The sequence below is a fragment of the Planosporangium mesophilum genome (assembly GCF_016863255.1).
Taxonomy (GTDB): Bacteria; Actinomycetota; Actinomycetes; order Mycobacteriales; family Micromonosporaceae; genus Planosporangium; species Planosporangium mesophilum.
Genome location: NZ_BOON01000051.1, coordinates 1 through 57,671 on the forward strand (window position 1 = coordinate 1; position 57,671 = coordinate 57,671).

Genomic DNA, 57,671 nt, shown 5'->3' on the forward strand with positions numbered 1-57,671 from the left:
GACCGTCGACCGCGGCCGGACCCGACAGGGCCCACACCGACACCGCCCGGCCCTCCTCAAGCGCCCGGGCCAGCACCGCCACCCGATCATCCACGCGTCCAAACTAGACGCCGAGTACGACAGTTCATCGAACGTCTGTGCGACTACTCTCGGCACTAGGGGGAGCGGGGTGTACCCGTCCTGCGGGGGCGGGGCAGCCAGGAATGCCTCGACGGACCGGCGGTGCGCCGCCGGTACCTGGGCGGCGATCGTCCCGTAGCGCTCCGCGGGTTCGCGTCGCGCCTCGGTCAGCGGCTGGTCGTCGGTGTCCACCAGCTTGGGTGAGGGGCGAGCCGCACGGTGTCCACAGAAGACGGTCGAGCGCACATCAGTGTGGCAGCGCCAATTCGACAGCGGCCTCCGGAGTGTCGACCACGTCGATACCGGGCACCGGCCGGCCGTCCCGGTCGAGCACGCGCCAGCCGCCGAGCGAGACGACCGGTATCCCGCCGCGCCGCTTCGCCAGCGCGACCTCGCTCAACGTGCCCCACGAGCCGCCTACCGCGATTACCGCGTCGGCACTCCAGACGATGACGGCGTTGCGGGCCTCACCCATGTTGGTCACGATCGTCGCCGACAGGTCCGGTGCGGCGCCTTCCCGGCTGTCACCCGGCCGGATGCCGATCACCAGCCCACCCCGCGACCGCGCGCCGGCGGCGACCGCGGCCATCACACCGGTCCCACCACCGCAGAGGACGATCGCGCCGGCGTCGGCGAGGAGTTGGCCGACCCGGAAGGCGTTCTCCCGCTCCGCTTCGGTGCAGTCGCCGGGGCCGCAGACGGCAACCTGGTACGCCTCCATCCCATCGGCCGGCATCCCTTCACCTAACCGTGGGCGAGGGCGACGCGCCACCGTTGCGCCGTCCGACCGTGCCGGACGACGGCGACGAGCAGGCAGACCACGATCGCGGACGCGAAGCCGTACGCAACCCATACCGGCGCGTCGGGCACCACGAAGCCGAAAACGCCGCCGGCGAGGCCGAGGCATGCGGTGATGCCTGCGCCGCGGGTGTCCGCCCGGAGGCGGCTCACGTACCAGGCGATATCGGCCCCGGCGTAGCCAGGGCCGCTGAACAGGCTGCGCGCTCTGGTAATGGCAGCCGCGGCGAGCAGGGCGAACCCGCCGAGGACCAGGAACCAGGAGCGTACCGCCGCACGTTCCTGGGTGAGGCCGACGACCGGCGGGGTCAGGATGACGAAGAGGAGGAACTCCGCGAGGGCGATGAGGAGTGGCAGGAACAGGTCCCACATCGACGGGATCAGCCCCGGAAGCGCGAACGAGCCCACGACGGCGCCGGCGAAAGCCGCGATGACAGCCAGCAGGCTGGCCAACCACAGAACACCGAACAGTACGTGATACTGCATTGGAATGTCCCGATACGCCAGCAGATTGGCGGCGGTCACGCCAGCGATGCCCAGGGCGATGCTGACCGCGGTGATGTGGAGACCCACGTAGTGGTTGACGAGGTAGCTGTCCTGCCTCTGGCGCAGCCGTGACCGTCCCACCTGACCGGTCACCGCGTCCAGCCCGGCGGCGTGCGCTGAGGCGAGGATCCCACCCTGCGCCGTTACCGCGTCCGGTGCTCCAGCGGAGCCGGGGTTGTGTCGGCCGTGCGGCCGGGCGGACTCCGGCGTTCGCTCCTCGGTCCGTGTGGATGGCGTCGGGGCGTCGGAAGGTAGCGCGCGAAGTTGCGCGAGGAGCGCGAGTGTCGGGATCGCCAGCGACAGTATGGTCGACAACGCGGCGACGTACCCCGGTGTGACTGGTTCCCACCCACCGCGGGGGCGGCTGAGCAGTGTGCCCGAGGTGATGGCGACTGCGATCACATATACAACGGACAGATAGGCCGCCTGGATGGCCGCCCGATCCAGGGTGTCGTCCGCCGAACGCGTGGTGCCTGTCGTCGGTGACTTCTGCGCGACCGTTCTGAGTCGGGCGGGCAACGTCAGCCTGCGGCGTAGCCAGCGGCTGAGCGGGAACAGGAAGATGATGACGGCGATCAGCAGGGCGTACCCGTCAACCAGCCGGAAAAGCCACGTGGGCGGGGTGTACAGCGTCGAGGTTTGCATGTCGATCAGGTAGCTCGCCGCCGTGACCTTCAGGTGGTAGGCGACGATGAGCGCCGTCGTGTACGTGAGCAGGTTGGCCAGCCGGGTGACGCGGCCGTGATCGTCGTCGTAGGCGTTGAACAGCCAGCTGATGCCGCCGAAGATGCCCAGGGCTCCCAGGCCCAGCAGCCCGGCGGCCGGCATGGTCTCCGTCCACGCCTTGGCACACACCTGCTCTCCGGCGATGACGCCGAAGATAAAGCTGTCGAGCGCCAGCGCGAGCAGTGCGCCGGAGAAGAAAACGAGCGCCCGGGTACGCGAGCGGTTCGGGTTGCGGTCGCTGAACAGGACGACGATGCCGGCGAACACCAGGCCGGCGAGCACCCCGGCCAGCGCCGAGTGGGACTGCGCCGAACTGATCGGATTCCACTCCAGGTCTGTGCAGTTCATGCGCTCACCCGCTCGGGACGTCGGGGATCCGTACGCGCACCCTAACCCGCTGCCCCACCGAAAGTGACCGTCCGATGGGCGCTCCGCAACAGGCCGTCGGGTGCGTCAATCGATGCGATCAGATGAGTGGTTGTCGACTGTCGCAATGCGACGCTCTCGGTTGCGGTGCCGATTCCGCTAGGCTGCCCGCCGGCCCGCGCGAAATCACTACCTCATGGTGGTCGCCGTGAACTGTCCGGGTGTCATCGACATCGTCAAGATCGCCGGCTATTACGCGCAGATGACCGGCGTACTGGCCGGTTTCGCGTTCACCGCGCTGGTCGTCCTACTCGGCCCGGCGCGGCCGGACGAGCCGGGCCTGCACCGCACGAGCAGGGCGAACGGCGTACCGCTGGTCCTGCTGGCGGCCTTCATCGCCCTGACCATGTCGACTTTGATCTACTCCGTTCTCGCCGGCGAGAGTGAGCAGGCCCGTGGCCGGGCTGCCACCGTCGAAATCATCGACGGAGTTCCGTTCGGGCTCGCGGTCATCATGCTGTTCCACGGCATCACCCTGCTCATGCAGGGCGGCGACATCGACCCGGTGGCGGTCGGCACGGCGCGGGTCATGACCGTCGTCATCTCGCCGCCACTGACGCTGTACTACATCGCCAACGGCGCGGCGGACACCCTGTCCATCCACGCGACCCGGGTGGCCGGAGAGTGTGTGGCCACCGGGGTGTCGGAGCTGGGGCTGGTCCTCAGTGTCATCCTGGTGCTGGTCCTCGCGGTCTCGGTGATCCCGAAGCTCCAGCCGCGTGCGCTGCGTGCCGGTGCGCGCAAGGCTCTCCGACTGGTCCCGATCTCGGTCCTCGTCGTCAGTCTCGCGGCCACCGTCGCGGCGGGCGACCTGAGTACCAGGTCGCCCGACTTCCTGTTCTCGCCGACGGCCCTGGACCGCTACCTCGTCGGCATCTTCGTCCTGCTCGCGTTGCTGGGACTGGTGCTCGGGCTGGGCCGTCCGGAATACCGGGGACCGGCCGGAACCAGAAAGCGGCGGTCGGGCACCGCCCGACCGCCGCTCTTCCGTACCAGAAGGGCTACTTCACGACCATCCAACCCAGGATCGGCGTGCTCTGCAGCGTGACCAGGATGCACATGAACAGCAGCAGGACCAGGCTCCAGCCGAGGACCTTGCGGAAGATCTCGCCCTCCCGCCCGGCCATGCCGACCGCCGCCGCGGCGATCGCCAGGTTCTGCGGACTGATCATCTTGCCCATGACGCCGCCGGAGGAGTTGGCGGCGGCGAGCAGTACCGGGTCGAGCCCGGTCCGTGCCGCCGTCTGGACCTGCAGGGCGCCGAACAGCGCGTTGGCCGACGTGTCGGAGCCGGTCACCGCGACGCCGATCCAGCCGAGGATCGACGACAGGAACACGAACGCACCGCCGGCGCCGGCGAAGAACGCGCCCAGCGTGTTGGTCTGTCCGGACTGGTTGAGCACGTAGGCGAGCGCGAGGACGGCCATGACCGTCACGATCGCGTGCCGCAGCGACACCCAGGTGTTGACGTACGCCTTGAGCGCCGCACCGGGCCGCACGCCGAGGACGATCGCGCTGAGGATACCCGCGAAGATCATCAGGGTGCCGGCCGCGGGCAGCCAGCCGAACGCGAACATCATCGACGACTGCGGCTTGCCCGCCGCGGTGAGGACGTCCAGACCCGGCCACTGGAACTTCACCGTCCACGGTGACACCGCCAGTGCCGCCTTGACCGCGCCGATGTTGGCGATCGAGAACAGCGCGATGACGATGGCGTACGGGGCGTACGCCTTGAACACGTCGGCCCGGCTGTCGCGCGGCTCTGCCTCGACCCGCTCGATCGTGGAGGTCGCCGCACCGGAACCAACCGTGGCGGGTACCGTCGTGTCGCCGTCGACGGCGGCGGCGGCCTTGCCGTCCCCGGCGGTCTCGCTGGACACGCTCAGGTCGGGCGACTCGCTCGGGCGCCATACCCGAAGCAGCAGCACGACGGCGAGCGTGGCCACCAGCGAGGCGACGATGTCGGTGAGCGGCACCGAGATGTAGTTCGCCGCGACGAACTGGGCGACGCCGAAGCTGACGCCGGCCACGAGGGCCGCCGGCCAGGTCTGACGTACGCCGCGCTTGCCGTCGACGACCGCGACGAGCACGAGCGGAACGATGATCGAGAGTACCGGGGTCTGCCGGCCGACCATCGCACCCAGGGTCTCGAGGTTGAGTCCTGGGTGGTCGCTGGCGCCGTGGGTGACGGTCGCGAGCGCGGTGATCGGGGCGGCCAGGGCGCCGAACGCGACCGGCGCGGTGTTGGCGATGAGCGAGACCGACGCGGCGTGGATCGGACGGAAGCCCAGCGCCATCAGCATGACGACGGTGATGGCGACCGGGGTTCCGAAGCCCGCGAGGGCCTCGAGCAGCGCACCGAAGCAGAACGCGATGATGATCGCCTGGATGCGCAGGTCGGGACTGATCCGCCCGAAGTTGCGGCGCAGTACGTCGAAGTGCCCACTGGAGACGGTGAGGTTGTAGACCCAGATCGCGTTGATGACGATCCAGAGGATCGGGAAGAACCCGAACGCGGCGCCCTCGCTCGCCGACAGCAACGCCTGTCCGACGGGCATGCCGTAGACGACGACCGCCACGACGAGCGCGACGGCCAGGGAGATGAGCCCGGCGATCCACGCCTTCATGCGCAGCACGCCGAGCAGGAGGAACAGGGTTACCAATGCCAATGCGGCGGCGATCGCCGACAGGCCTACCGACCCGGATATCGGGTCAATGATGATCTTGTACTGCTCAAGCAAAGAGATCACCTCGGCACGGTGGGGGTGTGGGGGCAGGGTGTTGCGGCAGGAGCGTTACAGCACGGTGTTGCAGTGCGGTGTTGCAGTGCGGTGTTGCAGTGCGGTGTTGCAGTGCGGTGTTACAGCAGGTCTTCGACCGGAAGCCCACGGATCGACGCGTCGAGCACGTGCGCCGTGTGGGCCAGGCCGATATCGGCACCGAGGCGCCGTACGGATGCCGCGACCTGCATGAGGCATCCGGGGTTTGCCGTCACGAGCAGCGCCGCGCCGGTGGCCAGCACGTCACGTGCCTTGCGCTCGCCGAGCTGCTGTGCGGGTTCGGGGTTGAGGACGTTCCAGATGCCGGCCGAGCCGCAACAGATCTCGGCGTCGGCGATCTCGCGCAGCTCCAGTCCGGGGATGCCGCGCAGCAGGGCGCGGGGCTGCGCCCGTACGCCCTGCGCGTGCCCGAGGTGGCAGGCGTCGTGGTAGGCGACCGTGACCGGCAGCGGGTGCCGCGGCGCGACCGGTCCCAGCTCGACCAGGATCTCGGACAGGTCGCGCACCTTGGCGGTGAACGCGGTCGCCCGCTCGGCGTACGCGGGGTCGTCGGCGAGCAGCCGGTCGTACTCCTTCAGTGACGACCCGCACCCGGCGGCGTTGACCACGAAGTAGTCCATCCCGACGTCGGAGAACGTGTCGATGAGTGCCCGGGCGAACTTCTGCGCCTCCTCCTCCCGTCCGTTGTGGACGCTCAGCGCCCCGCAGCAGCCCTGCGTACGCGGGATGACGACCTCGCAGCCCTCGGCGGTGAGAATCCGTGCGGTCGCGGCGTTGACGTCGGGGAAGAAGGCGCTCTGCACGCAGCCGGTCAGCATGCCGACGACGGCCCGCTTGGCGCCCTGGGCCGGGACCCGTTCGGCCAGCCGCTCCGGCTTGGAGAGACGAGGCGCCAGCGACTCCATCGCCCCCAGGGTCGGCATCAGCTTCAGCAGACCGGTCTTCGCGACCAGTCGCTGTACCCCGCTGGCCTGGTACGCCCGCAGCGGCCCGCGCAGCAGGCGCAGCCTCTTCGGGTACGGGAAGAGCTTGAAGATGGCCCCGCGCAGCGCGCGGTCCCGCGGCGAGCGGCTGTGCCGCCGCTCCACCTGCTGGCGGGTGTCCTCGATGAGCTTGTCGTACTGCACGCCCGACGGGCACGCGGTGACGCAGGCCATGCAGCCCAGACACCGGTCGAAGTGCTCGACCATCGAGTCGGTCAGCGGCTCGCCCTCGAGCCCCTGCTTCATCTGGTAGATGCGCCCGCGCGGGGAGTCCATCTCCTCACCCCACAGCACGTATGTGGGGCAGGTGGTCAGGCAGAAGCCACAGTGGACGCAGTCGTTGACGAGGTCCAGCTTCGGCGGGTGGTGGTGGTCGAACGCCCCTTCGCCAGGAGTGGAGCCGACCAGGCCGAGGACGTCGCGCGGCGGCTCGGTCGCCCGCGTCCCCGTCGGGGTGGAGACAGCGCCACCGGAGACAGCGCCACCGGAGACAGAGTCGTCGGCCATGATCAGATACCTCCCACGAAGCGCCCGGGCGCGAACCGCGCGTCGGGGTCGAACTGTTGCTTGACCCGACGCATCAGGTCCAGGCCCGCAACCGGCCCCCAGAGGTCGAGCCGGTCCCGTACCGGCGAGGGCGCGGTCACGACGACGGCGTGGCCGGACGCGTTGGTGGCGGCGGCGCGCAGGTCGTCCAGGACGGCCGCGACGGTGGCCGGTTCGGTCGTACCGGGCAGGCTGGCGTAGAGGACCCCGGTACCGGCCGAGCCGCGCAGCGCCAGTGGTACGCCGTGCCGCTCCCGTGCCGCCTGCCCGGCCGCCAGGAGCAGCGGGACCGTCGACAGCGCGGCGGTGAGCTTGATGCCGACGTCGCCGGCCGCCCACGGGTACGCCGACCACCAGGTGGGGGCGGTGTCCGAGCCGGTCGGGTGGTCGCCGCCGAGGAGGGTGCGGACCGTCGCCACCCGCGCCTCGACGCCCTCGGGTACGCCTTCGAGCAGGACGCACACCTCGACCACGCCGTCGGGGCCGGCGTCGACCTCGATCGCGGTGGGTACGACCTGCGCGCCGAGCACCGCGGCGACGGCGTGTCCCGCCTCGCCCACGCTCGTGAACCGGCGCGAGACGTACGCGCTGATCGCGGGGAGCGGGTGCAGCCGGAAGACGCACTCGGTGACCAGGCCGAGGGTGCCGTACGAGCCGGTGATCAGCTTGCCCAGGTCGTACCCGGCGACGTTCTTGACGACCTTGCCGCCGGCGCGGGCCACCACGCCGTCCGGGCGCACCACGGTGACGCCGATGAGCAGGTCGCGGACGGTCCCGTAGAGCATGCGGCGCGGGCCGCTCATGTTCACCGCGACCGTGCCGCCGACCGTCGAGGTCTGGATCGGCGCGTCGATCGCGAGCTGCTGCCCGGCCGGGGCGAGCTTGTCGGCCAGCTCCGACAGCGGCGTGCCGGCGCGTACGACCGTGATGAGGTCGCCGGCGGCGTGCTCGAGCACGCCGGTCAGGCGCCCGGTGTCGATGATCAGGTCCAGCGTGCGCGGGGGAGCGGCCCAGTCCTGCTTGGTACCGGCGCCGCGCACGACCGTGGTCAGGCCGTGCTCGGCGGCTCCGCGCACGATGGCGGAGGCCTCCTCGGTGGAGGTGGGTGCGGCGACGAAGCGCGCCGGCACCCCGGCGATGACGTCGCTGTCGGTGGCGGGCACCAGCCCGTCGAAGGGGACCGACATCTCTCTAGAACACCTCCGCCAGACCGGCTTCCTGCAACGGGTGCGCGCCCTTGTGGCGGCCGGGTACCTCGCCGCACAGCCGCGGCGTCGGGAAGACCTTGCCCGGGTTGGACAGCCCGCGCGGGTCGAACGCGCACCGGACGAGCTGCATCGTGTCGAGGTCGTCGTCGGAGTACATGCGCGGCATGTACTTGGCCTTGTCCATCCCGACGCCGTGCTCCCCGGTGATCGAGCCGCCATGGGAGATGCACAGGTCGAGGATGGCCCCGGAGACCTCCTCGGCCCGCTCGGCCTCGCCGTCGACCGAGTCGTCGAAGAGCACCAGCGGGTGCAGGTTGCCGTCGCCGGCGTGGAAGACGTTGGCGACCCGTACCCCGCGCTCGGCCGCGATCTCCCCGATGCGGTGCAGCACCTCGGGCAGGGCGGTACGCGGGATCACGCCGTCCTGGACGATGTAGTCGGGGCTGATCCGGCCCACCGCGGCGAACGCCGACTTGCGGCCCTTCCAGAACAGCGCCCGCTCGGCGTCGTCGGCCGCGATGCGGATCTCGAAGGCGCCGTTGTCCCGGCAGAACCGCTCCACGTGTACGAACTGGGCCTCGACCTCGGCGGCCGGCCCGTCGAGCTCGACGATCAACACCGCGCCCGCACCCTGCGGGTAGTCGCAGTGCACGGCCGCCTCGGCCGCCTCGATCGCGAGCGCGTCCATCATCTCGATCGCGGCGGGCACCACACCCGCGCCGATGATGGCGGAGGTGGCGGCGCCCGCCGCGTCGGTGGACGGGAACGCCGCGAGCAGGGTGCGTACCGACTCGGGCAGCCGCACCAGCCGTACCGTCACCTCGGTGGCGATGCCGAGCGTGCCCTCGGAGCCGACGAACGCGCCGAGCAGGTCGTAGCCGGGGGCGTCCGGGGCCCGCCCGCCGAGGTGTACCAGGTCCCCGTCCGGCGTGACGATCTCGACCCCGGTGACGTGGTTGGTGGTGAACCCGTACTTGAGGCAGTGCGCGCCGCCGGAGTTCTCCGCGACGTTCCCGCCGATGGAGCAGATCTGCTGGCTGGACGGGTCGGGCGCGTAGTAGTACCCGCGCGGGCTGGCCGCCCGGGTGACGTGCAGATTGATCACGCCGGGCTGTACGACGGCGCGTTCGTCCTGCGGCGCGATCTCCACGATCTGCCGCATCTGCGAGGTGACGATGAGGACCCCGTCGGCGCGGGGCAGGGCACCGCCGGACAGGCCGGTACCCGAGCCCCGCGCCACGAAGGGAACGCCGGCCTCGACGCACGCCTTCACCGCCGTGGCGCACTCGGCAGCCGTGTGTGGGAAGACGACGAGCGCCGGGATGACCTTGTAGTGGGCCAGCCCGTCACACTCGTACGTGCGCAGCTCCTGTCGGTCGCTGATCACCCGCTCGTCTCCGAGCACGGTCCGCAGCGTGGCTGCGAGGGCGTCGATGGTTGTCATGGCCAGCTCCGTCACATCAGGGTGGGTGTCACGGCATCCGCTCGTACGCGGGCAGCGTGAGGAACTCGGCGAAGTCGTCGGCGACCGCGACCTCCATGAACAGCGACCTGGCCTCGGCGTAGGCGGCCGGGTCACCACCGAGCTTGGCGATCTCCTCGTCGGCGATCCGGTCGACCAGCTCGCGGGTGACCTTCTCCCCGCTGTCGGCGAGGGTCACGTCGTTGTGCAGCCACTGCCACACCTGCGACCGGGAGATCTCGGCGGTCGCCGCGTCCTCCATCATGTTGAAGATCGCGACGGCGCCGGAGCCTCGCAGCCAGGCCGCGAGGTACTGGATGCCGACGCTGACCGCGTTGCGCAGCCCCACCTCGGTCATCTCACCGGGGGTGTCCTTGACGTCGAGCAGCTGTGCGGCGGTCACCGAGACCTCGTCGCGGGTCTTGTCACGCTGGTTGGGCCGGTCGCCCAGCACGCCGTCGAAGACCTCCCGGCACACCGGAACCAGGTCCGGGTGGGCCACCCAGGAGCCGTCGAAGCCGTCACCCGCCTCGCGGGTCTTGTCGGCGCGCACCTTCTCCAGGGCGGCCGCGTTGACCTCGGCGTCGCGCCGGCTCGGGATGAACGCGGCCATGCCGCCGATCGCGTGCGCGCCGCGCTTGTGGCACGTACGCACCAGCAGTTCGGTGTAGGCCCGCATGAACGGGGCGGTCATCGTCACCGAGTTGCGGTCGGGCAGCAGGAAGTCCTTGCCCCGGGTCCGGAACTTCTTGATGGCGCTGAAGATGTAGTCCCAGCGGCCCGCGTTGAGGCCGGCCGAGTGCTCGCGCAGCTCGTACAGGATCTCTTCCATCTCGAACGCCGCCGGGTACGTCTCGACCAGCACCGTCGCGCGGATCGTACCGCGCGGGACGCCGAGGCGGTCCTGCGCCAGGACGAAGACGTCGTTCCACAGGCGGGCCTCGAGGTGGCTCTCCATCTTCGGCAGGTAGAAGTACGGGCCGGAGCCGCGCTCGAGCTGGCGCTTGGCGCAGTGGAAGAAGTAGAGCCCGAAGTCGACCAGGCTGCCGGACATCCGCTCGCCGTCGACCAGGATGTGCTTCTCGGTCAGGTGCCAGCCGCGGGGGCGGACCACGATCGTCGCCAGTTCGCCCTCGTTGAGGGTGTAGCTCTTGCCCTCCGGCGAGGTGAACGACAGCGTCCGGTCGATGGCGTCACGCAGGTTCAGCTGACCCTGGATGACGTTCTCCCACAGCGGAGTGTTGGCGTCCTCGTGGTCGGCCAGCCAGACCTTGGCGCCGGAGTTCAACGCGTTGATCGTCATCTTGGCGTCGGTGGGGCCGGTGATCTCGACGCGGCGGTCCTCCAGGCCGGGGGCGGGGTCGGCGACCCGCCAGTCGCCCTCGCGGACGTTCTTGGTCTCCTCGAGGAAGTCGAGCGTGCCGCCGGCGGCCAGCTCGGCCTGCCGGGCGGCGCGCCGGTCGAGCAGTTCGCGGCGGCGGGCGTCGAAGGTCCGGTGCAGCTCGGCAAGGAAGCTCAGTGCCTCGGGCGTGAGCACCTCGTCGAAGCGCTCGCGCATCGGCCCGGTGACCTCGACGCCGGCTGGGTTGCTCATTACGTGCTCCTAACGATGAGATTTTCCGTCATCCGGACATCCATTTTCGCTTAGCGGTAAAGGCTAGGCGTTTCCGGTGGACGAGAAAAGAGGCAACTTGATCACGGTTTGGCCGGTGGCCGGCGTACGGGCGCCGGGCGTATACGAACGGTCACCTCGTCGCTGCGGACGATCACCCCGTCCGTGCGTTCAGGCCCCGTCGCGGGCGGGTCGACTCCTCGACCTGCCCCCGGCGGGGCCTGTGTTTGTGCAATTGGCGGGTTCTCCGCGTACTACCAGTCCCGGGTACTACCAGTCCCGGGTACTACCAGTAATGCTTCCTGCCACCCACCGGGCGGCCGACCGATCCCATGACGAACAGGACGGCTCCGATGACCAGCAGGATGACGCCGATCGTCCACAAGATCGAGATCTTGAGGAACAGGCCCAGCAGAAGGAGGATCACTCCCAAGACCAACATGGCTGACTCCGCTCTCGAGTGGGGGTACTGCCCGAGTAGCCCCGCTCATACCCGGCCCGGTTGGAGATCAACCGTCCACCCCCGTGGCCACCCTGGCGGGTGACGAACTGCCGGGTGATGCGAAGTGTTCTGCCGCTCGGGCGAGCGCCCCTGGTTGCCGGCGGGACGCCCCCGAAAGGACGCGTCTATCCCTACGATGATCGCACCGGTGGCGTCGTTCAAGCGCAACGGGGGAGAAGGTTCCGGCTGCGGAAGAACCGACAAACCGGCGCCGCAGGGCGTTCCCATGCGTCAGGAACCGGTGAGCAGTCCCTTCTGGACCTTCCCCATGGCGTTGCGGGGCAGCGCGTCGACGAGGTGGACCCGGCGCGGCCGCTTGTGCCACGACAGCCCGGTGGCGACGAACTCGATCAGCGCGTCGGCGCTCACCCCGTCCGCGACGACGTAGGCGACGATCTCCTGGCCCAGGTCGGCATGGGGCACGCCGACGACCGCCGCCTCGCGGACGGCCGGGTGCGACAGGAGGTGGTTCTCCACCTCGCCGGCGCCGACCCGGTACCCGCCGCTCTTGATCAGATCGGTACTGGCGCGCCCCACGATGCGGTGGTTGCCGTCGGCGTCGACGGCGGCGATGTCGCCGGTCCGGAACCAGCCGTCGGAGGTGAACGCGGCGGCGGTGGCGTCGGGCCGATTGAGGTAGCCGTCGAACAGGGTCGCTCCGCGCACCTGGAGGTCGCCGATCGCACTGCCGTCGTGGGGGACCGGCTGCCCGTCCTCGCCGACCAGTCGGGTCTCCACCCCGGTGATCGGCCACCCGACATGCCCGGGGCGGCGCTCCCCGTCCGCCCTGGCGGCGACGGTGATCAGGGTTTCGGTCATCCCGTACCGCTCGACCGGGCGCTGGCCGGTCAGGGCGTGCAGGCGCTCGAAGACGGGTACCGGCAGCGGCGCGCTGCCCGACACCAGCAGCCGGGCGCCGGCCAGGGCCTGCGCGGCGGACGGCTCGGCGCAGACGCGCGACCACACCGTGGGTACACCGAAGTACAGGCTGCCGCCGGCAGCCGCGTACCGGTCGGGCCGGGGCTTGCCGGTGTGCACCAGGCGGCACCCGACGCGGAGCGCGCCGAGTACCCCCAGCACCAGGCCGTGCACGTGGTACAGCGGAAGCCCGTGGACCAGGACGTCGTCCGGGCTCCACTGCCACGCCTCGGCGAGGCCGTCCAGGCCGGCGGCGACGGCGTCCCGGCTGAGCACGACGCCCTTGGGCGGGCCGGTGGTGCCGCTGGTGTAGAGGATCAGCGCCGGCTCGCCGCCCGGCGGTTCGGGGAATGCGGAGGCGTCACCCGCCAGCCGATCGTCGAGGTCGCGGGGGAGCAGCAGGGTCGCGCCGGAGTCGGCCAGGATGTGGTCGCGCTCGGCGGGTCCGGAGTCGGGCGGTACCGGTACCGCGGGCACGCCGGCGAGCAGGCAGCCGGCGATGGCGGCGACGGTCTCCAGGGTCGGGGTGGCGTCCACGGCGACGGCGGGTGCGCCGGCGACCCGGGCCGCGACGCCGGCCGCCGTCCGGGACAGTTCCTCCCACGACATCTGCCGGTCGTCGACGCGGACCGCGTCCGGGTGGTCGGGCAGCGCCCCCGACAGGGCTGACAGTCCGGACAGGGCTGGTAATAGCGCCATCGTGGTCCCTCCGGTTCCGCCGGCCCGATCGCCTTCTGTAGGCCCGATCATCGCAGGCGCAGCGTGGCGCCGTGCTCGCGGTCATCGATCTCGCGTGGCGTCGTGCCCGATCACAACGTCGTGCCCGATCACAACGTCGTGCCCGATCACAACGTCGTGCCCGATCACGACCCGGCTCGATCATGACCCGGCCCGAACGGGACCACTGCCGATCTGTGCATCGGTGACCCGTCGTTCGTGAAAATGGTTCACGGAATCCCTTGTGCCGGCCGGGTCGGTGCGCTCTAGAATCACGCGTCGCGTGTGGACGGCGGACCACGCGCGGGTCTTGTTCCATGGGTCTCCACTCCGTCGCATACGTAACCACCCATGCTGATCCGGCCGATACCCCCACCCGGCCGGCGGGGAGGTGCAGTGCGAGAAACGGTGCTCCCACCTGCGTGGATGCGGCCACCGGCGAACGGTATGGATGGCGCGTGCCGCCTGGAGCGGCCGGCGCCGGGGCGCGGTGACCGATGATCAGGCATCGACGGAGGTTGCTCCGTCGGCGCGGCCTCACGACCGTCGACGCGACCGCCCCGGATCCGGTGGCTGCGGATTCCGTACCGGGGCGCCGCGCGCAAACGATCCGCGGCCGGCTGGCCAGGATCCTGACGCTGCCTCTGGTCGCGGTGGTTGTCCTGCTCGGCGTCGTGGTCGTCGGCGACGTGAGCGACTACCGGACCGCCAGTGCCACCACGGGATCCGTCGACCTGGCACTCTCGGTGCAGGATCTCGTCCAGGAACTTCAGCATGAACGCGGGCTGACCAGCGGCCTGCTCGGCGGGGACGTCGGATTCCGTGGCGAGATCGAGCCCGCCCGCCGGCTCGTCGACGCCCGCCGGCTGGCCGTCATGCGCCTCGCGGACCGGGGCGCCCGCGGCGCCGCCGGGGTCCGGACGGCGCTGCGCCAGCTCGGCGACCTCGCGGGCGTACGGGCCGAGGTGGACGCCGGCAAGGCCGGCCGCGACGCCACCTTCCAGTTCTTCACCGACCGCATCGCCGCCCTCAACGGCGTCGACTTCGGCTTCGACCGCTCTCCGGACCCGACCCTGCGGCGCGGGGTCGCCGCGCTCACCGCGCTCGGCGAGGCGAAGGAGTACACGACGCAGGAGCGGGCGTTCCTCAACGGCGTCTTCTCGGCGGGCGGCTTCGCCACGGGCGAGTTCGTCCGGTACGCGGGGATGAACGCCGCCCAGCAGGCCGCGTTCGCCGAGTACGCCCGGTACGCCACGCCGCGCCAGCGGGCCCTGGCCGACGAGGTGCGCGACACCGGCGCGGCCTCCGAGGCGGACTACTTCGAACGGGTGGCCCTGACCAGCGCGGACGGGCGGCTGCTCCAGATCAACCCGCAGTCGTGGTGGTCGGCGTTGACGACGGTCGTCGACGACACCCGGCAGGTGCAGCAGGCGGCCGGCGCGGACATCCAGAGCCGGGCCCGCAAGCTGCAGACCGACGCGGCCCGGCGGCTGGGGATCCTGCTCGGCCTCGTCGCGCTGTGCGTGACCGGGGCGATCGGGCTGGTCGTCGCCGCGTCACGGTCGATCACCCGTCCGCTGGCCGCGCTGGCCCGGGAGGCCGACAGCCTCGCGCTGGTACGCCTGCCCGACGCGGTCGCCCGGGTACAGGCCGGCGACCAGGACGAGGGGGGCACGCCGGCGCCGGTACGGGTACCGGCCCGGGCCTCCGCCGAGATCCGGTCGGTGGCGTCCGCGCTCGACCGGGTACAGGCGACCGCGTACTCGCTCGCCACCGAGCAGGCGCTGCTGCGGCGTACCACCACCGAGTCGCTGGCCAACCTGGGCCGGCGCAACCAGAACCTGCTCCGGCGGCAGTTGGGCTTCATCACCCGGCTGGAGCAGGAGGAGGCCGACCCGTCGGCGCTGGCCAACCTCTTCGAGCTCGACCACCTCGCCACCCGGATGCGGCGCAACGCCGAGAGCCTGCTCGTGCTGGTGGGCGAGTCGACCCCGCGGCGGTGGTCGGTACCGCTGCCGGTGGCCGACGTCATCCGGGCCGCCGTCTCGGAGGTCGAGGAGTACCGGCGGGTCACGCTCAAGCGCATCGACGAGGCGTACGTGGGCGGCGTCCACGTCAGTGGGCTCGCGCACATGATCGCCGAGCTGGTCGAGAACGGGTTGGCGTTCTCCCCGCCGGACGTGGACGTCGAGATCCAGGGCCGGCAACTGCCCGGCAGGTACCTGATCGCGGTGATCGACCAGGGAGTGGGCATGGAGCCGGAGGAACTGGAGCGGTCCAACGCGCGACTGCGGGGGCAGGAGAGTTTCCTCGCCGCCCCGACCCGCTTCCTCGGCCACTACGTGGTCGGGCACCTGGCCCGCCAGATGTCCGTCGACGTGCAGCTCGTGTCGTCGCCGGTGACCGGGGTGACCGCGCGGGTGACGCTGCCGGAGAGCGTTCTCGCCCGGCCGACCGCGATCGAGCCGAGCGACATCGACCCGCCGGCACCGGGCGACGCGCGGCTCTCCGAAGACGGCTGGGCGGAGCGGTTCGCCGCAGACGGCGGGCGGTTCGCCGCGGACGGCGCGAGGATTGTCGCGGACCGCACCGACGCGCCCGCTCCGGCGCCACGGGTACCGCAGACCACGCAGCGGGCCATCGACGCCCGGCCGACCCCGGTCGTCGAGTACATCACCACCGGCACCGTCCCGGCCGGCACCGCAGCGGGCGCCGCCGACCGTACCCGCAACGGGTTGCTGAAGCGGGTCCCGCGCGGCCGTACCGGTCACGCCTCGCCGGAAGCGACCACTGTGGACCATGCGACCACTGTGGACCAGATGACCACTGTGGACCATGCGACCAGCCCGGACCGGCGAGCCGACGGCGACCTCACCCCGGCGCAGGTGCGGGCGAGGCTGACCTCACTGCGGGCCGGAGTGCAGCGTGCCGGGGTGCAGCGCGCCGGCAACACCCGAGCCCAAGCCGTCGATGGTGACAAGGGGACCCATGACCGTTGACCGGCGTACCGACGCGACGCAGCTCAACTGGATGCTGGCGAACTTCGTCAGAGGTACCGACGGGGTGCGTGACGCCGTGGCGGTCTCCTCCGACGGCCTGCTGATCGCCGCCTCCGACGGGCTCGACCGCACCGGTGCCGACCACCTGGCCGCGATCGTGTCCAGCCTCGCCAGCCTCGGCCGCAGCGCCTCGAAGCGGTACGACTTCGACGGGCTGAAGCTTGTCATGATCGAGATGCGGCGCGGCTTCCTGCTGGTCTCCTCGATCAGCGGTGGTAGCTGCCTGGGCGCCCTGGCGGCGGCCGACTGCGACGTCGGCCTGATCGGTTACGAGATCGCGCTGCTCGCCGACCGGTTCGGCGACCTTCTGACGCCGGCGCTGATCTCCGAGTCCCGACGGTACCTACCGCGGTGAGCGACGTCGGTGCCCGGCTGCCGGACCCGCGGATGATTCCGGCCTGGCAGGCGCCGCCCTCGCCCCGGCACGCCGACCCGGCTGAGCCTGGTGAGCCGGCGCCGGTGCCCGACTCCGATGCCGAGGAGCGCGCCGCGGACGACGTCCTGGTCCGCCCGTTCCTGCTCACCGGGGGACGGACCCGGCCGCTGCACGACGGGCTGCGGGTGGAGACGTTGGTGTCGGCCGCGCCGGCCGCGCTGTCGGCGCCGCTGCGCTTCGAGCGGTACCGCATCGTCGAACTGTGCCAGACCCCGCAGTCCGTCGCCGAGATCTCCGCCCACCTCGGCATCCCGCTCGGGGTGACGAGGGTGCTGGTGGCGGACCTGGCGACCGAGGGCTTCGTGTCCTGTACGGAGCCGGCCGAGCTACCCATCGAGATGATCGAGAGGATCAGGGACCGTGTTCGGGCGCTCTAGCGATCCTGCGCCGCCCATCGCGATCAAGATCGTGGTCAGCGGGGGGTTCGGCGTCGGTAAGACCACCTTCGTGGGGGCGATCTCGGAGATCGAGCCGCTGGTCACCGAGGCGGCGATGACCGAGGTCTCGCTCGGCGTCGACGACGTGAGCGGCATCGACGGCAAGAACACCACGACGGTGGCCCTCGACTTCGGGCGCATCAGCCTGGAGGAGTCGCTGTGGCTGTACCTGTTCGGCACCCCGGGCCAGGACCGGTTCGCGTTCCTGTGGGACGACCTGGTCGACGGGGCGCTCGGGGCGGTGATCCTGCTCGACACCCGGCGCGTGGGGGACTGCTTCGCGGCGCTCGACTACTTCGAGGAGCGGGACACGCCACTGCTGGTCGCGGTCAACCGGTTCGACCAGACGCCCCGGTTCGATCTCGACGAGGTACGCGAGGCGCTCGGCGTCGGCGACGACGTACCGGTCGTCGAGTGCGACGCCCGCGAACGCGAGTCGGTCAAGCAGGTCCTCGTCGCCCTCATCGAGCAGGTGCTGGCGAAGCGGCTGGGCCGTACGCCGGTGCTTCGATGAGCGGTACCGCGCACGTGATCGTCGCCGAGGACGGTACCAACGGTGGTGCCGAACCCGACGCCGGGCGCGACAGGGTCGGCTGATGGTCACGGTGGCCGCAACCGCCGGCGCGGACCGACCGGGTACCCGGCGGCCCGGGCGGGGCCTGGTCGTCGCCGGTACCGCCGTGGCCTGGGTCGCGTTGTGGATCCCGCTGCACGGCCGGCACACCCTGCCGCTCGCGGTCTCCCGGCTCAGTCCGCTGCACCTGTGGCTCAACGACCTCCGCGACGCCGTCGACGCCGACCGGAGCGGCAACCCGGTGCTCGGCGGCGCCGTCGACGTGGCCCGGTCGGCCATCGACCACCTGGTCGTGTTCATCGGTTCGCTGATCAGCGAACCGTCCTACGGCCGCCCGGTGCCGGTCGTCGGGTGGCTGGGCGTCGTCGCCCTCGCGGTGCTCGTCGGGTACGCCGCGGGGACCTGGCGGACCGCCGTCCTGGCCGGCGCGGGGTTCGGGTCGTTCGGCGTGCTGGGGCTGTGGCAGCAGAGCATGCAGACCCTCGCCCTCACGCTCGCCGCCGTCGCGATCTGCCTGGTGATCGGGGTGCCGCTGGGCTTCTGGGTCGGACTGTCGCCCCGGGGCGAACGGCTGGTGACGCCGGTCCTCGACCTGATGCAGGTCATGCCGACCTTCGTCTACCTGGCGCCGCTGACGCTGTTCTTCCTGATCGGGCCGGCGTCGGCGGTCATCGCGACGATCGTGTACGCGGCAGCGCCGGTCATCCGCATCACCGCGCACGGTATCCGCAACGTGCCGCGCCCCACGCTGGAGGCGAGCGAGTCCCTGGGCGCGACCGGGTGGCAGGTGCTGCGCACGGTACGGATCCCGGCCGCCGCGCGCACGATCGTCCTGGGGATCAACCAGACGACGATGTGCGCGCTGTCGATGGTCACCATCGCGGCGTTGATCGGCGCCCCCGGGCTCGGCGAGGTGGTCGTGAAGGCGATGGAGATCCTCGACGTCGGCACCGCCTTCGCCGGTGGCCTGGCGATCGTCGCGATGGCGATCGTCCTCGACCGGGTCACCACCGCGGCGGCCGCGCACACCGGATCCCGGACAGAACCGACACCACGTCGTCGACTGTGGACGCTCGCCGCGCTCGGCGCGTCGACCCTCGCCGCGCTCCACCTCTCGTACACGTTCGTCTGGGCCGCGGTGTTCCCCGGCCCGCAGCCGGCCGGTGTGATCGGCGGCCACGTCGCCGACGGGGTCAACCAGGCCACCCGCTGGGTCCAGCACCACCTCGTCGGTGTCACCGACGCGGTCCGGGTCGTGGTGACCGACGGCCTGCTCAACCCGCTGCAGGCGCTCGTCACCGAGTCGCCCTGGTACCTGGTGTGCGCCGTCGTCCTCGCGATCACCTGGACCGTGGCCGGCCCGCGGACGCTGCCGGTCGTGGCCGGGTGCCTGGCGCTGCTGGTCGGCACCGGGCTCTGGCGCGACACCATGACGACCCTGGCGGCGACGCTGGTCGCCACGGTCGTCGTGATGGTGCTGGGCGTGGTCGTCGGGGTCTGGATGGGGCGCAGCGCCCGGGTCGACCGCCTGATCCGGCCGACGCTCGACGCCGCCCAGGTGATGCCGCCGTTCGTGTACCTGGTACCGGTCCTCGGCCTGTTCGGTCCGACCCGGTTGACCGCCATCGTGGCGGCGGTCGTGTTCGCCGCGCCGGTCGCCGTCAAGGTGGTCGCGGACGGCGTACGGGCGGTCCCGGCGTCCGTGGTCGAGGCGGCAGCCGCCGCGGGCTCGAGTACCTGGCAGCTCATCTGGAAGGTCCAGCTTCCGCTCGCCCGGCACTCCCTGACGCTGGCCGCCAACCAGGGGCTCATCTACGTGCTGTCGATGGTCGTCGTCGGCGGCCTCGTCGGCGCCGGCGCGCTCGGCTATCTCGTCGTCGCCGGCTTCTCCCAGCGCAGCCTGTACGGCAAGGGCCTCGCCGCCGGCGTGGCCATCGTCGGACTCGGCATCCTGCTCGACCGGATCACCCAGGCGGCCGCCCGTCGAGCGGACGCACCACAGCCACAGTGACCACCCAGAAGGGGAATGGACCGTGAACAGAGCACCGAAATGGTTACGAGCGGTCGCGCTCGTGGGCACCGGCGTGCTGGCGCTCACCGCCTGCGGCTCGAAGATCTCCAAGGAACCCGCCCCCGGTAGGGCGAGCGGGAAGCCGTGCGGGACCGTCACCATCGCGGTCAACCCGTGGGTCGGCTACGAGGCCGACGCCGCCGTCGTGGGCTACCTCGCCAAGAACAAGCTCGGCTGCACGGTCGTCGAGAAGAACCTCGCCGAAGAGGTCTCCTGGCAGGGCTTCGCCAACGGCTCGGTCGACGTGATCCTGGAGAACTGGGGCCACGACGACCTGAAGAAGACCTACATCGACCAGCAGAAGGTCGCGGTGGAGCACGGGGTCACCGGCAACAAGGGCATCATCGGCTGGTACATCCCGCCGTGGATGGCCAAGCAGTACCCGGACATCACCGACTGGCACAACCTCAACAAGTACGCCGACCTGTTCAAGACGACCGAGTCCGGCGGCAAGGGCCAGCTGCTCGACGGCGACCCGTCGTTCGTCACCAACGACGAGGCGCTGGTGACCAACCTGGGGCTGAACTTCAAGGTCGTGTACGCGGGCAGCGAGACCGCCCTGATCCAGGCCTTCCGCACGGCCGAACAGCAGCGCAAGCCGCTGCTCGGGTACTTCTACGAGCCGCAGTGGTTCATGACCGAGGTGAAGCTCGTGCACATCGCGCTGCCCGCGTACACCCCGGGCTGCGACGCGGACAAGCAGAAGGTGGCCTGCGACTACCAGCCGTACGACCTCGACAAGATCGTCAGCAAGAAGTTCGCCGACTCGGGCAGCCCGGCCGTGGCGCTGACGAAGAACTTCTCGTGGAGCAACGACGACCAGAACTCGGTCGCCCGCGACATCGCGGTCAACAAGCTGTCACACGAGGCCGCGGCGAAGAAGTGGGTGGACGCGCACCCGGACGTCTGGCAGGCGTGGTTGAAGAGTTGACGCTCGCTTCGGAGGGTCCCGCGTCCCCGGTCCGCGGGACCCTCCGTCACCTGGCCAGCCTGCCCGTGTAGCCGGCCCGGACCAGCCGGTCGTACGCGAGCCGCACCGCCGGCGGCATCTCCTGCGGTACCAGGTGCCCCCGCCGCGCGTACAGGTCGACGCGCTGCGTGTCGCCGACGATCAGGTCGATGACCCGTCTCGCGTCGCCCGCGTCCGCGACGTAGTCGTCCAGCGGTAGCGTCGTCGCCGCGCAGACCACGGTCACGTCGGGCCAGACCTTCCGGCAGGTGGCGTACGCCCGGCGCCGCTGGTACGGCCGGGACATGACCAGTACCGAGCGGGGCCGGAGCCCGTGGGTGGCCAGCAGGTCGCGGGAGAACGCGACGTTCTCCAGGGTGTTGCTGGCGCGGGTCTCCAGCAGCAGGGCCTCCGGCGGTACGCCGTGCGCGACGGCGTACTCGCCGTAGTGGACCGCCTCGCCCCGTGGCAGGCTGTCGGCGCTGCCGGGTGCTCTCCCTCCGGTGAAGACCAGGCGGGGGAACAGCCCGCCGCGGAACAGCTCCACGGCCAGCGCCGCGACGCCGAGGCCACGGCCGCCGAGCCCGACCCCTACGTCGCACGGACGCAGGTCGTGCCGCAGGTCGTGGTAGTCCCACAGGGTCTCCACGTCCGGCCGCACGCTCTGCGGGATGACTGTCTCGGCCACGCCGTCTCTCTTCCTCGACGGCCGTCCCGGTAACCCGTTACCCGGTCACCACCGCGACGACCATGGTCCCGGGCGGGAACGTTCCGGCGCGGGTCAGCGCGAGGATGCCGTACATCATCTTGGCGACGTAGATCCGGTCGAGCACGGTGCCGTGCCGGGAGGCCCAGTCGGCGAGGAACGCGTCCAGTTCGGGGGTGCGCTTCGCGTAGCCGCCGAAGTGGAAGCCGTACTCGATGTGCCAGTTGCGCGACCCCGACCCGTACGCGGCGCGCTGCAGCCGTTCGACCTCGGCCGTGAGGAACTCGCCGCCCTTGAGGACGGAGAACCCGATCGCGCGCTGCCCTGGTGCCAGCTTCGCTGCGAGACCCGCGAGGGTACCACCGGTACCGACGGGGGAGCAGATCACGTCGAACGGCTCGTCGATCTCGGCCGGGATCTCGGCGCAGCCCAGGACGGCCAGGTCGTTGCTGCCGCCCTCCGGCAGCAGGTAGAAGTCGCCGAACTCGCGCCGCAACCGGTCGACCACCTCCGGGGTGTGCTTGTGCCGGTAGGTGGAGCGGTCGAGGTAGGTCAGGCGCATGCCCCGGCCGGCCGCGTACGCGAGGCTCGGATTGAGTGGCAGGTGCTCCTCGCCGCGGATCACCCCGATGGTCGCGAACCCGAAGCGGGCGCCGGCCGCTGCCACGGCCCGGATGAGGTTGGAGTGCGCGCCGCCGAACGCGAGCAGGGTGGTGCACCCCTGCTCGCGTGCCCGGGCCAGGTTGTACTTGAGCTTGCGCCACTTGTTGCCGGGCAGCTCCGGATGGATCAGGTCGTCGCGCTTGAGCAGTAGCCGTACCCCGTGCGGCGCGAGCCGGTCGTCGCGTAGTTCCCGAAGGGGAGACGGCAGCCGAAGCTCCACGCCGACCGGCCCCCTTCCTGCGGTAACGGTAATGATGATCACTGAATTCGCGGCCGGAGCCGCTCCCGTCGGAGGGTACGGTGGGGCTTCGTCGCGAGTTGTGGCGGACGGCCCCTCCCGGCGTGTTCTTGCTCTCCGGGCGCCGATGCCCGCGCTTCTGCGCGCCCACGGGCGCCCCGAACGGAATGGCTGCATGTCCTCCTGGCTGTCGGCGGCTTCCCGGCCGCGTCTGTCCCGCCCCGCGTGGCTGTCGTCACCCCGCGTCCTGCGTACCGAGGTCCTCGCCGGTCTCGTGGTGGCGCTGGCGCTGATCCCCGAGGCGATCTCGTTCTCGATCCTCGCCGGAGTGGATCCGCGGGTGGGGCTGTTCGCCTCGTTCACGATGGCGGTGACCATCGCGTTCTGCGGTGGCAGACCGGCGATGATCTCGGCGGCTACCGGCGCGGTCGCCCTGGTCGTGGCGCCGCTGGTCCGTGACCACGGGCTCAACTACCTGATCGCCGCGGTCATCCTCGGCGGGATCCTGCAGATCCTCCTCGGCCTGCTCGGGGTGGCGAAGCTGATGCGGTTCATCCCGCGCAGCGTGATGGTCGGCTTCGTCAACGCGCTCGCCATCCTGATCTTCTCCGCGCAGCTCCCGCACCTGGTCGGGGTGCCGTGGCTGGTGTACCCACTGGTCGCCGTCGCGCTGGCGATCATCGTCGGGCTGCCCCGGCTCACCAGGGCGGTCCCGGCGCCGCTGGTCGCGATCGTCGTGCTCACCGTGTTCACCGTCACTGCGGGCGTGGCCGTGCCGACGGTCGGCGACGAGGGCAAGCTACCCGACAGCCTGCCGGTGTTCGGGCTGCCCGACGTCCCGTACAGCTGGCACACGCTCCAGGTGATCGCGCCGTACGCGCTGGGCATCGCGCTCGTCGGCCTGATGGAGTCGCTGATGACCGCGAAGCTGGTCGACGACATCACCGACACCCGCTCCAACAAGACCCGGGAGTCCTGGGGTCAGGGCGTGGCCAACATCGTCACCGGCTTCTTCGGCGGGATGGGCGGCTGCGCCATGATCGGCCAGACGATGATCAACGTGAAGGTGTCCGGCGCCCGTACCCGCCTCTCGACGTTCCTCGCCGGCGTCTTCCTGCTGATCCTGGTCGTCGTTCTCGGACCGGTCGTCGCGGGGATCCCGATGGCCGCCCTCGTCGCCGTCATGATCATGGTGTCGGTCGGGACGTTCGACTGGCGCAGCATCACCCCCGCCACGCTCAAGCGGCTGCCGGTAGGCGAGACGGTCGTCATGGTCGCCACCGTCGCCGTGGTCGTCGCCACCAGCAACCTGGCCATCGGCGTGGTCGTCGGGGTCATCGTCGCCAGCGTGGTGTTCGCGCGGCGGGTCGCGCGCCTGGTCCAGGTCACCAGCGTCGTCGACCCGGACGGTGGCACCCGCATCTACTCGGTGCACGGCCAGTTGTTCTTCGCCTCCAGTAACGATCTGGTGGGCCGGTTCGACTACGCCGGCGACCCGGAGCACGTCGTCATCGACCTGGCAGGCGCCCATGTCTGGGACGCCTCGTCCGTGGCCGCGCTCGACGCCGTCGCCGGCAAGTACGCCGACCGGGGCAAGCGGGTCGAGATCGTCGGGCTCAACCAGCCCAGCGCCCAGCTGCACACCACCCTCGCCGGGAAGCTCTGACCCGGTTCGGTCGGGCCGGCAAGGCCCGCTCCGACAAGCACAGCTGTCTTAAGGCCGACGCGGCGTGGCGGTCCTGGCTGCACCGGGTGGTTCGCCACGGGGGCTGAGGTGTGGCGCAGATCTCGGTTTGAAAACGCCACCGAAGGGACCATCAACCGATCACCGTTTCGGTGCCGGTGCGTTGATCATTCGACCGACCGCCTGCCCCCGGAGACACGGTGACCACGAGGACGTACCTGAGTTCGGGCGTACTGGAGCAGCTCGACCGGGCACAGGAGGAGCTCGACCGCCACCTGCTCGTCACGCCCGGTGGTAGCTGCCGCGCCTGCGGCCACGAGGAGCCGTGTCAGGGTCGGCTCGCCGCGATGCAGACGTTCGCCAGGTACGGGCAGCTTCCCAGGCGAACGCCAGGGTCGGCCGGCCGTACCCTGCTCGGGCGGGCGTGACGCCCGCCCGAGCAGCTCAGAGCACAGCGGGCGCCGTGCCGGCTCGCGCCGGCGCCGGCACCCGGCCGGCGTACCGGCGGACGACGTCGTCGACGCGCCGGTGCTCGTCGCTCATCGTGGGCCGGTGCTCGCTCGTGAGCCGCGCGACCCGGTCGAGGATCGCCGGCGAGGTGGAGCGCATCGTCAGTACCAGCAGGTCCCAGCCGATCTCGTCGAGCACCCGGCGGGCCTGCCGGTCCGAGCCGACCTGGCACCAGCGCCGCAGCTCCGGAAGGCGGTCGAGGAGGTCGGGGGCCCCGCACGCGGTGACGGCGACCCCGTCCACGGCTGCGCAGGCGGCTTCCTCGGCGTGGTGGGCCTCGACCGCGTTGAGCAGCGGGCTGACGTCACCGGAGAGCGTCGGGTCGTACAGGCCGGGGTACGGCGTCTCCTCGTAGCCCGGCTCGTGGCCGGCCAGGTAGAGCGGTGTCACCGGCGGATGGGCGGCGACGTAACCCGCCGCCAGGTCCAGCAGGCTGACCGGCCAGCCGAGGTCGCGGATCGCGTGCAGCCGGAACACGTGGTCGGCGCCCGCCAGCAGCGTGGAGAGCAGGAGCTGTGCCGACTCGATCGCGGACTGGACGTAGAAGACGGTGTCGGGGGAGTGCAGGCGGACCGGCTCGCCGTCGTCGCACCACCGGCGCAGCCGGTCGAGGACGATCGAGTTGTCGACGACGTGGGTGAACCGCACCCCGGCGCACGCCATGCGGCCGTGTCCGGCGACGTCGGCGACGAGCCACTCGCCGATCCGCTTCGATTCCGTGTACACGCACCGCGAGTACAGTCGCAGCGCCTTGCCGGTCGAGGCGTACACGAAGCGGCCGACCCCTGCCCGCTCGGCGGCCCGCGCCACCTGGAAGGTGCCGACGACATTGGTGTCGACGGTGTAACCGACGAAGCGCTCCGCCAGCCCCGGGTCCCGCTGGGCGGCCAGGTGGAACACGATGTCCGGCTGGTACCGGGTGAAGAACCCCTCGACCGCCTCGGCCGAGCGCACGTCCACCTCGACGTACTCGACGCCCGTCACCGGCCGGCGCGGCGCGGCGATGTCGGCGCTGACCAGGCGGGCCGTGCACAGCCGTCTGATCTGTCGAAGCAGGACGGTGCCGACACAGCCGCTCCCGCCGGTGACGGCCACCGTACGGCCTCGCAGTTCGGCGGAGACGGCCCGTTCGGGCAGCGGCACGGTACGGCGTGCGATCGACAGGTATCGGTGGAGTTCGGCGCCACTGCCCGGCCGGCTCGCCAGCAGTTCGGCGGTGAGTTCGGCCAGGCGTCCGCGCGTCGGCTCGTCGAGCCGGGCCTGCCGTGGTGGTGCCACCGAGCGCATGTCCTCGAGGATGGCCGGCGTATGGCGCATTTTACCCCCTTTGCCTATTGGTCCACGGCGGATAGGAGGAGCTACGGCTCGGGCGCCGCGTCGCCCGCGGCCTCGCACACCGAGTGGCGGAGCATGGCGGTCGGACAGGTGCGGCAGCTCGGCGCGGCCGGTCACGTGGCGGTGTACCGGCGCGGTGTACCGGGTCGCGGGGTCGCCTGTCGTTCCGCCCTCGCTCTGCCCGCTGCGGCGGCGGCGGAGACTCGTACCCCGGTCGGAGTTCTGCGGCGACGTTGGAGCTAGTACCGGCGTGTCAGGGCATGTCCTGGGTCTCGCCGCGCGCGATCTCCGCGAACGCCGCGTCCAGGTAGCCGGCGAGGTCCCGCCCGGATGCGGCGAGCAGGTCGGCGATCAGCAGCGGGGCGTGCCGGGCGAGGTCGGTCGGGTTCGCCGGGGGCGCCTCGCCGTCGTCGCCGTGGACGCCGAGCGCGCCGAGCAGCAGGATCGCCACCACGTCCGGATCGACCTCCGGGAGCCAGTCGGCTGCCGACCGTACACAGGTGGCGAGCGCCGCCTGGACGTCGTCGCCGTCCAGCCCGTCGGGGTGCAACTCCTCCAGCAGCGACCGTACGACGGCGCCGAGCACCAGGCCGACCTGCTCCGGGTTCAGCGTGGCCAGCCGGGCGGTGGCCGCCTCGAACGCCTCCCGGTCGCGGTCCCGGGCCGCCGCGACGGAGTCGGTCGCGGCCGCGGCGATGATCCGGGCCGCTCCGGTCAGCCTCACCGGTTCACCGGCCCGGCCGGGGCGCCGTCGAGGGCACCAAGCTTCAGGCGCATCGCCGGGTCGGCGGTGCGGGCGAACCCGAGCGAGCGGTAGAGCGGCTCGCCCTCGCGGGAGGCCCGCAGGTCCACCGTGGTGATGCCGCGCCGCCGGTACCAGTCGATGAGCCGCTCCATGCAGGCCCGTGAGTACCCCCGCCGCCGCTCGTCGGGGTCGGTCGCGACGCTGAACACGTGCCCCGTCACGCCGGTCGGGTTTTCCGGCGAGGCCAGCCGGCACTCGACGGCGCCCAGGACGCACGCGGCCAGCCGTCCCGGCCGCCGCGCGGAGTCCACGACAAAGGCGACCAGCGTTCCGTCCGGCTCGGCCAGTGCACCGCGCAGCGTCCGCAGGGCGGCCTCCCGCCACGGACCGTCCACGGGCTCCTCCCCCGTCAGGGAGGCGAGCATGACGGCTCGCAGCCGGACCAGTTCGGGGGCGTCTTCGGGGCTTGCCTGGCGGACCTCGACCACCCGGCGGACATTAGTGCCGACGCCGCGAACCGGCGAGTCACTTTCGGGGACGGGTTGCGCACATCACCCGTCGCGCCGTCCGCGTCGCACCGGCGCCACCCGGCACCGACCCCGTACCCACCTTCCCGGCGACCGCCTCACCGGCACAGCCGCCCGGCCTGACTCGGCGGGATCCCTTATTTCACAAGGATCGGGCCGTTTGCCGGACCCTCCGACGGGGAGGGCTGCCGGCAACGACGGTCGGGCGTACGGGGGTCGCGATGACTGCGCGGCGGGGTTTGCCAGCCGGAGCCGGGGCGGCTGGCAACCTCCGGCCGTAGCCGCCGCCGTCGTCCCGCGCTCACCCGGCACACCGCGCACCGTCCGCGCCGACGCTGGCCGTCCTGACCACCGGCCCTCCTGATCACTGTCACAAGCCCCGTTCGCGACCTGCCCGGCTCGGGGCGGCCGCCGCCTGCGCGGCGGTCCGCAGACCGCCCTCGGCGCCTCGTCCGCCGGCTGTCGTGGCCCGTCGACCATGCCCGGACCTTTGGTACCACCGTGGAAACGCAATTAGGTATATGGGGGAGAAAAGAATGCCAGAAACCCAGCCGCGTTATGCGAGGCTGCCGGTCCTGTCGAAGACCGGGATCGTCGTGCTGCGGTCCTTCCCGGGGCGCCTGGATCCGGCGGAGTGGGAGAGCCTCACCTATCTGGACTGGAAGTCCGGCGGCGACACCAACTTCGCGGTCCTGGCCTCCGCGACCGGCGACGACGATCCACGCGGATTCTGGGAGCACGACAAGCCCGACAAGGACGGGATCTGGACCGCCAACGCCCTGCGCGCGCCGACCCTGCGCAAGTGGGTGACGTCGGTCGGCGCCCGCTTCGGTCGGGTGCGCATCATCAAGCTGTACCCGTCCACCAGCGAAACCCAGGTCACCGGCGAGTACCTGCACCTTGACGACAACAACCGGTTGAACCCCGACGGCGAGGGCTGGGTCGTGCGGGCCTGGCTCAACCTCACCGACGATCCGGACAGCTACATGATTCTGCGGGAGGACCGTGACGACCCGTCCACCGAACACCGCATTCCGTTGCCGGCGGGCGCGCAGTTCGTCGTCGACACCGAAAGGCTCTGGCACGCGGCCTATCACACCGGTACCGCCGCGCGGTACGCGATGATCGCGAGCTTCGAGTCCGGCCCGGCGCTGCAGGCGTGGATCGACGCCAACGCGGCCGAGCGTACGTCCGCGCAGCGTCCGATGACGGGCGCTGAGATCTCCCGCTGACAGCGTGGCCGGGCGCCCAGAGACGGCCGGCGGTGCCTCTTCCGGGGGTGGAAAGGGGCACCCCGGCCCGTCCTGGACGGTCTCGCCGGGGGCCAGCCAGCGGTGACCGCTGTCGCTCTGCTCGGTGAACGGGCCGTTGACGCTGTTGACTCCGCGCCCCGCCGTACAGTCGGAGCATGACTGACCCATCGGCGGTCACCGTCGCCGGCGAGCCGACCAGCGTTCTGCTGCCCGGCCACGACGTCCCCCTCGGCCGCTACACCACGGTCCGTCGGCTGTTGCCGCAGCGGCCCCGCCGGATGGTTGGCGCGTGGTGCTTCGTGGACCACTTCGGCCCCGACGACGTGGCGGGCCGCCCGGGCATGCGGGTTGCGCCGCACCCGCACACCGGGCTGCAGACGGTGAGCTGGCTGGTCGACGGGGAGATCCTGCACCGTGACAGCCTCGGCAACCGGCAGTCGGTGCTGCCCGGCCAGGTGAATCTGATGACCGCAGGCCGGGGCATCGCGCACTCCGAGGAGTCGCCGGCGCAGCACCCGCCGATGATGCACGGGCTCCAGTTGTGGGTGGCGCTGCCCGACGGCGCCCGGCACGGGCCGCCGCGGTTCGAGCACCATGAGACCGTACCGGCGGTGCGTGACGGCGGCGTGACCGTCACCGTCGTCGTCGGCGCCCTGGACGGCGCACACTCACCGGTCGTGGTGCACACGCCGCTGGTGGGGGCCGAGATCCTGATGACCGCCGGGTCCGCGACCCGGCTGCCGCTCGAGCCCGACTTCGAGTACGCGGTGCTCGCCATGACCGGCACCGCCGAGGTCGGCGGCGTCACCGACGCCGTGACACCCGGCTCGCTGCTGTACCTCGGCACCGGCCGGTCCGGGCTGGACCTGCGCTCCGACCGCGGGTCCCGGCTGTTCCTGCTCGGTGGCGAGCCGTTCGACGAGCCCCTCGTGATGTGGTGGAACTTCGTCGGGCGCTCGCACTCCGAGATCGTCGAGGCGCGTACGGACTGGATGGCGGGGCACCGCTTCGGCACCGTCACCGGGTACGCCGGCGACCCGCTGCCGGCGCCGGAGATGCCCACCGTCCGCCTCAAGGCGCGCGACCGCCACGGCCGAACCAGCGGCTGACCTGGCCGCCGGTCCGGGCGCGGGTTTCAGGCCTGCGCGGCCAGCGCCGGTGCCCGCCCGGGCCCGCCCGGCTCGTCCGCCGGCGCCCCGGCGCGGGCCGCGACGGCGAGGCCCACCAGCGCCAGCGCCTCGGCGATCGCGAAGCCGCCCAGGTACGCGGCCTGCGGCGACTCCGACACCCAGGACGCGAACAGCGTGCCGCCGACGGCGAGGATGGTGGTGGAGAAGATCGAGTCGGCCAGTTGCAGCGCCGAGCTGTTGGCGCCCTGCTCGGCCGGCTTGGACAGTCGCAGCGTCAGCGCCGACATGGTCGGGTACGACAGGCCCATGCCGAACCCGGCCAGGGTCCAGCCGGCCGCGCACACCCACACCGGTACCACCGGCGCCACGCACGCGACGGCGGTACCGATGCCCACGCAGATCAGGGCCAGGCCGATCTGCAGCCGGCGGGTCGGGGCCAGCCGCTGGCCCCGGCGCCCCTGGTACCAGGAGCCGAAGAACCAGGAGACGCCCCCGATGGTCAGCGTCAGCCCGGCCGCCGCAGGGGAGAAGCCGCGCTCGCGCGTCAGCATCAGCGGGATGAAGACGTCCGCCTGGATGAACGCCGCGCCCGCGAGGCCGCGCAGCAGGACGACGCTGGGCAGGCCGGGTCGGACCGCGAACGTACCGCGCGGCAGCAGCCGGGGGGTGAACACGGCGAGGCCGGCGAGGGCGAGCCCGATCAGGATGAGCGCGTTGACGCCCCGCTGCTGACCGCCGACGTACAGCAGGCCCATGCTCGTCGCGGCGCCGACGGCCCACCAGGTACGGCGCCCCGGTACGACGACGGCGGCCTGCGGTGCCGGCGCGGCGAGCCCCCGCAGCCCCGGCCGCATGAGCAGGACGGCCGGCGCGGTGAGCAGCACCATGCCGAGGAACACCCAGCGCCAGCCCAGGTGCTCCACGACGAGACCGGCGAGTGACGGGCCGGCGATGGACGGCACCACCCAGGCCCCGGCGAACGACGAGAAGACGCGTGGATGCAGCCCCGCCGGGTACGCCTGCCCCACCACGACGTACAGGGCCACCGTGACCAGTCCGCCGCCGAAACCCTGAGCGACCCGGCCGACCACCAGCGTCCACATGTCCTGCGCCGCGCCGGCGACGATGAGGCCGGCAACGAACGTGGCTACGCCGGTCCACAGCGGCGCGGCCGGGCCCTTCCCGTCGCTCCACCGACCGGAGATGACCATCGCGATCACCCCGGCGGCCAGCGCTCCGCCGAACGCCAGCGCGTACAGCGAAAGCCCGTGCAGCGCCCGGGCAACGGTCGGCATGGCGGTCGTGACGGCCACCGCCTCGAAGGCGACCAGGGAGACCAGCGTGACCATGCCGATCGTCAGTGCCCGGTACGGTGGGGCTAAGGGGCCTTTGCTCACGTTTTCCTCTTTCGTCGTTCGATGCCCGTCGAGCATGCAACATCAACTCGACGTGAGGTCAAGCGGCACGACTCGGGTACGCGCCGACGCGGTCCGGGGGCACGAGCGCGCGACGCCGTCCCAGATCCGCTAAGGTCTCGACCGGCCCAATCTGTCGATCCAGTGGCGTGGGCCGCCTGATCGACAACAGAGAGTGTTCACCCACAGGTACTGCGGTTACCTGGCCAATGCCGAGCGGCGGGAGTGTGCGGTTGCTGATCCCGACCACCAACTATGGGTTCGTCTTTTGTCGGAAGCTCGGTACGGTCGGGGCGGCCGTGATCGCCGTAGGTGGGGTGCTGGCTGGCGTCCAGTCGTTCACTGACCCCTTGGGGAAGGTGCCGGGGATCCGTGAGCTACGCGAGTCGACCGTGTTCTCGGTGCTCGTGGTCTACATCGGCCTCACCCTGCTGCTGGGCGCCTGGTGGCGGATCGGCGCGCTGATCCACCGTCCGGACGGTCCGTCCTGGCGTGAGCTCGCCGGCTCGGCGGTCTGGTGGGGAGCGCCGTTGACGTTGCTCGGGCCGGTCTTCAGCGGCGATGTCTACAGCTACATCGCGCAGGGCGCGATGACGGTGGTCGGGATCGACGCGTACCGCTACGGCCCGGCCGCCATGGGTGGACCGCTCAACCTGAACGTGCCTCCGATCTGGCAGGACACCCCGGCGCCGTACGGGCCCGTCTTCCTCGACCTCGCCGGCTCGGTGACGCGGGTGACGGGTGAGCTCACCTGGCCGGGCGTCGTCGGCATGCGGGTCCTGGCCATCGTCGGCGTCGGCATGCTGGTGTGGTCGGTGCCCCGCATCGCCCGGTACTGCGGCGTCGAGCCGAACGCGGCGCTCTGGCTCGGCGTGCTCAACCCGCTGGTCCTGCTGCACCTCGTCGCGGACGCCCACAACGACTCGCTGATGCTCGGCCTGATGTCGGTCGGCCTGGTACTGGTGATCGAGCGGCACCCGGTGCCGGGCTGCGCGCTCATCGCCTTCGCGGGGCTGGTGAAAGCGCCGGGCGGCCTCGCCATCGCGTTCGTCGTGCCGATCTGGGCGCGGTACCTGAAGGGCCGGCTGCGGTGGGGTCGGGCGGGCCTGGGCGCCGTCAGCGTCGCCGGCGCCACCGTGGTCGCCGCGACCGCGCTCGCCGATACCGGGTACGGCTGGGTGCACGCCCTCAACACGCCCACCCGTGCCCACACCTGGCTTTCGATCACGACCGACCTCGGTAGCCTCACCGGATACGTGGGGGAGTGGCTCGGGTTGACCACCGTGGACGCGGCCATGCACGCCTGGTGGACGGTCGGCCTGGGGGCGGCCGCCTGCGTCTTCGTGGAGTTGTGGCGGCGTAGCCCGCAGATCGGACCGGTGGCCGCGCTGGGGCTCAGCCTCGGGGCGCTCGTGATGCTCGGCCCGGTCGTGCACCCCTGGTACCTGCTCTGGGCGATCGTGCCGCTCGCCATGTCGGGTTCGGCGACGGTGCGTCGCTGGGTGGCCGTACTGTCGGTGGCGCTCGTCGTGTTCGTCCTGCCGGGCGGGGTCCAGCCGGGCATCCCGGCGCTGACCGGAGCGGTGATGGGTACCGGGGCGGTGCTGGTCGGGTTCGTCGTCCTGACCGGCCTCGGCCGCCGTCAGTTCCTGGCGCCGCTCGTCATCGGTGGGGGCGGCGGCAACGTCGCCGTACCGGACCTGCGGTGGCTGCGCCCGGTCGGCTCCACCGCCTCGGCCACGGTCGCGCTGGAACCGGTGGCCGCGCCGAGCGGAGAGTCAGGCCGCATCCGGCCGGCGACGCAGGGTCATTAGGAGGCGCTCGCGCACCCCTGCCGGGGACGACCCGGCAGGTGACGCGGCGCCGGACGGCACGAGGGTGCGCTGGCTGATCGCGTACGCGGCCGCGTTGCCGCCCGGGTCGATGTCGTCGAGCAGCCGGTCGAGGTGGGCGAGCACCGCGCCGTGCACCCGCCAGAGCTTCGGTTCCTTCCGCGCGTCGACCAGCAGGGCCTCGCTGGCGAGGTCCCGCAGGGAACGCGCGCGCCGCACCGCCCGCCGCAGCGCGTCGGCGCTGTCGACGGGACCGGCCACGTCGGACGCGACCAGCTGGCCGAAGGCCAGGACCCCCTTCCCGGCGGCGTCGAGCAGCCCTGCGAGCGGCAGGCGCGCCTCCGGGTCGGGCAGCTCGTGCGACGGCATCCCTTCGACCCGGTCGGCCAGGCAACTGCAGGTGACCCGTACGTGGATCGCCGAGTACTCGAGCGCGGTCAGCGCCGAACGTAGCCGCTCCGGCACGGTGGTCGCGGCCGCGCGTCGCGGGTTGAGCCGCAGGCTCTCCTCGGCCTGGGCCAGTGCGCCCTGGGCGGCGCGGACCTGCTTCTCCAGCGCCCGCGCCCGGCGCAGGCCGTCCAGCGCCCGCTCGTGTGTCCAGCCCCGCTCGACGTCGACCGCGATCGACCGCAATACCCGGCCGATCTCCTCGGCCAGCCGGCCGATGGCGTCGCTGGCCGGCTGGACGTGGACGGACGGCGCCGCGAGGCTCACCAACACCCCGACGCCGGCCCCGATCAGGGTCTCGAACACCCGGTTCAGGCCCAGGTGGTTGTGGCTGCCGAGGACGAGGACGGCCATCGCGTTGACCGCGATCTCGAGCGAGTGATCGCCGAGCCGTAGCACCTTGCCGAGCAGGAGCGCCGCCAGCACGGTGATGCCCAGGCTCCACCAGGTCAGACCGAACACCGAGGACAGCAGCGCCGCGATCACCACGCCGACGATGACGCTGCCGATCCGCTGCCACCCGTGGCGGATGGTCTCGTAGAGCGTCACCTTCACCACCAGCAGCGCGGTGAGCGCCGCCAGCAGCATCGGGTGGTCCCCGCCCAGCACCCGCTGGGCGAGGACGTACGCGACCACGGCCGCGACGGTCGCCTTCATGACCTGGGCGGTGGAGATCTTGTCGGTGCGGCGCAGCCGCGGCCGGGGCTCTCGACCCCGGCGCGTTGCGTCGGCCGCCCCGGACGGGGCCGACATCAGCGACCGTCCCGGGGCCAGTCCGTCTCCGCCGCCCCGCGCCGCCATATTCATCTCCCGTCTGATCGACCACCGTGCCCGCCCCGACGCCGGGACGCGCTGACGGGTAGCGCACCCACGGGTCGACATCTGGGCGGACGCTGGTGACCGCTCGAACCGTTGCGGCCCTCAGTCAAGGTGGTTCGGGGGCGAATCAGGTTGGCGGTCGGGTGCCGCGGGGTTGCCGACCTTGGAGATTCGGGCCACTTGCCGGCGGCCCACCTGTCCGAGATCCACGGAAGCGAGCGCGGCGAGCGCCGCCTCGGTCGCGGCGGCGCTCGCGGGCAGCAGGGGCAGGCGGACCGCCGGGGTCGGGATCCGACCCTGGGCGTGCAGCACCGCCTTGACGACGGTCGGGTTCGGCTCGGCGAACGCGGCCGCGGACAGCGCCACGAGACGGTGACCGAGGTCCCGGGCCCGGTCGACGTCACCGGAGTGCCAGGCGTGGACGAGATCGACGAAGGCGGCCGTACACAGGTGGGCGGAGGCCAGTACGCCGCCGGCCGCGCCGAGCGCGAGCATCGGTGAGACGAAGGCGTCGTCACCGGCCAGGACGGCGAAGCCCGCCGGTCGGTCGGCCATCAGCGCCACGGTGTCCGCGTCGATGCCGCCGGTCGCGTACTTGATCCCGATGACCCCCGGCAGCCGGACCAGGTGGCGCAACGTCCCCGCCCCGACGGCCTGGCCGGTGCGGTACGGGACGTGGTAGATCACCAGCGGTACCGGGCTGTCGGCGGCGAGCCGGGTGAAGTGGGCGATCACGCCGCGCTCCGACGGTCGGCTGTAGTACGGGACGACCGTGAGCGCGGCCGTCGCCTCCGGCCACGCGTTCAGGCCCCGCAGCGCCTCCACCGAGGCGGCGGTGTCGTTGGAGCCGGCTCCGATCATCAGGCCGGCGCGGCGTTCCCGGCAGACCCGGGCGCAGATGTCGATGACGGTGCGCCGCTCGTCGGCGTTGAGCGTGGCCGGCTCGCCGGTGGTACCCAGCGCCACCACTCCGGCCGCGCCGGCGTCGATCACCTCGTACGCGAGCCGCTCCAGGGCATCGCCGGCCACCCGCCCGTCGGCGGCGAACGGCGTGACGAGCGGTACGTGGACTCCGGTCAGGATGTGTCGCATGGGTTCCAGGTGTGGCATGAGCTCCACCCTCGGTGCCGCCGAGGTTCACGTCCAGTTCGCGTTTCTGCGGTGATACGTAAGCTGAACTGATGCTCGACGTACGCAAGCTGCGGTTGCTGCGCGACCTGGCCCGCCATGGGACGATCGCCGCGGTCGCCGACGCGCTGTCCTACACCCCGTCGGCCGTCTCCCAGCAGTTGGCCGCGTTGGAGCGGGAGGCGGGGGTACCGCTGCTGGAGCGCACCGGGCGGCGGGTCACGCTCACCCCGGCCGGAGCGATCCCGGTCGAGCACGCCGAGGCGGTTCTCGCGGCCCTGGCGCAGGCCGACGCGGCGCTCGCGGCCGTGCGTACCGGTCTGATCGGGCCGCTGCGCCTCGGCGCGTTCCCGAGCGCGGTACGCACGCTGCTGCCCGCCGCCCTGGTCGCGCTCGGGCGCGCGCACCCCGGGCTCGAGCTGAGGGTGACCGAACTGGACCCGGTCGGCGTACCCGACGCGCTGCGGACCGGCCGGCTCGACGTCGCGCTCGTCCACGACTACGACCACGTACCGATCGAGCCCGATCCCGCCCTCGATACCGAGCCGCTGATCGACGAGACGATGTACCTCGTCGGTGCGGCCTCGCTGGCGGAGACCGCCGACGCACCGTGGATCACCGGTACGCCCGGGACGCTCTGCCACACGGCGGCGCTGCGCTCCTGCCAGGCGGCCGGGTTCACGCCCCGGGTACGCCATCACGCCGACGACTTCAGCACCGTGCTGAGCCTCGTCGCGGCGGGACAGGGCGTCGCGCTGGTCCCGCAGCTCGCCGCCGCCGACCCGCCGCCGAGCGTGACGCTCACGCCGCTGGACACCCACCGGCGTACCCGGATCGCCTACCGGCGCGGTACCGGCCGCCACCCGGCGATCGCGGCGTGCGTGGCGGCGATCCACGCCTCGGCGGCGGAGTACCTATCGCATTGACACCCGTGGCTCGTCGCCGAGCGCGACGAGTACCTCCCGCAGCGCGTCGATGGCGGCCCTGGCGGTGTCCTCGGGTACGGAGTGCAGCAGCGCCGCCTGGGCAGAGCTGGCGGCGCGAACGGACGCCTCGGCGATGTGGACCCCGGACGTGGTGAGACGCACCCACGAGCTGCGGGCGTCGCGCGCGTCCGCCTCCCGCGCGACGAGGCCGGCCCCGGTCAGCCGCCGAAGCAGGTTGCTGGTACCGCCGGAGGACAGCAGCAGCCGGCTGGCCAGGTCGGTCGGGCGCAGCCGGTACGGCTCACCCGCGGCCCGAAGGACGGCGAGCACCTCGTACTCCGCCCTGGTCAGGCCGAAGCGGGTCAGTTGGGCGTTGGTGGCCTCGCCGAGCAGGGCGGCCAGGCGGGCCGCGCGCTTGCCGAGTTCCAACTCCGGACCGGCGACAGCCGGAAGCTCGGCGCGCCAGGCGTCGACGAGGTCGTCCACCGTGTCACGTCGCGCGATTGTCCTGTCCACTAATCGGACGATACCGTGCGCTACAGGCGGAAAGTCGTGAGGATGGGCACGATCCCGTCCTGTCGTACGGTACCGGCTCGACGCGACGGCAGCGCCGCCGTCGCGTCGAGCCGCGCCGCGTACCTCATCGCCGCCGCGCCGCGGTGATTTCCTACCGCAGGTCCACGACGAGCGAGTGCCGACCCGCGCCGGTGTCGACGACCACCTGGGTGCCGCGGGCGGTCCGCACCACCCGGTAGGCCGCGCGGTGACCGTCCAGCTTGACGCCCGCCACGCCCGCCCCGGCGGGCAGTACCGCGCCGACGGTGAGCCGGCAGGACACCCGGGCGTCGGCGTCCACGCGTACCGTCTTGTCCTTGCTCGTGGCGGTCACGTCGACCGAACCGGAGCCGACGACGATGTTCGACCCGGCGATCCGGTTCTGACCCGGCGGGAGCTGCGGCACGACGGACAGCCGGCCCTGGCCGAGGTCAGGGTCGACGCCCAGGTACTGGTGGACGACGGGCCAGAGGATCCCGTACGCGCCCCACGCCTGGAGCACGCTGGAGCGGGTGAGGAAGCTCTGGTCGATGTTGGCGGTGAAGTCCGGCGACGGGGCGATCTCCGGCATCGCGCCGGGCAGCTCCCACACCGACCGGTCGAGCTGGATCCGGGCGTTGCCGGTGGTGTAGAACCGCTGCGGCCCGAGCCGGCCGTAGTTGCCCTCCGCGACCGCCGCGACCGCGGTGTTGAGCGAGAACGTGGACCGCTCGGCGGGTACCGAGGAGACCACGGTGTCGCAGGACGGTCCCGGGTTGCCCGTCGGTGCGCTCGTCGGGCCGGTACCGGTGTGGTACAGCCCGAACTCGCCGTTGTAGCAGTCGCGTTCGCGCTGCCCGAGCGCGATGACGGCGTGGTCGGCGGAGGCCAGGGGCCCCGTCGGCAGGGCCGCCTCCATCGGCGTCAGCCCGATCCAGTGCCGCTGGAACACCTTCGCGTTCCCGGGGTCGGTCAGCGAGTCGGCGTACGACTTCGCGCTGCTTGCAGCGGCGCCCGTTACGGCGGCGCCAGTTGCGGTGGCGTCCCCACCGGCCCACCACGCCTGCTCGAAGCGCTGCTTCCGGTTGGCCGCCTCGGTGTTCGCCCACCTCGCGGTGGCCGTGTCGCCCCGGCTCGCGGCCAGCTCGGCCAGGTCGGCCAGGCCGCGGACGGTGTACACGGCGACGTCGAGCTTCTCCTGCCCCATGCCGGGGCGCTCCACGTTGCCCAGCCCCTCCGGCCAGCCGTCGCCGTCGGCGTCCAGGCCGGTCACATGCCGCATGCTGCGCACGCTGAGGTCGTACATCTCGTCGCGGAACGCGTTGTCGCCGGTCCACCGCCAGACCAGGGCGACGGTACTGGCGAACTTCGCGCTCTCGTCGGTGTTGCCGGGGTCGCCGTTGGCGCCGAAGTACACCTGACCGTCGGGCGTGACCTCGTGGACGATCTTGCCCGACCGGGCGTTGACGAGGTCGCTGATGTCGCGCAGCGCCCGCAGGTGGTTCTTCACCGCGTCGAACTGGCCGGCGGCGACCGCCGCGAACGCCGTGTACTCGCCGTCGGTGGCGAACAGCCACGGGTAGTCCGGCCAGCCCGCGCCGATCCAGCGCGCCTCGGCGACCGTACCGGCCGGCGGCGGGTACTGCTTGCCCTCGCGGCTGGCGAACACCTTCAGGTCGCGCGAGGCCTGGACCGAGTCCGCGAGGTTCTGCTTGGACCACTCGACGCTGCGCGCCAGCAGCGGGTCGCCGGGCAGGTCGACCCGGCTGCGGGCGGCGACCGCCGCGCGGGACGCCATCTTGCGCGCCAGCGCGGCGTCCGGGTCGCGCAGCGCCCGGTTCAGCTCGTCGTACGCCGGCCGGACACCGGCGTCGGAGCCGGCGACCGCGAACCACACGGTGCGGCCGGTGCGGGGAAGGTCGATCGTGTACGTCAGCTCGCCGCCGGTGCCCTTGCCGTACGGGCCGTCGTCGCAGCGGGCCGGCGTCGGGTCGCTCGCCGGGCACACCACGGCCGGCTCCTGCGGCCCGCGCATGCCGGCACCGAGCCGGTGGGCGTCGGGGGTGAGGCTACTGCCGACCACGGCCGCGTAGTCGTGCGCCGCCGCGCCCGGTACGGGCGGCCTGCCGGTCTCGCGGAACAGCACGTTGCGACCGTCGAAGTTCGCCGTGTCGGGCAGGTTGAACGTGGTCTGGTCGGGCGTGGTCCAGCCCCACGGGTACGCCGCCATCAGCTCGGAGTGCGCGTTCACCGTCAGCGTCACGCGCTTCGGGCCGCCGCTGAACGTCAGCCCGACCAGCCCTGCTCTGCCCCCGTCGGGCGCCACGTCGACGCGCCGGACCTTCAGGCCGTCCGGACCGGCGAGGTCCATCCGGGCGTACCCCTGCCCGCTGGTGAACGTGGTCGCCGTGAGCCACTGGCCGTCGGCGGCGAACCACAGGCCGTCCAGCAGCTTGATGGGCGCGGACCAGAAGCCGCCCATCTCGCCGCGTACGTGCCAGCCGGTGGCCGGGTAGGTCGCGTCGGCCGCGCCCACCTCGTAGAAGCGGTCGCCGGTCACGACGAAGCGCCGGTCTGCCAGGCGGGTGCTCTCCGACAGCTCCACGGGTTTGGCCATAGCCGCAGCCGTGGCCGCGGGGGCCGCTGTGGCCGCGGCGAAGTCGACGAAGCCGATCGCCGTACCCAAGGCGAGGGCGGCGGCGAGCACGGCGGGCCGCTTCCGGCGTAAGGGGTGAGGCATCAGCGATCTCCTTCACGTGAGTCAGCACTGACTCTCGTCTTCGAACATTGATCGCTGTCGCCGTGGTTCGCAACCGTCGACACGCCATCGAGGGACGTGACGGCTTCCGATAAATGCGTCGCCGGGCCCATGCGCTGGTCGGATAATCGCTCGCATGCCGACATCCAAGATCGAACCGCTGTACACCGCCCTGGACTTCAACAGCCCGATGTCCGACGCGCGGGTCGCCCGGATCATCCGTACGCTGCAACCTGCCGACGGGGCCCGGGTCGTCGAGGTCGGGTGCGGCTGGGCTGAGTTGCTGCTGCGGATCGCCGCGGCAGAGCCGTCCGTCCAGGCCGTCGGCATCGACGTCAACGAGGACCTGATCGAGCGCGGACGGGCGAACGCCGCGGCGCGGGGCCTAGCCGACCGCGTCGACCTCCAGGTGGCGGACGCGCTGAAGTGGGAGGCACCGGCCGCGGACGTGGCGATCTGCATCGGCGCGGGTCACGCGTTGGGCGGTACCGCCGCGGCGCTGGACGCGCTACGGCGGTCGATACGCCCTGGCGGGCGCATCGTCTTCGGTGAGGGCATCTGGGCGCAGCCCCCGACGGAGGCGGCGACGGCCGCGCTCGGTGGCGACCCGGACGAGTTCGGCTCGCTGGCGGACCTCGTCGACCTCGCTGTGGCGCGCGGTCTGCGCCCGCTGGACGTGTCGGAGGCGTCGACCGAGGAGTGGGACGCGTTCGAGTCCGGCTACGCGCTCGGGTGGGAGCGCTGGCTGCTCGACAACCCGGCCGACCCGGAAGCCGAGGCGGTCCGAGCCAGGGCCGACGAGCACCGTGAGCGGTGGCTGCGCGGGTACCGTGGCGTGCTCGGTTTCGCGTACCTGACGCTAGGGCGGAGCTAGCGGGAAGTGATGCGTCGTCGAATGAACGTGCGCGGAAGACATTGACACGTCTCGTGCAGGACGTAGCCTGACACAACCCCTGCCCGAGGAGGTCCGAGATGACGCTCTCCTACGCCGGCGGACTGTCGACCGTGCCCCTGCTCGGCCAGACCATCGGTGAGAACCTCGCCGCCACCGTCGCGCGGGTGCCCGACCGCGACGCGCTCGTCGATGTGCCCAGCGGCCGGCGCTGGACCTATGCGGAGCTGGCCCGCGACGTCGAGGCTGTCGCGCTGGGGCTGCTCGCCCTGGGCGTGGAGAAGGGGGAGCGGGTCGGCGTCTGGGCGCCCAACCTTCCGGAGTGGACGATCACGCAGTACGCCACCGCCCGCGTCGGCGCGGTCCTGGTCAACATCAACCCGGCGTACCGCACGCACGAACTGGCGTACGTGCTGCGGCAGGCCGGTGTGCGTACCCTCGTTTGCGCCGAACGGGTCAAGACCTCCGACTACCGGGCCATGGTCGCCGACGTCCGGGCGGAGTGCCCGGCGCTGCGGGAGGTCGTCTTCATCGGTACCCCCGACTGGGACGACCTGGTGGCGCGGGGCGCCGGGGTCCCGGCCGGCGCACTGGCGGAGCGGGAAGCGCGGCTGGCCTTCGATGACCCCATCAACATCCAGTACACCTCGGGTACCACCGGGTTCCCCAAGGGCGCGACCCTGTCGCACCACAACATCCTCAACAACGGGTACTTCGTCGCGGAGGCGCAGCGCTGGACCGAAGCGGACCGGGTCTGCCTGCCGGTGCCGTTCTACCACTGCTTCGGCATGGTCATGGGCAACCTCGGCGCGACCAGCCACGGCGCCTGCATGGTGATCCCCGCGCCGGTGTTCGACCCGGCCGCGACGCTGCGCGCGGTCGAGCAGGAGCACTGCACCGCGCTGTACGGGGTGCCGACGATGTTCATCGCCGAGCTCTCCGACCCGAGCTTCGCCACCACCGACCTGTCCAGCCTGCGCACCGGCGCGATGGCGGGCTCCCCCTGCCCGACCGAGGTGATGAAGCGGGTCATCGCCGACATGGGGATGACCGACGTGACCATCGCGTACGGCATGACCGAGACGTCGCCGGTGTCGACGCAGACCAGCCCCGACGACGAGCTGGAGCGGCGGGTGTCGACGGTGGGTCAGGTCGGCCCGCACCTCGAAGTGAAGATCGTCGACCCGGCGACGGGGCTGGTGGTGCCGCGTGGCACCCCCGGCGAGCTGTGCACCCGCGGCTACAGCGTGATGCTCGGGTACTGGGAGATGCCCGACCGTACCGCCGAGGTGATCGACGCCGCGCGGTGGATGCACACCGGGGACCTGGCGACCATGGACGAGGCGGGGTACGTCAACATCGTCGGCCGGATCAAGGACATGGTGATCCGGGGCGGGGAGAACATCTACCCCCGCGAGATCGAGGAGTTCCTGTACACCCACCCCGACATCGTGGACGTGCAGGTGGTCGGGGTGCCCGACGCCAAGTACGGCGAGGAGTTGATGGCCTGGGTCAAGCTGCGTGACGGTGCCGCCCCGTTGAGCGCCGACGCGCTGCGCGAGTACTGCCGCGGCAGGCTCGCGCACTACAAGATCCCCCGGTACCTGAAGATCGTCGACGGGTTCCCGATGACGGTGACCGGGAAGATTCGCAAGGTGGAGATGCGCGAGGTCTCCATCGAGGAACTGGGGCTGGAATCCGCGGCCGCCGAACGGCACGCCTGACGCCGCGGCATGGACGCCGACGCCTTGCCGCGGGCGATGTCGAGCGACGCCTGGGCGGGGTCGACGCCGGTCACCTCGATGCCACGCTCGGCGAGCAGGCAGGCGAACGTCCCGGTGCCGCAACCGACGTCGAGGACGCTGCGGGCACCGACCTCGTCGGCGATCGCGAGCTATGCGTCCAGGTCGCCGCGGTCCGGGTCGGGTGGATCGTAGATCGCGGCGAGTCGGGGCTCCTCGAAGTGCGCGTCAGCCATGGCGCGGAGGGTAGCTTCGGCCGGCTCCCGGTGCGAGCGAGTATCCCGCCCGAGCCGACTCGAAACGCCCTGTCCCAAGTGGTCCAGGCACTGATTCACTGACGCTCACCGATCGGCCATTGGCCTGTGCCCGGACCGTCTATGGCTGTCCGGAAAGGTGAGAGGCATGATCCTTGGGTGGCGGAGATTCGAACGTTGCTGCACCGGAGCCTGTCGCCACCGCCTTTCCTTGACGACCAACTTCATATGTCTAGAGGTACTTGTCATGTGGTCGACAAGAGTGACGGCGACGGGCCTTGATCGTCTTAGTGGCGCGTAACGGGTTGTACGTGCGTCACGAGCATTGGCGACGACAGGAGCGACAACTATGCTGATGGGATTGTTGCCAGCGCTACGTGATCTGCGTGCGCCCTTGGTTGCGGGATATATAGTGGTCGTCGCGGCATATTTGGCTTTCCATGACCACGTCCCTTCCAGTGGAAAGGCGACCGGGGCGCTTCGTTCGCTGTACGAATTGGCGCAGTGGACGGGTAACTCCGGCGTCCTTGTCGGCGCGACTTTCCTCGCCTTTCTGGCTGGGTCTGTGATCCAGTTCGGAGCTGAAGCGTTCGGTCGTATACGAAACACGAAGCGAGGTGGGCCAAAGTATGACTTGCAGGATGCCAGCTTAATATCAACATACGTCGACCAGCGCGTGGCAGATGATCCCCGACTGCTTGACGAGGCCAGGCATGAGATTTCAACTGATGTTTCAGCGCCCGATGAGGTCAAGACAGCCATGGTGGCAGCTATTTCCAGAGAGCTCCCTCGTATCGCCCGGCGTATGCGTGGTAGTGAGAATGAGCTGTACGACGAATACGACCGCCTGATCGGCGAGGCGCAGTTCAGGGAGATTACGCTTATACCGCTTGCGCTGTTGATCGGCGCGTTATCGGTCACCTGGTCCTTGTTTCTTCTCCCGGCTGTCGTCGTCCTGCCGCTCCTGAAGCGGCAAGCCGTGTATCAGCGCGAGGCGGGACACGAGGTCGTAGTGGATGCCTTGCTGGTCGGAAAGGTCGCGGCTCCGTATCTTGAGCGCCTGGAGCGACGTGCGGACGCTCGTAATACTGTGAACGCCAGACCGGTCAATCCATCGGGGACATAGAGCACTGAACAGAGGTGACCGGGTGTCTCACGGCGAGGTAGCCGATTGCAATCCCAACCTATGCCCCTCGCATAGAGCGTTGGTATGGGTCGGGTAGATAACGTACGACCGCGTGGTAGCGCTGCTCTGGGGTAGACGGCGCCCTATCTGCTCCGATGGTCATGGCCACTGCTCCGACTGCTCCAAGCAGTTGGGACGACGACGTGGCGGATTGTGCGGCGGCGATTGGCCAAATAGCGCGGCGACGCGGACGAGGACATCTCGCCAGCCGCCGTCGCTGCCGTCTGGGCGAAGTTCCAAGCCGCACAGGCGGACCCACTCCAGCGCTGGAAAGCGACGGATGTCGGCACCGACAACGGTCACACACATGATCAGCGGGCCGAGCCCGTAGCAGTAGTGAGCTTGCGGGATCCGGACGACATCGCCAGCCTGGATCCACTGGCTCTCGGGAATGGGCGTCACCATGCTTCCCCACGACGAGATCGGTTGGTGGGGCGCCGAGACGGGCGGGGTCGGATTCCGGTGCCCAGCACCCGCCCCGGGCCTGACCTCAGCGTGTCGCTCCAGTCGATGACGGGTTATGGCCTGGTGTGGCCTCGAGAGTGCACTTCCGTACCCCTTCAGCTTTAGGCTGGACGTACTCGACTCCGCGCGGGAGAAGTCGCCGCGATGACCGTTGTTCGCATTTGGACCGGCCGTGAGGCCAGCGCGCTACGGGCCGCGCTGCGCCTGAGCATCCGTGACTTCGCCGAACACCTGGGCGTAGGCGTGCGCACAGTGACCAAATGGCACGTACGAGGCGAGGACGTCAGTCTTCGCCCGGTGATGCAGTCGGTACTCGACACCGCCCTCGCACGCAGCGGCGACGAGGTGCGTGCCAGGTTCGAGCTGATCCTGGGGACGGATAACGAGCCTGCACCAGGTCCCTGCGGCTGTACCACCCTTGCGGTGCCGCCGGCACTGCTGGTCGAGCAGTGGGATCACCGAAAGATCGATGCCCTGGCCGAGTTCCTCGCCGAGGAACGGGAACTGATGCCAGACAGTGCGCTCCTGCTGTCGCAGGAGTGGCGCATCATCGATCCGCCACAAGTTGTGGAGACCCGGGCCGGACGACGGATCGGTACGCGCCTGGCCGAGGTTGTCGTCGAGCGCACCGACGCCCTCCGGCGGATGGATGACTTCCTCGGCGGCGGCGACATGCTCGATCTCGTCCGCCGCGAATTGCGCGCGACACTGGACATGGTCCGCGACGCGTCCTACACGGAGAAGACCGGTCGGCTGCTGCTCGGCGCGGTTGGCGAACTGTGCCAGGTCGCCGGTTGGGTCGCCAGTGACGCCGGCCTGTACCACCGCGCGGCGCGGTACTACCTCGGCGGCGTGGTGGCGGCACACGTGGCCGACGACAAGTCGCTCGCCGCGAACCTGCTGTCCTCGCTCTCGTACCAGGTCGCGAACGTCGGTGATCCCCGAGATGCCGTGCTGCTCGCCTGCACCGCGTACCACGGGGCGGAGAAGACCGCGACTCCGACGACGCGGGCACTACTGCTGGAGCGGCTCGCCTGGGCGAACGCGCGCTTCGGCGATACCCAGGCGACCCTGCGGACGCTCGCCCTCGTCGAGGAGGCGTTCGCAGACGGAAACCTCGAGTACGATCCCGTCTGGGTGTACTGGCTCAACCGGGACGAGGTCGACGTCATGGCCGGGCGGTGCCTGACCGAGTTGAAGCAGCCGAAGAAGGCGATCCCGCTACTGGACGCGGCTGTTCGGCGGTACGACGACAGCCACGCGCGCGAGATGGCGCTGTACCTGTCGTGGCTGGCCGAAGCGCATGCGTACGACGGGAGTGTCGAGGAGGCAGCCCAGACGGCGATGCGGGCGCTGCGCCTGTCGGCGAGCACCACCAGCGCTCGCAGCGCCGATCGCATCAGGGTCGTGCGGCGGGCGTTGCAGCGGTATCGCGGTAACGCTTCTGTGGATGAGTTCGAGGAGCGGGCCGCGGAGGTACTCGACCGCACCATCGGGTGATCCGTTGTCAAACCAGTAATACGCCGAAAGTGCCGAGCAGCATGGCAAGGAGCAGTCCTAAATAGAATGACGTTATATGGATTCGCCCCATGCGGAAGATCAGCTTAGGGACCCTGTGGAAGCTGAAGGATTTCGCGAATGCCTGGCCAATGCCGAACACGTACTCGGGTGGACTATTTTTCTCCGCTCTCGCGCGATTAATCAGTCCTTCCAGTTGATTGCTGCGTTCAATGACGCTCACCTGCATCTCAAGATAGATGATCTCCAGGAATCCGAAGAAGAGGACGATTAGTACACCTCCTATCCCGACTATGGGTCGCCGAGAGCCATACGCGACCGCAAGGATTGCGCCGGAACTCGTCACGGCCCAGTTCTTGATCGCAAATCTTTGTGCGTCGAACTTGTCGATGGACTTTTGAAGGTATTCAAAGTCCGTCAACATCAGTGCAAAACTTTCCTTCGGGTCAATCTCTCCCATGGTTGCCGCGCGTCTCCTCACTGAGATGCAATGCGCCATTGGTGCGATTCTTTGCACTGTATTACAGAACACGATCTTATCCTTGTTCATCGATCTCGTGAAGGACCCGCAACGGGGAAGATGAAGGTGCTATAACTACGCGGTGCTGTGGTCTGGGGCTCACGCCACGGCAAGCGGTCAGGAGAGTATCTACCTGCGTAGACCGAGGAGTTCCTCTACGTCCTACCTGGACACCGTGGATGGGCAGGTTATCGGGCTGCCCGACGCCATGTAGGGCAAATATTTGATGCCTGGGTGAAGCCGCGTGAGGGTGCCTCCGTCGAGCGGCGAGGCGCTGTGGCAGTAATTCCTTTGCCAGTCGGCCAGTCAAGATCTCGCGTTGTCTCAAGCTGATCAGCGGGCTGACCGCGAAGATCCGCAGGTGGAGGTACACAACGTCGCCAACGGGGAGGCCGGGCCGTCCGGCATTGTCGAAATACGCACCTGACACCGCCACCCGGCCCGCACTAGGCTTTCGGGATGGAGCGCATCGCCGTCCCGGAACGCACCGCCGTAGCCGAGCGAACCGCCATCGAGCCCACCGCCGACCCCGCTCAACTCGGCTTCGACCCGGCCCGGCTGGATCGCCTTGACCGGCATTTCGCCGAGTACGTCGACTCCGGCCGGCTTCCTGGCTGGCAGATCGTGGTGACCCGGCGGGGCGAGGTGGCCCACGCCTCGACGTACGGGTACCGCAAACGCGAGGAGCGGATCCCGGTCGAGCCGGACACGCTGTGGCGCATCTACTCGATGACCAAGCCGATCACCTCGGTCGCGGCGATGATGCTGTGGGAGCGCGGCCTGTTCGAGCTCACCGACGAGATCAGCCGCTGGCTGCCGGAGTTCGCGGACCTGCGGGTGTACGACAAGGGCTCCGCGCTCCGCCCGTACACGATGCCGGCGACCGAGCCGATCCGGGTGTGGCACCTGCTCACCCACACCTCCGGGCTCACGTACGGCTTCCTGCACAACCACGTGGTCGACCGCCTCTACCGGGACGAGGGGTTCGACCTGTACCCGCCGGCCGGGATGGACCTTGAGGCCGCGTGCGAGGTCTGGGCCCGGCTGCCGCTGCTGTACCAGCCCGGCACCGCCTGGGGGTACTCGGTCGCCACCGACGTGCTCGGCCGCCTCATCGAGGTTGTCAGCGGAGAGCCCCTGGACAGCTTCTTCGCCGAGCGGATCTTCGACCGGCTCGGCATGACCGACACCCGGTGGTGGGTGGAGGGCGACGACGTGAAGCGGTTGGCCGGGTTGTACACCCCGCACCCGATCGACGGTCACGCGGCGCACGCCGACGATCTCGGCCGGCTGGCGCTGCGGAGGCCCACCATGCTTTCCGGCGGTGGCGGGCTGATCTCGACGGCCGCCGACTACCACCGGTTCACCCAGATGCTGCTGCGCGAGGGGGAGCTCGACGGTCAGCGACTGCTCAGCAACCGGACCGTACGGTTCATGGTCCGCAACCATCTCCCCGACCGCCAGGACCTCGGCACGCTGTCGACCGGCGGCTTCGCCGAGACCACGCTGGACGGGATCGGCTTCGGTCTCGGCTTCGCGGTGGTGGAGGACCCGATCCCGAGCCGGGTGCCCAGCAACGTCGGCGAGTACTACTGGGGCGGCGCCGCCAGTACGGCCTTCTGGGTCGACCCGGTCGAGGAGTTGACGGCGATGTTCTTCACCCAGCTTCTGCCGTCGAGTACGTACCCGATCCGTCCTCAGTTGCGCCAGCTTGTCTACTCGGCGTTGGTGGACTGACCGTTCGGGGGTGCCCGAAGGTAGCAAGTCGGGTGCGCTCTCTCTCAGTCGTGCCATGTTGGTCGATCTCTGACCTACCGTCGATGAGGACGTAGCGGTTTGCAGCGGTCACCGGCGTCCGCCAACTCCGGGCACCTCGCTCGCTTCTGCACGGCCGCATGACGGGAAAGGTACGCAATGACTGCGCCATCGGGTCGCGGGTACACGCTGGCTCGGGGCGGGCTTCACCTGCCTGCTCTCCACCACCTGCGCACCTTCGCACCCGGCGCGGTAGGCGTGTCCGATCTGATGGCGCGGGGGCGGGACACGTGGGCAGGGGCCCGTCGCAGCGGACGGCTCCCCGGATGGCGGACAACGAAGATCGCCTTGGCGACGGTCGTCGCGTTCGTCGTCGCACACGTGCTGCTGGGTGAACCGCGGCCGTTGCTCGCGGCGCTCACCGCGCTGCTGGTCGTCCAGTTCACGCTGTACCAGACCGTACGGCACAGCTGGCAGCGCATCGGAAGCGTCGTCGCCGGCGTCCTGCTCGCGGGGCTGCTGTCCTCGGTGTTCGGGTTGACGTGGTGGAGCCTCGGCGTGACCGTGCTGGCCGCGCTCATCGTCGGCCAGGGCCTGCGACTGGGGGACCATGCCCTCGAGGTGCCGATCAGCGCGATGCTCGTACTGGCGGTCGGCAGTCACACCTCGGCCGGGCTGGGGCGGGTCTACGAGACGCTCATCGGCGCGGCGGTCGGGGTGTGCATCAGCCTGCTCGCGCCGCCGGTGTACGTGCAGCCGGCCGCGGACGCCATCGGCGACCTGGCCGAGCAGATCGGCCGCCTGCTGAAGACCGTGGCCGCCGACGTCGAACAGGGCTGGAGCCACGAGCGCGCGCTGGACAGCCTGCGCCGTGCCCGGGGCCTGGAGGACACGGTCGACGGCGCCCGGCGCGCGCTGGCCGAGGCCGAGGACAGCCTGCGGCTCAACCCGCGTCGGCGGGTCGCCCACGTTCCGCGGACCCTGCGCTCGAGGCTGACGGCCCTCGAGTACTCCACGATCCACGTGCGGGTGAGCTGCCGCTGCATGACCGACCGGGTCGAAGGCGTACCGGCTGCGGAGCTACCCGGCGCGGAGGTCCGGCAGCCGCTGGCCGACCTGCTCGACGCGAGCGGTGACGCGGTGAAGGCGTTCGGTGAGCTGGTCGGGTCCGATGTGGCCGGTCCGGCCGGTGACGACAGCCGGCTGCGGCGGGCGGTCCGGCGGGCGCGGGAGCTGCGGGACGCCGCCAGCAGCGCGATGCTCGTCGACGCCCAGCGCGAGCCGGAGATCTGGCGGGTGCACGGCGCGGTGGTCGGGCACCTCGACCGGCTGCTGGACGAGATCGACCCCGACGCGGAGGTGGTGGCGCACGGGCTGAACCGGCACACGCCGGCGACCTCGGCCGTCACGCTGTTCCCTCGGCTGTCGTCGGCGAGCCTGCGTCGCCGCCGTCCCGGAACGGCCCGGGCGGTACCGCGCCGGGCGGTAAGCGGGAGAGCCCCCGCCGCGCGGTGAAGACCCCGGTAAGGGGGAGAGCCCTGCCGTGGTGAAACCCGCACGGCAGTGGCCTGGCTTAGAGCTGGATGACGCTGGCGTTCTCGTCGACCCGGTCGGCACTCTGGTCGTCGAACCAGACGCCGTCGCTTGCCAGGTACCGGAACCGGTGCTCGCCGGGCGGCAGGGTTACCGACACGCTGCGGGTCCCGTTGCGGCGGGCGACCAGTCGGTGCTCGCCCGGCGTCCAGTCGTTGAACGTGCCCACCACGCTGACCTCACCGGCGGGCTCGGCGGCCGGCAGGCTGAAGGTGACCCGGGTCTTCTCGCCGAACAGTCGTGAACGCTTGATCATTTATTGAGCTCCTCGGGGGTTTCGCGGCTCCGCCGCGATACGCCGACAAGAGTACGACACCACACTGAAGATCAGACATCTCGGCAGCGATCGGGTGACAAGGGCAGGGAAGTCACCCCGCTGAGCCGACATGGCGCGACCGGCCGGCGAGCACGCCGGCCACGAGCTGCGGCACGGTCAGCAGCAGGAGGAGGCCCAGCGCCGGCGCCCAGGAACCTGCCGCGTCGTGGACGGCGCCGACCAGCAGTGGCCCGGTCCCCGCGAGGAGGTACCCGAAGGTCTGCGCCATCGCCGAGAGCCGGGCGGTGTCGGTGGTGGCGCGGGTACGCAGGACGAACAGCGTGAGACCGATCGCGAACGCCGCGCCGTGCCCGACCCCCATCAGGATCATCCACAGGTACGGGAGGGTGGTGGGTGCGAGCAGGACGCCGCCCAGTCCGGCGGCGATGAACAGGGTGCACCCGGCCGCGAGGGCGCGCTGGTCGGGCAGGCGGGTGGCCAGGTGCGGCAGCGCCAGCGAGACCGGGATCTGGATCAGCGCCGAGACCGACAGCATCAGCCCGGCCGCGGCCGGGCTGTACCCGTGGTCACGGTAGATCGACGGCAGCCAGGACAGCACGGCGTAGAAGGACAGCGACTGCAGTCCGAAGAAGACGGTCACCTGCCAGGCGAGCGGTTCCCGCATGAGCGAGCGGCCGGCGGGCGCGCCGGCCGGCGGGGTGTGCCGGCCGCGGGTGAACGGTAACCAGAGCAGGAACGCGATCGCCGCCGGCAGCGCCCACACGCCGAGGGCGCCCCGCCAGCCGTGGCCCACGACGTCGCCGAGGGGTACGGTCGCCCCGGCGGCGATCGCCGCCGAGCCGGACAGCGCCATCGAGTACACGCCCATCATGGTGCCGCTGCGGTCCGGGAAGTCCCGCTTGATGACGGCGGGCAGCAGGACGTTGGCCACGGCGATGGCGCCGCTGACGAGGACCGTACCCGCGAACAGCACCGTCGTGCCCCCGCTGACCCGCAGCAACAGGGCGACACCGACCACGCCGACGACGGCGGCGATGACCGGCTCCATTCCCCACCGGCGGGCGAGGGCCGGAGCGGTCGCGGCCAGCGCGCCGAGGCACAGAACGGGCACCGCGGTCAGCACCGCGGCCCCGGTACCGGGCAGGCCGAGGTCCGCGCGCAGGTCGGCGAGGACCGGGCCGACGCTCGCGAGCGCGGGTCGGAGGTTGGCGGCGACCAGGGCGATCGCGACGCCGAGGAGTACCGGATGACGGGTGGGCCGCCGCTTGTCGATCACGGGTCAGGATCTTGTCATGACCTCGGTGACCTGCGGGAGGGCGACCCGCTGGCGTCCTAGGCGGTGGGAGGAGCGACACTCCATCTATTGACCTCTATGTAAGGGGTTTCTATTCTTGCGGCAATATTGCGGACACGTTTCGGCTCCTGGAGGTCCGATGCGTCATCGCCGGATGTCGTCGCCGTCGAAGGCCCTCGCCGCGGTGCTGGCCGCGGTCCTCGGGCTCGCCCTGCTCGCCGCGGTCGGATCGTCCACACCCGCCGCCTCGGCCGCGCCGAGCGGTAGCAAGAAGGTCATCGCCAACCTCTTCGAGTGGAACTGGAACTCGGTGGCGAACGAGTGTCGGACCTTCCTCGGGCCCCGCGGCTACGGCTATGTGCAGGTCTCGCCACCGCAGGAGCACGTCCGGGGCCAGCAGTGGTGGGTGGCGTACCAGCCGGTCAGCTACCGGATCGAGTCCCGCAAGGGCAGCCGGGCGCAGTTCCAGTCGATGGTCAGCGCCTGCCACGGCGCCGGCGTGAAGGTGATCGTCGACGCGGTGATCAACCATATGTCGGGCCAGGACAGCGGGGGTACCGGCTGGGCCGGCTCGTCGTACGGCAAGTACGACTACCCGGGCATCTACCAGTACCAGGACTTCCACCACTGCGGACGCAACGGCAACGACGACATCGTCAACTACAACGACCGGTACGAGGTGCAGAACTGCGAGCTGGCCAACCTCGCCGACCTCGCCACCGGGTCCGACTACGTACGCGGGAAGCTCGCCGGCTACCTCAACGACCTGCTGTCGCTGGGGGTGGACGGGTTCCGCCTGGACGCGAGCAAGCACATGCCGGCCGCTGACATCGCCGCGATCAAGGCCAGGCTGTCCCGCCCGGTCTACATCGTGCAGGAGGTCATCTACGGCGCGGGCGAGCCGATCGGACCGGGCGAGTACACCGGCAACGGCGACGTCCACGAGTTCCGGTACGGCAAGGATCTCGGCCGGGTCTTCCGGCGGGAGAAGCTGGCGTACCTGACCAACTTCGGCGAGGCCTGGGGGTACCTGCCCAGTGGCAGCGCCAACGTCTTCGTCGACAACCACGACACCCAGCGCGACGGCGGCGACGTCCTCACGTACCGGGACAACGGCATCTACGCCCTGGCCAACGCGTTCATGCTGGCCTGGCCGTACGGCTCACCGACGGTCATGTCCAGCTACGACTTCAGCAGCCGCGACCAGGGGCCGCCCGCCGACGCCTCCGGTCGTACCACCGACACCACCTGCTACTCCGGGTGGCGCTGCGAGCACCGCTGGCGCGTCATCGCGAACATGGTCGCGTTCCACAACGCGGTCGAGGGCACCCCCGTCGTCAACTGGTACGACAACGGCAGCAACCACATCGCCTTCGGGCGGGGCGGCAGCGGGTACCTGACCATCAACGACGAGGACGGGGCCGTGACCGGCCGCAACTACCGCTCGAACCTGCCGGCGGGCCGGTACTGCGACGTGATCCACGGCGACTACAGCGCAGGTACGTGTTCCGGCCCGGTGATCACCGTCGACTCGGCCGGTTGGTTCCGGGCCGACGTCCCGGCTCACGACGCGGTGGCGCTCCACCTCGGAGCGAAGGTGGGGTAGTTCGGTCGCCGGACGGTGAGAAAAGTGTCCGACAGGGGTCAGGGGGTTGCTTCCGGTGACATTCTTCATCGCGTGCATATTTGCGCGGCCACTTTTGTACCGTATGGTGAATAATCCGATTTCTGCGGATTAGGAGGTACCTGCCCGATGGCAGTCCCTGGACCAACCGACCTCGCCGGCTCAGCCGGGTCGATGCGCCCTACCGGGTCGGACGCCGCGTCGTCCGGTGAGGCGCCGGGGCTGCGCGAGCGCAAGAAGCTCGAGACGTTCCGGGCGCTCCAGGCCGCCGCACAGCGGCTGGTCGGCGAGCGGGGCCTGGACAACGTCACGATCGAGGAGATCGCCGCCGCCGCGAACGTGTCCAAGCGGACGTTCTTCAACTACTTCGACTGCAAGGAAGCCGCGGTCGTCGACCCCGACCTGGGCAAGGTCGAGCGCCTGGCGGCGGAGCTGGCGGCCCGGCCGGCCGACGAAAGCCCGCTCCTGTCCCTGTGGCAGGCGACCCTCGTCGTCCTCACGCACCACGCGGAGGGCGTGCAGGACCTCTCCGGCCTGGTCACCGCCAACCCCGGGCTCGCCGCGCGCCAGGCCCACTCGTACGACCGGTACCGGAAGGTCACCATCGAATGGGCGGCCGAGCGGACCGGCGTCGACCCGGACCGCAACGTCTACCCCGCCCTGCTGGCCACCATCGGGGGCCTGATGGCGCACCTGTCGGTGACGCGGTGGGAGCCCGGGAGCGGCGTCGAGGGGCACGTCCGGCTGTCCGACGAGATCTTCCGGCTGATCGCACACGGCCTGGCCGCACCCTGTCCGGGCGGTCCGGTTCCGGACTGCCCGAACCGGGTGCCGTTCGATGCCCGGACGGCGACCGACGACGGGCCGCTGGGGCTGCGTGAGCGCAAGAAGTTCGAGACGTTCCAGGCCCTGCAGGGCGCCGCGCACCGGCTGGTCCTGGAGCGGGGTCTGGACAACGTCACGGTCGAGGAGATAGCCGCCGCCGCGAACGTGTCCAAGCGGACGTTCTTCAACTACTTCGAGTCCAAGGAGGCGGCGCTCATCGATCCCGAGCCCGGAAAACCGGAGTGGCTGGCCGCGGCGCTCGCCGCCCGGCCCGCCTCGGAAACCCCGCTCGAGGCGCTCTGGGCCGCCGCAGTCGATCTGCTCGTCCGGGACGCCCCCATTCTGCGGGCACTGTCCGGACTGATAGCCGCCAACCCCACACTGGCCGCGCGGCAGGCCGCCTCGTTCGCCCGGTTCCAGCGGGTCATCGAGGCCTGGGCCGCCGAACGCACCGGGGTCGACCCGGACACGAACCTCTACCCGGCGCTGCTGGCCGCCATCGGCGTGGCGGCGGTGCGGTTGACGCTGGAGCGGTGGCGGCCGGAGACCGGCGACGAAGGGTACCTCCGCTCGGTGCAGGAGATCTTGGATCTGCTCCGTACCGGACTCGCCGCGCCGCTGCCGGACACCTGTTGACCTCAGCGGGTGTCCGGCAGCGACGGCGATCTCAGACCGCGGAGGCGGCCGACACCCGCCAGTCGTCTCCGACCCGGACCATCGTCAGGGTCACCCGGTTCTGGTCGACCTTCTCACCGACGATGTTGACGTTGCGCCGGTACTGGTTGACGTAGAGCAGCAGCTCCACCCGGTCCGGGCCGGCGGTGATGACGCCGGCCGCGGACACCTGGGCGCGTACCACCGCCTGCTCCTTCGTCGCCGCCTCCTTCAGCGTCGACGTGGTCTGCGCGTAGTCCTTGGCGAAGGTCCCGGTGGTGAAGGACTTGCCGTTGGAGATGTTGGCGTCGAACCGGCGGTAGTCGTACGAGAAGATCGCCGTTGCGGCGGTGTTCGCCGCGGCCAGCGACTCCCGGATGGCGTTGTCGCGCTGCTGTGCCCGGTGCCGGTCGTACCACGCCGCGCCGGCCAGCCCGGCCAGGACCAGCGCCGCGACGGAGAGGACGACCACCAGGCGGCGCTGCCGGCCGGCCGGCTGGGCGGCGTTGCCGCCGACCGCGTCGGTGCGCTTGAACGGGCGGAGAAGGTCAGTACGCATTCAGGGTCTCCGATCAACCGACGAACTGCAGCTTCGACACCAGCCACCGCCCGGACTTGGCGTCCTTGGACACCTCGACCTGGATGCGGTAGTGCGACTGTCGGCCCTGAGGGGCGTTGACGTTCTTGACGGTGGCGTCGACCGCCACCAGTACGACCGCGGAATCGCCGTCGCCGGACACGAGCCCGGTGCGCAGCACCGTGCCGCGCGAGTCGACGTTGTTCTCCACCACCGCGGCGCGCACCTGCGGCGCACCCCGGGTGAACTCGTCCTTGAACTCGCCGGTGGCGCCGTCCGTGACCCGCTTGAGGTCACGGTCGACGGTCGCGGCGCTGACCGACACGAAGTTGACCGTCGTCTGCCGGGCGGCCGCCATCGCCTCCTGGTGCGCCTGGTCGACGCTGCGCTGGCTGTACCACTGATAGCCGGTGATGCCGGCCGCCGCCAGTGCGGCCACCAGCGCCCCCGTGAGGCAGACGACCACGAGCGGCGGGCGGCGGCGCTGGCGGCTCGCCGCCGGCCCGGCCTCCTTGGTCGCCTTGGCCGTCTTGCCCGGGCGCTTCCCGCCGGCCGGGGCCTTCTTCCTGGCCGGTGCCTCGTCGTCCGCGGTCGGGGTCTCGTCGTCCGCGATCGGCGTCTCGTCGGTCTCGGCCGGCGTCTCGTCGGTCTCGGCCGGTGTCTGGTCGTCGACCACCGGGGTCTCGCCGTCGGGTTGGTTGAGCGGGCGGCGGACGACCGTACGCCGCCGGTGCGGTACCTGCACGGCTGCCTTCAATCTCGTACGTGTCGACATTCTCGCCTCCCCAACCCCGTCCGCACGGTCCGGTTCGTTCTGATCTTCACTGGTCTCGCTCATGGCGCCACCTCAGTTCGCCCGGCGCCGCCACGAGGCGGCCTGTTGATTCGCTCGCTCACGCCATCGCCTCGCCGGCGCTCGGCGATGGCATTCGCCCACGCACTGAGCCCCTGATTCGCTCGCTCCGCTCGCTCATGGCGCCACACCCGCCAGGAGCAGCTGCTTCCAGGACTGCTCACCGGCGAGCTGGTACTGGCCGCCGGTGCCACCGAACTGTAGCGGCAGGCCGTCCGGGCCGGTCACCAGACCGGTCGCCGGGTCGTAGCCGAAGACGTTCGAGGCCGCCAGCGCCGACGGGTCGGCCGCGGCCGAGCCGGGCGCCGACGCGTCGGGAATGGACGGGCCGGTCGCCGGCGCCGGCTTCGGGTTGGCGCCGCCGGGACGGGGTGCGTTCTGGGCGCCGCGGACGTTCGAGCCCTTCGCCAGCTCCGCGGCGGTGCAGGCGTACGGCTGACCGCTGCTGACGTAGTTGCACGACGGGGGGTTGTCGGCGTTGACCACCAGGCCGAAGTGCACGGTGCCGTCCCCGGGCACCACGGTGAACCCGCCCGCCACGACCAGCGGGTACGCGACGAGCGCCTGCTCGATGCCGGCCACCCGGCGGGCTGCGATGCCGTTCACGGTGATCAGGTTGCCCAGCAGCGTCCCGATGTTCGGGTCCAGGTCGTGCAGCAGCCCGACCAGTTGCTGCGCCGCCGGCGGGCCGTTGGTCAGCAGTTTGCGCAGGTCGGGATCGGCGGCCCGCATCGTCGCGCTGAGCTCCGCGAGCGCGGAGGCCCAGCGGCGGATCGCGTCGGACGACGCCGCCTGGGTCGTGAGCACGGTCTTGCCGTCGCGGATGAGAGTCTGCGTCTCCGGCAGGTACTTGTTGGCGTCCGCCAGCAGCTCGCTGTTGGCGTCGAGGATGCGCTTGAGGGACAGCTCGCTGCCCTCGAACGCGGTACCCAGCTCGTTGATGACGATGGACAGGTCCTCGGTGTTGACCGACCGCACCAGCGCGTCGAGGTTGGCCAGCAGGACCTCGGGAGCCAGCGGCCGGCCGGTACGGCTGCGCGGGATCACGTCGCCGTTGCGCAGGTACGGGCCCGCGTCCGTGTCCGGCCGCAGGTCCACGTACTGCTCACCGACGGCCGAGCGCTGCGCCACCACGGCGCGCAGGTTCTTCGGGACCGCGGTGCCCTTCTGCATCTGCAGCTCCACCCGTACGCCGTCGCCGCGCAGGTTGACGCCGACGACCCGGCCGACGGACACGCCCCGGTAGGTGACCGGCGCGTTGGTGAAGATGCCGCCGGCCTCGTCGAAGTCCGCGTGTACCAGGTACGAGCCGATGAACCGGTCGCCCAGGCCCACGTAGCGGACCGCGACGAAGCTGACACCGAGCAGGCTGACCAGGATGAACGCGACGATCTGCAATCGGGCGGTACGGGATATCACGGGTGCAGCCCTCCCTTGAGGACGTCGGTGAGGCCGCCGATCTGCCCGACCGCTTCGCCGGTCACGGTGCCCAACCCGCCGAGCAGGTCGGGTACCCCGGGAAGGCCGGGCAGCAGGCACGTCGGCGGCAGGATCGTGCCGGGCTGCACCTTGGTGTTGGGCGGGAAGACGGTACCGGGTGGGATCACCCCGTTGGGGGGGACCAGCCCGCCCGGTGGCACCTGGCTGCCCGGTGGCAGCGGCTCGCAGCCGGGCGGCAGCACGCAGCCGGCCGGCAGCAGGGCGATCGGCGGCAGGATGCCGGTGGCCGGGATGCAGATCGGCGGCAGCAGGGTGCCCGGAAGCGCGATGCCCGGGATGATCGGCTTCTGCGGCCCGGTCGGCTTGGACGGCGGCGCCACCTGCATCACGGGCGGCGGGCCGGCCGCGGCGACCAGGTTGGACAGGATGTCGGCCGCGTTGAGGTCGAGGGTGGCGTGCAGGTTCATCGCGTCGCCCACGATCGCGCCGTCCGCGTTGGGTGGGAACGGGTACGACAGCATGAAGTCCAGCGACTTGGGCAGGTCGTCGCCGGCCTTCACGAGCTGCTCGAGGATCGGCTGCAGGGAGCGGAGGTTCGCGACCGTGTCGGCCTTGCTGGCGTTGATCACCCGAGTGCCGACCTTGCCGAGCTCGCCGAGCGCGGTCAGCGCCCCGGTGAGCT

At 70.9% G+C, this 57,671-nt stretch carries 49 protein-coding genes and 1 pseudogene (1 of these 50 running past the window's edge); 21 read left to right on the forward strand and 29 right to left on the reverse strand.

What is annotated here, in order from left to right; all coding sequences use genetic code 11:
• Positions 1-367: 367 nt before the first annotated feature.
• Positions 368-856, reverse strand: coding sequence for a TIGR00725 family protein (locus tag Pme01_RS24705; RefSeq protein ID WP_239088441.1), 489 nt, complete (start codon positions 854-856; stop codon positions 368-370).
• 8 nt (positions 857-864) lie between these two features.
• The gene (locus Pme01_RS24710) at positions 865-2,538 is read right to left on the reverse strand and encodes a hypothetical protein (RefSeq protein WP_168118050.1); all 1,674 of its coding nucleotides are present in this window, start codon (positions 2,536-2,538) and stop codon (positions 865-867) included.
• Positions 2,539-2,764: 226 nt separating this feature from the next.
• Between Pme01_RS24710 and Pme01_RS24715 the strand changes: the two genes are divergently transcribed.
• Positions 2,765-3,664, forward strand: a complete 900-nt coding sequence (locus Pme01_RS24715; protein WP_168118051.1) for a hypothetical protein — start codon at positions 2,765-2,767, stop codon at positions 3,662-3,664.
• On the opposite strand, the gene Pme01_RS24720 is transcribed toward Pme01_RS24715, so the two are convergent.
• From Pme01_RS24720 to Pme01_RS31855, 8 genes are all read right to left on the reverse strand, one after another.
• Positions 3,618-5,366 carry an L-lactate permease gene (locus tag Pme01_RS24720; RefSeq protein WP_168118052.1) on the reverse strand — a complete coding sequence of 583 codons (1,749 nt, stop codon included), beginning with the start codon at positions 5,364-5,366 and terminating at the stop codon, positions 3,618-3,620. The two genes, Pme01_RS24715 and Pme01_RS24720, sit on opposite strands and share 47 nt — an antisense overlap.
• Before the next feature lie 110 nt (positions 5,367-5,476).
• The gene (locus Pme01_RS24725; protein WP_168118053.1) at positions 5,477-6,886 is read right to left on the reverse strand and encodes a (Fe-S)-binding protein; all 1,410 of its coding nucleotides are present in this window, start codon (positions 6,884-6,886) and stop codon (positions 5,477-5,479) included.
• A gap of 2 nt (positions 6,887-6,888) precedes the next feature.
• On the reverse strand, positions 6,889-8,112 hold the full coding sequence (locus tag Pme01_RS24730; RefSeq protein ID WP_168118054.1) for an FAD-binding oxidoreductase: 1,224 nt from the start codon (positions 8,110-8,112) through the stop codon (positions 6,889-6,891).
• A gap of 4 nt (positions 8,113-8,116) precedes the next feature.
• Positions 8,117-9,577 (reverse strand): FAD-linked oxidase C-terminal domain-containing protein, encoded by a 1,461-nt coding sequence (locus Pme01_RS24735; protein ID WP_168118055.1) that lies wholly within the window; start codon positions 9,575-9,577, stop codon positions 8,117-8,119.
• A 28-nt stretch (positions 9,578-9,605) separates the two neighbouring features.
• Complete coding sequence (aceB, locus tag Pme01_RS24740; RefSeq protein WP_168118056.1) at positions 9,606-11,189, reverse strand: malate synthase A; 1,584 nt, start codon at positions 11,187-11,189, stop codon at positions 9,606-9,608.
• Between the two features lie 304 nt (positions 11,190-11,493).
• Complete coding sequence (locus Pme01_RS24745; protein WP_168118057.1) at positions 11,494-11,649, reverse strand: DUF6131 family protein; 156 nt, start codon at positions 11,647-11,649, stop codon at positions 11,494-11,496.
• Positions 11,650-11,940: 291 nt separating this feature from the next.
• The gene (locus tag Pme01_RS24750; RefSeq protein WP_168118058.1) at positions 11,941-13,326 is read right to left on the reverse strand and encodes an acyl-CoA synthetase; all 1,386 of its coding nucleotides are present in this window, start codon (positions 13,324-13,326) and stop codon (positions 11,941-11,943) included.
• An 81-nt stretch (positions 13,327-13,407) separates the two neighbouring features.
• Positions 13,408-13,494, reverse strand: a complete 87-nt coding sequence (locus tag Pme01_RS31855; RefSeq protein ID WP_168118079.1) for a hypothetical protein — start codon at positions 13,492-13,494, stop codon at positions 13,408-13,410.
• 347 nt (positions 13,495-13,841) lie between these two features.
• Here Pme01_RS31855 and Pme01_RS24760 point away from each other — a divergent pair, with 347 nt between their 5' ends.
• From Pme01_RS24760 to Pme01_RS24785, 6 genes are all read left to right on the forward strand, one after another.
• The gene (locus tag Pme01_RS24760) at positions 13,842-16,343 is read left to right on the forward strand and encodes a sensor histidine kinase (protein ID WP_420850555.1); all 2,502 of its coding nucleotides are present in this window, start codon (positions 13,842-13,844) and stop codon (positions 16,341-16,343) included.
• The gene (locus Pme01_RS24765) at positions 16,333-16,758 is read left to right on the forward strand and encodes a roadblock/LC7 domain-containing protein (RefSeq protein WP_168118060.1); all 426 of its coding nucleotides are present in this window, start codon (positions 16,333-16,335) and stop codon (positions 16,756-16,758) included. Before Pme01_RS24760 ends, Pme01_RS24765 begins: the two co-directional genes overlap by 11 nt.
• Positions 16,755-17,216, forward strand: coding sequence for a DUF742 domain-containing protein (locus tag Pme01_RS24770; protein ID WP_168118061.1), 462 nt, complete (start codon positions 16,755-16,757; stop codon positions 17,214-17,216). The genes Pme01_RS24765 and Pme01_RS24770 overlap by 4 nt, the downstream gene beginning before the upstream one ends.
• Positions 17,200-17,790, forward strand: a complete 591-nt coding sequence (locus tag Pme01_RS24775) for a GTP-binding protein (protein WP_168118062.1) — start codon at positions 17,200-17,202, stop codon at positions 17,788-17,790. The genes Pme01_RS24770 and Pme01_RS24775 overlap by 17 nt, the downstream gene beginning before the upstream one ends.
• Before the next feature lie 82 nt (positions 17,791-17,872).
• Positions 17,873-19,861, forward strand: coding sequence for an ABC transporter permease subunit (locus tag Pme01_RS24780; RefSeq protein ID WP_168118063.1), 1,989 nt, complete (start codon positions 17,873-17,875; stop codon positions 19,859-19,861).
• A gap of 22 nt (positions 19,862-19,883) precedes the next feature.
• Positions 19,884-20,852, forward strand: coding sequence for an ABC transporter substrate-binding protein (locus Pme01_RS24785; RefSeq protein ID WP_168118064.1), 969 nt, complete (start codon positions 19,884-19,886; stop codon positions 20,850-20,852).
• A 46-nt stretch (positions 20,853-20,898) separates the two neighbouring features.
• Here the strand turns inward: Pme01_RS24785 and Pme01_RS24790 are convergent, their stop codons facing one another.
• Positions 20,899-21,558 carry a YdcF family protein gene (locus Pme01_RS24790; protein WP_168118065.1) on the reverse strand — a complete coding sequence of 220 codons (660 nt, stop codon included), beginning with the start codon at positions 21,556-21,558 and terminating at the stop codon, positions 20,899-20,901.
• 37 nt (positions 21,559-21,595) lie between these two features.
• Positions 21,596-22,459 (reverse strand): 1-aminocyclopropane-1-carboxylate deaminase/D-cysteine desulfhydrase, encoded by an 864-nt coding sequence (locus Pme01_RS24795; protein ID WP_203935848.1) that lies wholly within the window; start codon positions 22,457-22,459, stop codon positions 21,596-21,598.
• A gap of 193 nt (positions 22,460-22,652) precedes the next feature.
• Between Pme01_RS24795 and Pme01_RS24800 the strand changes: the two genes are divergently transcribed.
• The gene (locus Pme01_RS24800) at positions 22,653-24,143 is read left to right on the forward strand and encodes a SulP family inorganic anion transporter (protein WP_168118067.1); all 1,491 of its coding nucleotides are present in this window, start codon (positions 22,653-22,655) and stop codon (positions 24,141-24,143) included.
• Positions 24,144-24,361: 218 nt separating this feature from the next.
• Positions 24,362-24,589, forward strand: coding sequence for a hypothetical protein (locus tag Pme01_RS24805; RefSeq protein WP_168118068.1), 228 nt, complete (start codon positions 24,362-24,364; stop codon positions 24,587-24,589).
• 16 nt (positions 24,590-24,605) lie between these two features.
• On the opposite strand, the gene Pme01_RS24810 is transcribed toward Pme01_RS24805, so the two are convergent.
• The 3 genes from Pme01_RS24810 to Pme01_RS24820 all read right to left on the reverse strand — a co-directional run bounded on the left by Pme01_RS24810 (position 24,606) and on the right by Pme01_RS24820 (position 27,239).
• Positions 24,606-25,988 (reverse strand): NAD-dependent epimerase/dehydratase family protein, encoded by a 1,383-nt coding sequence (locus Pme01_RS24810; protein WP_168118069.1) that lies wholly within the window; start codon positions 25,986-25,988, stop codon positions 24,606-24,608.
• Between the two features lie 271 nt (positions 25,989-26,259).
• On the reverse strand, positions 26,260-26,730 hold the full coding sequence (locus Pme01_RS24815) for a hypothetical protein (RefSeq protein WP_168118070.1): 471 nt from the start codon (positions 26,728-26,730) through the stop codon (positions 26,260-26,262).
• Positions 26,727-27,239, reverse strand: coding sequence for a GNAT family N-acetyltransferase (locus Pme01_RS24820; RefSeq protein ID WP_168118071.1), 513 nt, complete (start codon positions 27,237-27,239; stop codon positions 26,727-26,729). Before Pme01_RS24820 ends, Pme01_RS24815 begins: the two co-directional genes overlap by 4 nt.
• 575 nt (positions 27,240-27,814) lie before the next feature.
• On the opposite strand from Pme01_RS24820, the gene Pme01_RS24825 reads away from it, so the two are divergent.
• Both Pme01_RS24825 and Pme01_RS24830 read left to right on the forward strand, forming a co-directional pair.
• Positions 27,815-28,510: a hypothetical protein gene (locus Pme01_RS24825; RefSeq protein ID WP_239088442.1), complete on the forward strand. Its 696-nt coding sequence runs from the start codon at positions 27,815-27,817 to the stop codon at positions 28,508-28,510.
• Positions 28,511-28,686: 176 nt separating this feature from the next.
• The gene (locus Pme01_RS24830) at positions 28,687-29,640 is read left to right on the forward strand and encodes a pirin family protein (protein ID WP_168118073.1); all 954 of its coding nucleotides are present in this window, start codon (positions 28,687-28,689) and stop codon (positions 29,638-29,640) included.
• Between the two features lie 26 nt (positions 29,641-29,666).
• Here the strand turns inward: Pme01_RS24830 and Pme01_RS24835 are convergent, their stop codons facing one another.
• Positions 29,667-31,058, reverse strand: coding sequence for an MFS transporter (locus Pme01_RS24835; RefSeq protein WP_239088443.1), 1,392 nt, complete (start codon positions 31,056-31,058; stop codon positions 29,667-29,669).
• 251 nt (positions 31,059-31,309) lie between these two features.
• On the opposite strand from Pme01_RS24835, the gene mptB reads away from it, so the two are divergent.
• Positions 31,310-32,890, forward strand: a complete 1,581-nt coding sequence (gene mptB / locus Pme01_RS24840) for a polyprenol phosphomannose-dependent alpha 1,6 mannosyltransferase MptB (protein ID WP_168118075.1) — start codon at positions 31,310-31,312, stop codon at positions 32,888-32,890.
• Here the strand turns inward: mptB and Pme01_RS24845 are convergent.
• Positions 32,855-34,156: an FUSC family protein gene (locus Pme01_RS24845; RefSeq protein WP_168118076.1), complete on the reverse strand. Its 1,302-nt coding sequence runs from the start codon at positions 34,154-34,156 to the stop codon at positions 32,855-32,857. The two genes, mptB and Pme01_RS24845, sit on opposite strands and share 36 nt — an antisense overlap.
• A gap of 120 nt (positions 34,157-34,276) precedes the next feature.
• Positions 34,277-35,284 (reverse strand): 4-hydroxy-tetrahydrodipicolinate synthase, encoded by a 1,008-nt coding sequence (dapA, locus tag Pme01_RS24850; protein ID WP_239088444.1) that lies wholly within the window; start codon positions 35,282-35,284, stop codon positions 34,277-34,279.
• A gap of 71 nt (positions 35,285-35,355) precedes the next feature.
• Between dapA and Pme01_RS24855 the strand changes: the two genes are divergently transcribed.
• A complete protein-coding gene (locus Pme01_RS24855; protein ID WP_168118077.1) occupies positions 35,356-36,228 on the forward strand; it encodes a LysR family transcriptional regulator in 873 nt (290 codons plus the stop codon).
• Here the strand turns inward: Pme01_RS24855 and Pme01_RS24860 are convergent.
• Together Pme01_RS24860 and Pme01_RS24865 are read right to left on the reverse strand one after the other, a co-directional pair.
• Positions 36,217-36,744: a MarR family winged helix-turn-helix transcriptional regulator gene (locus Pme01_RS24860; RefSeq protein WP_239088445.1), complete on the reverse strand. Its 528-nt coding sequence runs from the start codon at positions 36,742-36,744 to the stop codon at positions 36,217-36,219. The two genes, Pme01_RS24855 and Pme01_RS24860, sit on opposite strands and share 12 nt — an antisense overlap.
• Positions 36,745-36,895: 151 nt before the next feature.
• Positions 36,896-39,502 carry a glucosidase family protein gene (locus Pme01_RS24865; protein WP_203935849.1) on the reverse strand — a complete coding sequence of 869 codons (2,607 nt, stop codon included), beginning with the start codon at positions 39,500-39,502 and terminating at the stop codon, positions 36,896-36,898.
• 154 nt (positions 39,503-39,656) lie between these two features.
• On the opposite strand from Pme01_RS24865, the gene Pme01_RS24870 reads away from it, so the two are divergent.
• Both Pme01_RS24870 and Pme01_RS24875 read left to right on the forward strand, forming a co-directional pair.
• Positions 39,657-40,394, forward strand: coding sequence for an SAM-dependent methyltransferase (locus tag Pme01_RS24870; protein ID WP_168118110.1), 738 nt, complete (start codon positions 39,657-39,659; stop codon positions 40,392-40,394).
• Between the two features lie 98 nt (positions 40,395-40,492).
• Positions 40,493-42,136, forward strand: coding sequence for an AMP-binding protein (locus Pme01_RS24875; RefSeq protein WP_239088446.1), 1,644 nt, complete (start codon positions 40,493-40,495; stop codon positions 42,134-42,136).
• A 20-nt stretch (positions 42,137-42,156) separates the two neighbouring features.
• Here the strand turns inward: Pme01_RS24875 and Pme01_RS31590 are convergent.
• Positions 42,157-42,300, reverse strand: a pseudogene (locus tag Pme01_RS31590) (class I SAM-dependent methyltransferase); the annotation flags it as partial.
• A gap of 457 nt (positions 42,301-42,757) precedes the next feature.
• On the opposite strand from Pme01_RS31590, the gene Pme01_RS24885 reads away from it, so the two are divergent.
• The gene (locus tag Pme01_RS24885; protein ID WP_168118111.1) at positions 42,758-43,534 is read left to right on the forward strand and encodes a hypothetical protein; all 777 of its coding nucleotides are present in this window, start codon (positions 42,758-42,760) and stop codon (positions 43,532-43,534) included.
• A gap of 159 nt (positions 43,535-43,693) precedes the next feature.
• Here Pme01_RS24885 and Pme01_RS24890 read toward each other — a convergent pair whose 3' ends face one another.
• The gene (locus Pme01_RS24890) at positions 43,694-43,996 is read right to left on the reverse strand and encodes a hypothetical protein (RefSeq protein WP_203935850.1); all 303 of its coding nucleotides are present in this window, start codon (positions 43,994-43,996) and stop codon (positions 43,694-43,696) included.
• A gap of 207 nt (positions 43,997-44,203) precedes the next feature.
• Here Pme01_RS24890 and Pme01_RS24895 point away from each other — a divergent pair, with 207 nt between their 5' ends.
• Positions 44,204-45,559 carry an NsdA family TPR-like regulatory protein gene (locus Pme01_RS24895; RefSeq protein ID WP_168118113.1) on the forward strand — a complete coding sequence of 452 codons (1,356 nt, stop codon included), beginning with the start codon at positions 44,204-44,206 and terminating at the stop codon, positions 45,557-45,559.
• 7 nt (positions 45,560-45,566) lie between these two features.
• On the opposite strand, the gene Pme01_RS24900 is transcribed toward Pme01_RS24895, so the two are convergent.
• Entirely contained in the window at positions 45,567-46,037 is a 471-nt protein-coding gene (locus tag Pme01_RS24900; RefSeq protein WP_168118114.1) for a hypothetical protein, read from the reverse strand.
• 519 nt (positions 46,038-46,556) lie between these two features.
• Here Pme01_RS24900 and Pme01_RS24905 point away from each other — a divergent pair.
• The gene (locus Pme01_RS24905) at positions 46,557-47,834 is read left to right on the forward strand and encodes a serine hydrolase domain-containing protein (protein ID WP_168118115.1); all 1,278 of its coding nucleotides are present in this window, start codon (positions 46,557-46,559) and stop codon (positions 47,832-47,834) included.
• A gap of 177 nt (positions 47,835-48,011) precedes the next feature.
• Positions 48,012-49,367 (forward strand): FUSC family protein, encoded by a 1,356-nt coding sequence (locus Pme01_RS24910; protein WP_168118116.1) that lies wholly within the window; start codon positions 48,012-48,014, stop codon positions 49,365-49,367.
• Positions 49,368-49,425: 58 nt separating this feature from the next.
• On the opposite strand, the gene Pme01_RS24915 is transcribed toward Pme01_RS24910, so the two are convergent.
• Both Pme01_RS24915 and Pme01_RS24920 read right to left on the reverse strand, forming a co-directional pair.
• Positions 49,426-49,701, reverse strand: a complete 276-nt coding sequence (locus Pme01_RS24915; RefSeq protein WP_168118117.1) for an isoamylase early set domain-containing protein — start codon at positions 49,699-49,701, stop codon at positions 49,426-49,428.
• 112 nt (positions 49,702-49,813) lie between these two features.
• Complete coding sequence (locus tag Pme01_RS24920) at positions 49,814-50,998, reverse strand: CynX/NimT family MFS transporter (RefSeq protein ID WP_203935851.1); 1,185 nt, start codon at positions 50,996-50,998, stop codon at positions 49,814-49,816.
• A gap of 157 nt (positions 50,999-51,155) precedes the next feature.
• On the opposite strand from Pme01_RS24920, the gene Pme01_RS24925 reads away from it, so the two are divergent.
• Together Pme01_RS24925 and Pme01_RS24930 are read left to right on the forward strand one after the other, a co-directional pair.
• Entirely contained in the window at positions 51,156-52,622 is a 1,467-nt protein-coding gene (locus Pme01_RS24925; protein ID WP_239088447.1) for an alpha-amylase, read from the forward strand.
• A 147-nt stretch (positions 52,623-52,769) separates the two neighbouring features.
• Positions 52,770-54,101, forward strand: coding sequence for a TetR/AcrR family transcriptional regulator (locus tag Pme01_RS24930; protein ID WP_168118118.1), 1,332 nt, complete (start codon positions 52,770-52,772; stop codon positions 54,099-54,101).
• Between the two features lie 31 nt (positions 54,102-54,132).
• Here the strand turns inward: Pme01_RS24930 and Pme01_RS24935 are convergent, their stop codons facing one another.
• The 4 genes from Pme01_RS24935 to Pme01_RS24950 all read right to left on the reverse strand — a co-directional run.
• Positions 54,133-54,678 (reverse strand): hypothetical protein, encoded by a 546-nt coding sequence (locus tag Pme01_RS24935; RefSeq protein ID WP_168118119.1) that lies wholly within the window; start codon positions 54,676-54,678, stop codon positions 54,133-54,135.
• 13 nt (positions 54,679-54,691) lie between these two features.
• On the reverse strand, positions 54,692-55,471 hold the full coding sequence (locus Pme01_RS24940) for an Rv1363c family protein (protein WP_168118120.1): 780 nt from the start codon (positions 55,469-55,471) through the stop codon (positions 54,692-54,694).
• 195 nt (positions 55,472-55,666) lie between these two features.
• Positions 55,667-56,968 (reverse strand): MCE family protein, encoded by a 1,302-nt coding sequence (locus Pme01_RS24945; protein WP_168118121.1) that lies wholly within the window; start codon positions 56,966-56,968, stop codon positions 55,667-55,669.
• Positions 56,965-57,671 carry the 3' end of an MCE family protein gene (locus Pme01_RS24950; RefSeq protein ID WP_168118122.1) on the reverse strand. 733 nt of this gene lie beyond the right edge of the window, so only the last 707 of its 1,440 coding nucleotides appear in the window; its start codon lies beyond the right edge, outside the window; the stop codon is at positions 56,965-56,967. The genes Pme01_RS24945 and Pme01_RS24950 overlap by 4 nt, the downstream gene beginning before the upstream one ends.

Bases quoted from the DNA above. Each gene is read 5' to 3' on its own strand.
- Pme01_RS24705 (WP_239088441.1), bottom strand. From the start codon at position 856: ATGCCGGCCGATGGGATGGAGGCGTACCAGGTTGCCGTCTGCGGCCCC.
- Pme01_RS24710 (WP_168118050.1), bottom strand. From the start codon at position 2,538: ATGAACTGCACAGACCTGGAGTGGAATCCGATCAGTTCGGCGCAGTCC.
- Pme01_RS24725 (WP_168118053.1), bottom strand. From the start codon at position 6,886: ATGGCCGACGACTCTGTCTCCGGTGGCGCTGTCTCCGGTGGCGCTGTC.
- Pme01_RS24730 (WP_168118054.1), bottom strand. From the start codon at position 8,112: ATGTCGGTCCCCTTCGACGGGCTGGTGCCCGCCACCGACAGCGACGTC.
- Pme01_RS24735 (WP_168118055.1), bottom strand. From the start codon at position 9,577: ATGACAACCATCGACGCCCTCGCAGCCACGCTGCGGACCGTGCTCGGA.
- aceB (WP_168118056.1), bottom strand. From the start codon at position 11,189: ATGAGCAACCCAGCCGGCGTCGAGGTCACCGGGCCGATGCGCGAGCGC.
- Pme01_RS24745 (WP_168118057.1), bottom strand. From the start codon at position 11,649: ATGTTGGTCTTGGGAGTGATCCTCCTTCTGCTGGGCCTGTTCCTCAAG.
- Pme01_RS24750 (WP_168118058.1), bottom strand. From the start codon at position 13,326: ATGGCGCTATTACCAGCCCTGTCCGGACTGTCAGCCCTGTCGGGGGCG.
- Pme01_RS24760 (WP_420850555.1), top strand. From the start codon at position 13,842: ATGATCAGGCATCGACGGAGGTTGCTCCGTCGGCGCGGCCTCACGACC.
- Pme01_RS24765 (WP_168118060.1), top strand. From the start codon at position 16,333: ATGACCGTTGACCGGCGTACCGACGCGACGCAGCTCAACTGGATGCTG.
- Pme01_RS24780 (WP_168118063.1), top strand. From the start codon at position 17,873: ATGGTCACGGTGGCCGCAACCGCCGGCGCGGACCGACCGGGTACCCGG.
- Pme01_RS24800 (WP_168118067.1), top strand. From the start codon at position 22,653: ATGTCCTCCTGGCTGTCGGCGGCTTCCCGGCCGCGTCTGTCCCGCCCC.
- Pme01_RS24810 (WP_168118069.1), bottom strand. From the start codon at position 25,988: ATGCGCCATACGCCGGCCATCCTCGAGGACATGCGCTCGGTGGCACCA.
- Pme01_RS24825 (WP_239088442.1), top strand. From the start codon at position 27,815: ATGCCAGAAACCCAGCCGCGTTATGCGAGGCTGCCGGTCCTGTCGAAG.
- Pme01_RS24830 (WP_168118073.1), top strand. From the start codon at position 28,687: ATGACTGACCCATCGGCGGTCACCGTCGCCGGCGAGCCGACCAGCGTT.
- Pme01_RS24845 (WP_168118076.1), bottom strand. From the start codon at position 34,156: ATGGCGGCGCGGGGCGGCGGAGACGGACTGGCCCCGGGACGGTCGCTG.
- dapA (WP_239088444.1), bottom strand. From the start codon at position 35,284: ATGCCACACCTGGAACCCATGCGACACATCCTGACCGGAGTCCACGTA.
- Pme01_RS24855 (WP_168118077.1), top strand. From the start codon at position 35,356: ATGCTCGACGTACGCAAGCTGCGGTTGCTGCGCGACCTGGCCCGCCAT.
- Pme01_RS24865 (WP_203935849.1), bottom strand. From the start codon at position 39,502: ATGCCTCACCCCTTACGCCGGAAGCGGCCCGCCGTGCTCGCCGCCGCC.
- Pme01_RS24870 (WP_168118110.1), top strand. From the start codon at position 39,657: ATGCCGACATCCAAGATCGAACCGCTGTACACCGCCCTGGACTTCAAC.
- Pme01_RS24875 (WP_239088446.1), top strand. From the start codon at position 40,493: ATGACGCTCTCCTACGCCGGCGGACTGTCGACCGTGCCCCTGCTCGGC.
- Pme01_RS24885 (WP_168118111.1), top strand. From the start codon at position 42,758: ATGCTGATGGGATTGTTGCCAGCGCTACGTGATCTGCGTGCGCCCTTG.
- Pme01_RS24895 (WP_168118113.1), top strand. From the start codon at position 44,204: ATGACCGTTGTTCGCATTTGGACCGGCCGTGAGGCCAGCGCGCTACGG.
- Pme01_RS24900 (WP_168118114.1), bottom strand. From the start codon at position 46,037: ATGGGAGAGATTGACCCGAAGGAAAGTTTTGCACTGATGTTGACGGAC.
- Pme01_RS24905 (WP_168118115.1), top strand. From the start codon at position 46,557: ATGGAGCGCATCGCCGTCCCGGAACGCACCGCCGTAGCCGAGCGAACC.
- Pme01_RS24910 (WP_168118116.1), top strand. From the start codon at position 48,012: ATGACTGCGCCATCGGGTCGCGGGTACACGCTGGCTCGGGGCGGGCTT.
- Pme01_RS24915 (WP_168118117.1), bottom strand. From the start codon at position 49,701: ATGATCAAGCGTTCACGACTGTTCGGCGAGAAGACCCGGGTCACCTTC.
- Pme01_RS24925 (WP_239088447.1), top strand. From the start codon at position 51,156: ATGCGTCATCGCCGGATGTCGTCGCCGTCGAAGGCCCTCGCCGCGGTG.
- Pme01_RS24930 (WP_168118118.1), top strand. From the start codon at position 52,770: ATGGCAGTCCCTGGACCAACCGACCTCGCCGGCTCAGCCGGGTCGATG.
- Pme01_RS24935 (WP_168118119.1), bottom strand. From the start codon at position 54,678: ATGCGTACTGACCTTCTCCGCCCGTTCAAGCGCACCGACGCGGTCGGC.
- Pme01_RS24940 (WP_168118120.1), bottom strand. From the start codon at position 55,471: ATGTCGACACGTACGAGATTGAAGGCAGCCGTGCAGGTACCGCACCGG.